This window comes from Kitasatospora sp. NPDC002522 (assembly GCF_053595195.1).
In genome coordinates this window covers 114,805-171,686 of record NZ_JBSFXE010000014.1, presented here as the reverse complement: position 1 = coordinate 171,686, position 56,882 = coordinate 114,805, and the positions used below count along the sequence as shown (strand labels likewise).

The following is a 56,882-nucleotide window of genomic DNA, read 5'->3' as shown; positions in this document are numbered from 1 at the left end:
CCCGCCGCCCGAGACTCGCTCCACACCCCCGTCGCCGTCGTCGAACTGGACCTGGACGAGCCGGGCGAGGTGCGCTCGCCCGGCGGCCGAGGACCCGCCGACCCCGACGGACGCGTGTTGGCGTTGGTGCGGCTGCACGGACACCCGCTCGGCCTGGTGAAAGCCACCGGAACGGCCGGCCACCGCGCCGCGCTGAGCCGGGCGCTGGTCGCTGCCGCCCATCGGGAACTGCACGTTCCCGCCAGGTCCACCGCGGCGCCCGCCGCCCGGCACACCCGGGCCGGCCGCGCCCGGGTGCCCGCGGACCTCCCGACGGTCTCGGTGATCGTCCCCACCCACAACCGGCCCGCCGTCCTGCGGCGCTGCCTGGAGTCGCTGCTGCGCTCCGACTACCCGTACTACGAGGTGCTGGTGGTCGACAACGCGCCCGCCGACGACGGCGCCCGCCGGCTCGTCCAGGAGCACTACCCGGACCGGGTGCGCTACCTGCGCGAACCGATCACCGGCTCGGCCCGGGCCCGCAACCGGGGCCTGGCCGCCGCCCGCGGCGAGATCTGCGCCTTCGCCGACGACGACGTCCTGGTCGACGCCGCGTGGGTAGGCGCCGTCGCCGACGCCTTCGCCGCCGACCGCGAGGTCGGCTGCGTCACCGGACTCGTCCTGCCCGCCGAACTCGACACCCCCGCCCAGCGGGTGCTGGAGGAGTACGGCGGCTACGCGCGCGGCTTCGACGCCCGCACCTGGTCGCTCGCCGACGCCGCCGCCGACCCGCTGCTGCGGTTCTCCGTCGGCCGGTTCGGCTCCGGCGCCAACATGGCCTTCAAGACCTCGGTGCTGCGCGCCGTCGGCGGCTTCGACCCCGCCACCGGCGCCGGCACCCCCGCCCGCGGCGGCGAGGAACTGCTGGCGTTCTTCCGGGTGTTGAACGCCGGCCACAGCGTCGCCTACCAGCCCGACGCGATCGTCTGGCACCGGCACCCGCGCACCGCCGAGGAGCTGACCAAGCAGGTCTTCAACTTCGGCGTCGGCTTCGGCGCCTACCTCACCGCCGCCGTCTCCCACCAGCCCGGCGTGCTCGCCCCGCTGGTGCGCCGGCTGCCCCGCGGCGTGTGGCAGTGGCAGACCGTGCGGCGGCGCCGCGCCAAGGCCGCACCCGTCGCCGTCCCCGCACCGATGCTCCGGCTCGGCCGCCGCGAGATGGGCGGGCTGCTCTACGGGCCGCTCGGCTACCTGATCAGCCTGCACCGCCAGCACACCGCCGTGCGCTGCGCCGGGGCCGGCTCCGGAGGCGAACGGTGATGACCACGCCCGCCACGCCGATCCCGCCGGCCCCCGCCGCGCTGGTCGACTACGACCTCGACCGGCCCGGCGACCTGCTCGGCCCGGGCGGCGGGCCCAGCCGGCCCGGGCCCGGCCCGGTACTCGCGCTGATCCGCCGTCAGGGCCGCCCGCTCGGCCTGGTCGCCGCCACCTCCGGCGGCGAGGAGGCCGCACTGATCCGGGAGTTGACGCAGGCAGGGGCCGACCTGCCGGAGCGCCCCGCGGCCGCCCCGGCCCGCCGCGCCCCGGCGGTCAGCGTCATCGTCTGCACCCGCGACCGGGAAGGGATGCTGCGACAGTGCCTCGACGCCCTGCTGCGGAACGGCTATCCGCAGGCCGAGTACCTCGTCGTGGACAACGCGCCCACGGACCGCGCCGTCGAGGAACTGGTCCGCGGGCGCTACCCCGGCCGGGTCCGCTACCTCCGCGAGCCGGTCCCGGGCCTGGCCCGGGCCCGCAACCGCGGCCTCGCCGCCGCCCGCGGCGAACTGTGCGCCTTCACCGACGACGACGCCCTCGCCGACCCCGGCTGGGTCGCCGCGCTCGCCGCCCGGTTCGCCGACGACCCGCGCACCGGCTGCGTCACCGGCCTGGTGCTGCCCGCCGAACTCGACACCGCCGCCCAGACCGCCTTCGAACGCTACTGCGGCTACACCCGCGGCTTCACCCCCGCCGCCTGGTCGCTCGACGACCCCGCCGACGACCCGCTCTTCCCCCTCACCGTCAGCCGCTTCGGCACCGGTGCCAACATGGCCTTCAACACCGAACTGCTGCGCTCCATCGGCGGGTTCGACACCGCGATCGGCGCCGGCACCCCCGGGCGCGGCGGCGAGGACCTGCTCGCCTTCCTCCAGGTGCTCTACTCCGGTGCCGTCGTCGCCTACCAGCCCGACGCGCTGGTCTGGCACCGCCACCGGCGCACCCTCGACGGCCTCGACGCCCAGGTCTACGGCTTCGGCGTCGGCTTCGGCGCCTACCTGACCGCCGCCGTCGTCCACCGGCCCGCCCTGCTCGGCACCCTCGCCGCCCGGCTGCCCCGCGGCGCCCGGCAGGCGCTGCGCCGCGGCGGACGGCAGGCCGCAGCCCACCGCGACCCCGCGCTCAGCGCGCTCGGCCGCCGCGAACTGCGCGGCCTGCTGCACGGCCCGGCCGGCTACCTGCGCGGCGCCGCCGAGCGCCGCCGCACCCGTGAAGGAGCCGGGCGATGACCGCCGCACCGCTCACCCGTGGCGCCGCCGCCGGCCGGACCTGCTCCTGCCCGCTGCCACTGCCCTGCGAGTGCGGCTTCACCGCGCTGCTGCGCGCCCGGCTGCGCGCGGTGCGCTCCCGCACCGGAGCCGCCGAACCCCTGCTGCGCAACGGCCACATGCTGGCGGGCAGCGCACTGCTCTCCGCCGCGCTCGGCTCCGCGTTCTGGATCCTCGGCACCCGTTGGTACAGCCCCGAGACCGTCGGCCGCTGCTCCGCCGCGCTCGCCCTCGCCGGACTGCTCTCCGGCCTCGGCCGGTTCAACCTCGGCGACGTGCTCACCCGCTTCGTACCCGCCGCCGGCCGGCACACCCGCTGGCTGGTGCTGCGCTGCTACGCCGTCAGCATCGGCGCCAGCGGCCTCGCCGCCGTCGGCTTCCTGCTCCTGGTCCCCTGGATCTCCCCCGAACTCACCTTCCTGCGCAGCCCCTTGCCCGCACTCGCGTTCCTGGTCGCGACGGCCGGCTACTCGGTCTTCGTGCTCCAGGACGGCGCCCTGACCGGACTGCGCCGCACCGGCTGGGTGCTCGGCGAGAACGCCCTGTTCAACGTGGTCAAGGCAGTGGTGCTGGCGGTCTGCGCCGCGCTGGCGCTCTCCGTCGGACTCCTGTACTCCTGGGCGCTGGCGCTGATCGTCGCCATCACCGTCACCAGCGTGGTGCTGTTCCGGCACGCCATCCCCGCCCACCAGCGTGCCGACACCGAAGGCGCGCCCAGGCCCCGGCGGGTCCTCAGCTACGCCACCGCCGACTACTTCGGCAAGACCGCCGGCGTGGCCTGCGCCAGCGTCGTCCCGCTGCTGGTGCTCAACCGGCTGGGCGCCGAACAGGCCGCCTACTTCGCGCTGGCCTACATCATCTCCGACACCTTCTACGTCGCGGTCGCCTCGATGGGCGGCTCGCTGGTCGTCGAGGGCGTCCGCGAACCCGCCCGGATCGCCGAACACGGCCGCCGGATGCTGCGGCACGCCGCCCTGCTGGTGCTCGCCGCGAGCGCCGTGGTGGTGGCCGCCGCACCCCTGCTGCTGCTCCCGTTCGGGGCCGGGTACTCCGCACACGGCACCACGCTGCTGCGGCTGCTGGCGCTGTCCGCCGTGCCCAACGTGGTGATCAGCGTCGCCATCGAGGTCGCCCGGGTCCGCCGCGCGCTGCGCACCCTGCTGCTGCTGGAGTTCACCTTCGCCGGGCTGGTGACGCTGCTCGTGATCCTCCTGCTGCCCGCCCTCGGCCTGCCCGGCGTCGGCCTCGCCTGGCTGATCGCGGCCTGCACCGTCGCCGTCCCACTGCTGGCCACCCTGCCGAGGTGGCTGCCCGCACCACAGAGGAGCCCGGCATGAACACCCGAGAAACCCTCACCGTGGTGATCTGCGCGTACACCCTGGACCGCTGGGACGACCTGACGGCCGCCGTGGCCTCCGTCCACGCCCAGCACCGCCCGGCCGAGGAAGTCCTGCTCGTCATCGACCACAACCCCGAACTCGCCGTCCGCGCCCGCGAACTGACGGGTACCCGGATCGTCGCCAACGCCGGTCCGCGCGGCCTGTCCGGCGCCCGCAACACCGGCGTCGCCGCCGCCCGCGGCGAAGTCGTCGGCTTCCTCGACGACGACGCCGCCGCCGAACCCGACTGGACCACCCGGCTGCTGGCCGGCTACCGCGAGGACGCCGTGCTCGGCGTCGGCGGACTCGTCACCGCCCGCTGGGACGGCGGCCGGCCCGACTGGTTCCCGCCCGAGTTCGACTGGGTGGTCGGCTGCACCTACCGCGGCTCGCCGCGCCGGGAGGCCGCCGTCCGCAACCTCACCGGCGCCAACATGTCCTTCCGCCGCACCGCGCTCGACGACGCCGGCGGCTTCCGCAGCGACCTCGGCCGGGTCGGCACCCGCCCGCTCGGCTGCGAGGAGACCGAGATCTGCCTGCGCCTGACCCGCCGTCACCCCGGCGGCCGGCTGCACTACGACCCCGCCGCCGTGGTCCGCCACCACGTCCCGCCCACCCGCGCCACCTGGGCCTACTTCCGGGCCCGCTGCTACGCCGAAGGCCGCTCGAAGGCCCAGGTCGCCCGGTACGCCGGAGCCGGCCCCGCGCTCGCCGACGAACGCGGCTACCTGCGCCGCACCCTCCCCGCCGCGTTCTGGCACGACCTGCGCCACGCCCGGCTGCGCCGCGCCGCCGCGCTCTGCGCCGGCACCGCGCTCACCGTCCTCGGCTACGCCGCCGGCACCCTGCGCGGCCTGCCCGCCCGCACCGCCACCGACCAGGGGAGGCAGCCGTGACCGCCATCCCGGTCTTCCTGTACCACTCCGTCTCCGACCACCCGCCCGAGTGGCTCGCCCCCTACACCGTCACCCCGCGGGCGTTCCGCAACCAGCTCGACCGGATCCAGGACGCCGGCCGCTCCATCGTCCCGCTGCGCCGCCTGGTCGCCGCCCTGCACGGCGGACCCGCGATGCCCCCCGACGCCGCCGTGCTCACCTTCGACGACGGCTACGCCGACTTCTACTGGACCGTCGCCCCCGAGCTGTCCGACCGCGGCCTGTCCGCCACCCTCTACCTCACCGTCGGCGCCATCCACCCGCCCGGCGCGGTCGGCTCCGGCAGCCTGCTGCCCGACACGCCCATGCTGAACTGGCGCCAGGTCGCCACCCTCGACGCCCTCGGCGTCGAGATCGGCGGCCACTCGATGACCCACGTGCCGCTGGACACCGTCTACGGCAGCCGCCTCGACGACGAGATCACCGGCTGCAAGCGCCGCCTCGAGGAGGCCCTCGGCCACGGCGTCAGCGCCTACGCCTACCCGCACGGCTACTCCAGCCGCACCGTGCGCACCCTGGTCCGCCGGGCCGGCTGGAGCTCCGCCACCGCCGTCGAGAACAAGTTCTCCTCCGACACCGACGACCCGCTGCGGATCTGCCGGCTGCTCGTCTACCACGACACCCCGGGCGAAGTCTTCGACAATTGGACCCACGGCCGTGGTGCCCGGGTCGGACCCGTCCCGGAAAGCCTCTACACCCGCGCCTGGCGCACCTACCGGCGGGTGCGGACCGCCCTCGGCAGCCCCGTCGGAGGACCGCCCCGTGAATGACCCGGGAGCAGCGATGGCGGACCCGCAGATCGCCCGACCGGCGGAGGCGCCCGCACGCACCCGCCGGAGCGGGCACCGGCGCGCCGCCGATCCGCGACTGTGGGTGGTGCGCGGCGCGCTGCCGCTCGCGCTGCTGCTGTGGCTGCTGTCGCTGCGGGGCGTCCCGCTCGCCCGCATGCAGGACCTCGGGCTGCTGCAGGTCCTGCCGCCGACGTACTGGGCCGCGCTCGCCGTCCTCACCGTCGGCTTCACCGCCGCCCTGCGGCTGCCCCGGCCACCCGTGCACTGGGCCGCGGGCTACGTGATCGGCCTGATCGCGATCGTCCACGCCACCCCCAGCCTGCTGTACCCGAACCTGCGCTACGCGTGGTCGTGGAAGCACGTGGCCGTGGTCGACGCGATGCTCCGGAACAACGGCACGGTGCCGCACGCCGGCAGCCTGGACATCTACAACCAGTGGCCCGGCTTCTTCCAGCTCAACGTGCTCTTCCTGCGCGCCACCGGCCAGCACTCCGCGCTCGGCTACGCCTCCTGGTACGAGCCGCTCGCCAACCTGCTGCTGCTCGGCCCGCTGCTGCTGCTGTTCGCCGCGCTCACCCGCGACACCCGGCTGATCTGGGGCGGCGCGTTCGTCTACTTCGCCACCTCCTGGGTCGGCCAGGACTACTTCTCCCCGCAGGCCTTCGCCTACCTGCTGTACCTGCTGGTGATCGCCCTGGTCATGCGGCGGCTGGGCGACCGCCGGGCGGGCGGCTGGCGGCTCGGGCCCTACCTGGTGCTGGTGGTGCTGATCGCCGCCGTCGTCACCTCCCACCAGCTCACCCCGTTCATGCTGGTCAGCGCGCTGCTGCTGCTCTCCCTGCCGCGCCGCAACCGGCGCACCGTGCTGCCCGTGCTGGCCGCCGCGGTCGGCCTGACCGCGCTGTGGGACGGCACCGTCGCCCGCCCCTACTTCGCCGCCAACCTGCACGACCTCGTCACCGCGCTCACCTCGCCCGACAGCAACGTGCTGGCCGGCGTCTCCGGCCTCGGCGCCACCGCCTCCGGCCAGGTCCTGGTCGCCTGGATCGACCGGGCCACCACCGCCGCCGTCCTGCTGCTCGCCGTCACCGTCCTGCTGCGCCACCGCAGGCTGCGCGCCACCGGCCTGCCGATGCTGCTGGCCGCGCCGCTGCCGCTGCTGCTCGGCAACCCCTACGGCGGCGAGATGATCTTCCGGGCGTACCTGTTCGCGCTGCCCGCGGCCGCGTTCCTGTGCGCCACCGCGATCTTCGGCCGCCGCCGCCCCGCCCCGCCGTGGCACGCCGCGGTGACCTGGGCGGCCCTGCTCGCCCTGCTCGCCGGGCTGCTGTTCGGCAACTACAGCAAGGAGGCGATGAACTACTTCAACGCCTCCGAGGCCGCCGCCGTCCGCTACGTCGCCGACAACGCCCCCACCGGTTCGCGGATCGTCTCGGTCACCTCCGACCTGCCCGGCGGCGAGCTCCGCTACGACCAGCACGAACGGCTGGTCCTCAGCCAGCTGTCCGTCGAGGACCAGCGCCGCCTGCTCACCGACCCGCTGCCGGTGGTCGAGAACCTGATGAGCGACGCCCGGGTCACCGGCCCGTCCTACCTGGTCCTCACCCGCGCCCAGGCCGCGGAATGCCTGCTCACCGGACGGTTCCCGGTCGGCACCGTCGAACGGGTCCAGCACGCGGTGGCGGCCTCGCCGGACTTCCAGCCGGTCTTCACCGGCGACGGCGCCGTGGTCTACCGCTACGTCCCGCCGGTCGCCGCGCCCACTCCCGCGGAAGGGAGTACGCCGTGAACGCCCACCAGCTGCCCTCGCCCGGGCACGCCGTCCTCGCCGCCTCCGGCTGGCTGGCCCTGCTCGCCACCGGCCTCGAGCCGGGGAACCCGCTGCGCACCGCCGTCGCCGCCGCCTTCGTGCTGTTCGGCCCCGGCATCGCCGTGCTGCGGCTCACCCGCACCGCCACCGCACTCCCCGCCGCCCTGCACGAGCGCATCGGCCTGGCCTCGCTCACCGTCGGCACCAGCCTCGCCCTCGCCGCGCTCACCGCCGAAGCGCTGCTGCTCACCGACTCCTTCACCACCGTCCGCGCGCTCACGGTGCTGGCGCTGCTCACCACCCTCGGCGCCCTCACCCCCGGCCGCCCCTGGCGGCCCACCGCCCGCCACGTGCTGCCGCTCGCCGTCGTCCTCGCCCTGCTGCTGGTCACCGGCTGCTCCGGCCTCGGCAAGGGCGACCCCGAGCCCACCGGCGGGAACGCCGCCCAGGCCGCCGGCACCACGGGCGCGGCGGGCCAGCCCGCCGCGCCCGGCCCCTGGCACGGCGTCTTCCGGGACGACTTCACCGGTTCCTCGCTCGACCGCGGCGACTGGGCCACGTGCTACGACTGGAACGTCGACGGCTGCACCAACGCCGGCAACCACGAGCTGGAGTGGTACCGGCCCGGGCAGGTCGCCGTCCACGACGGCCGACTGCAACTCACCGCGGCGCGCCACCCGACCACGGGCAGCGACGGGAAGAGCTACCCGTGGACCTCCGGCATGGTCACCACCGGCCGCGACACCTGGACCGGCCAGCCGCGGCACACCTTCACCTACGGCTACTTCGCGGCCGCGGTCCGCTTCCCCGGCCCCGCCGAGGGCTTCTTCCCCGCGTTCTGGCTGATCCCCGCGGACACCCGCAGCACCCCGCCGGAACTCGACATCGCCGAGTTCCCCGGCAACAACCAGGCGGTCGACATGAACGTGCACTGGCAGACACCCGACGGCCGGGACACCCACACCGGTACCACCTGGGGCCCCGTCGACCTCGCCGACGGATACCACCTGGTCGCCGTGGACTGGGAGCCGGACTCCGTCACGTGGTACGTCGACGGCGTCCAGCGCTTCCAGGTCACCGACCCGGCGCGGGTGCCGCACGTGCCGATGGAGATCGTCCTCAACCTGGCCGCCGGATACCCCTCCGCCCCACCCCCCGCCGTGCAGAACGCCCGGTTCGACGTGGACTGGGTCGCGGTGTGGCAGCACTGAACGCCCCGCGCACGTCGCCGATCGGAGAAGGTGATCCACCGTGCCGCAGCTCAGGCCCGAACTGGACCGGGAGGTCCCCGTCCTGATGGTGCGGGTCGGCCACTACCCGCACTCGCACAGCCCCATCGGTGCGGTGCGCTCCTTCGGCCGGCTCGGCGTGCCCGTGCACGCCATGGTCGAGAGCCGCCTCACCGCGACCGCCGTCTCGCACTACCTCACCGGGGTGCACGTGCGGCCCACCACCGGCGGCGAGCCGTCCGACCAACTCGTCGACACCATCCGCTCGGTGGCCCGCTCGATCGGCCGGCCCGCGGTCGCCGTCGCCACCGACGACGAGTCCGCCTGCATCCTCGCCGAGCACGCCGCCGAGCTCGCCCCCTACCTGCTGCTGCCGCCCGTCCCCGCCACGCTGCCACGCCAACTCGCCGACAAGGGCGGCCTGTACCGGATCTGCCAGGCCCACGACGTCCCCGCGCCGCGCACCGCGACACCCGGAACCGGCGCGGAACTCCTCGACGCGGCAAGGCAGGTGGGCTATCCGCTGGTGCTGAAGAACCTCGCCCCGTTCAGCCGGCTCGCCCACCCCGTGGTCACGCACACCACCCTGGTCCGCGACGAGGCCGAACTGCGCGCCCTGGCCCGCGCCGACGGGCAACTCTCCGTCCTCGCCCAGGAGTACGTGCCGCGCGAGCACTCCGAGGACTGGTTCACCCACCTGACCTGCGGGCGCGACGGCGAACCGCTGGCGGTCTTCACCGGCCTCAAGCAGCGCGACTGGCCTCCCGGCGGCGGCTTCACCACCCTGGCCCGCTCGCTGCCCAACCCCGAACTCGCCGAACTCGCCGCCCGGTTGTGCCGCTCCATCGGCTACAGCGGGATCGCCGACCTGGACTGGCGCTACGACCGCCGCGACGGCCGCTACAAGCTGGTCGACTTCAACCCCCGCCAGGGCGCCCAGTTCCGGCTGTTCGAGACCACCGGCGGCGTCGACGTGGTCCGCGCCCTGCACCTGTGGCTCACCGGACGCGACGTCCCGCCCGGCGCGCAACTGGTGCGCAGCTTCAAGGTCGGCCGCCTCGACCTGCTCTCCGCCGCCGCCAACGCCTGGCAGGACCGCCGCCCGCCGCGCGACGTCCTCCCGCGCCGCGGCACCGTCCGCGCCTGGGCCTGCCGCGACGACCCCGTCCCGGTCGCCGTGGAGATCACCCGCAGCGCCGCCTCCTTGATCCACGGCGTGGCCCACCGGGTCCGGGCCGTCGCCGGCAGGTCGCACGGCTGAGCCGACGGAGCGAGCGCGTAGCCGGGGCGAGCGCGTCAGGCGGCGGGTCGGGACCGCCGTGCGGCAAGCGCGCGGGACAGGCGGCCGGCCGCGAAGCCGGTGCCGCAGACGAAGCGCATCACCGGGCCGAAGGCGTCCGCGGCGGCCAGGCCCGTGAAGTACAGCCCCGGCACCGAGGATTCGAAGCCGGCCGAGAGCCGCGGCGCGCCCGCGTGGGTGCGCACCGCCGCGCGCAGGGACGGGTCCAGGATCGCCAGCCGCGAGACGTCCACCCGGAAACCGGTCGCCACCAGGACGTGGTCGGCCTCGACCGGCCCGCCCGGCCCGGTCAGCGACAGCCGCACCGCGCCGTTCAGGTCGGCGCCCGCCAGTTCGCGGCCGGTCACCACCGGCAGCACCCCGTCGACCCGCTCGCGCAGCCACCAGGCGCCCGCCGGGCCGAGGACCGTCCGGACGTAGTGCTCCCGGGTCCCGTCGGGCAGGTGGCGGAAGGCGGCCGGTGCCCGGCTGAACGCCATCAGCGGCCAGCCAGGGCCCAGTGGCGAGACCGGGCTGCGCAGCCGCGTCGCCAGCGGACGGTCCGCGCCGCCGTCGACCGGCGGCGGCGCGCCGAACAGCAGCCGCTCCCGGCGCGCCACCACCACCGGGCTGGCCCCCGCCTCGCTCAGCAGCGCCGCCCCCTCCAGCGCGGACTGCCCCGCCCCCACCACCGCGACCCGCCGCCCGGCGAACGCCGCCGGGTCGGTCAGCGCGCTGGAGTGCGAGGCTGCGCCCGCCTCCAGCAGCGGGCGCAGCACCGGCGGGATCCAGGCGTACGGCGGGAACCCGGTGGCCAGCACCACCGCGCGGGACTCGAAGGACTCACCGTCCGCCAGCCGCACCAGGAACCGGCCGGCCTCCGGGGTGACCGAGACCACCTCGCTGTTCTGGGCGTCCGGCACGCACTGGCGCTGGAACCACTCGCCGTAGCGGATGAACTCCGCCACCGGAATGGGGTACCGGGCGCCGACCGGCCGCTCGCCGTGCGCCCGCCGGAAGTCGTTGAAGCCGAACCCGGGGCGCGGCGACGAGATGCTCGACGCCGCCGGGGTCGACTTCAGGAACATCCCGATCGGCATCCGCGCCCGCCAGCTGCCCATCGGCTCGCCGAACACCCGCGTCGGCACTCCCCGCCCCCGCAGATGCGCCGCCACCGCAAGCCCGTACGGTCCGGCGCCGACCACCGTCACCGCCACCGCGGCACTCACGGCCGCCGCCCTCTCCGCTGCCGCGCCGTCATCGGGCACCTCCTCCGTCGGGGTGCATCCAGGATGCGGTCCGGCCCCGCGTCGGGCACGTCGACCGGACCGGCAATTGTCTTGTACGCGTCCTGCGGCTAGCCTGCACGGGCGCCCGCCACCGAGCGGGCACCGCGGCCGGGACGCCGAATCCCGTCCACCCGGCTGCGGCACACCGAGCTACGGAACGGACGGGAGCGGGGGAACCAGGTCAGTACGCCCGGCCCCCGCATTCCCGCGGACGGTCGCGGCTCGGGGTGAAGCCGTTCCACAGACGGCCGGGCCACTCGTGCGGCCCGAACCCGACAGCTCACCTCGTAGGCGTCGCCGAGGATGACAACCATGCGCCTCTCCGCCACACCTGCCAGGGTCGCCGCCGCGACCGGCCTGGCCGTCGCCGCGCTCGCGCTGGCCAGCCCGGGCACGGCAGACGCCGCCGGCCACTACCGCGCCGGCAAGTACCGCACCTGGGCCCCCACCGCGGCGCCCACGACCACCCCGACCGCGACCACCCCGGCCGCCACGGCGTCCGCCACGACATCGGCTCCGGCTCAGACACCGACCCCGGCTCAGACACCGACGCCGACCCCGACGGCGGCCGCGACCAGTCCGCTGCCGGCCCAGTCGCCGTTCGCCAGCCCGACCGCCAGCGCCTCGGCGCCGGCGCCCGCGGCCACCACCCCGGCCGCGACCGCGACGCCGAGCCCGACCGCGACGACGCCTCCCGCGCCGACCGGCGGCGCCGGCGCGGGCACGCCGACCTGGGAGGACGACTTCAGCTCCGCATCGGTGCCGCTGGGCAGCTGGACCGGCTGCAGCGCCAACGGGCCGCTGCAGACCAGCCACTGCACCGGGCTGCCGTCCGCGGTGGACGCCAAGTGGTGGGCCTACCCGTCCGGCTGGCAGGACACCTCGAAGAACGGCACCTACAACCCGGCCAAGACGCTGTCCATCGCGAACGGGCAGATGAACATCCACCTGAACCGGGACAGCGGCGGCACCTGGGTCGCCGCGCCCACGCCGAAGCTGCCGCAGAACACCACCTACGGCACCTACGAGGTCACCTGGAAGGCCACCTGCGCGACCGGCTACAAGGTGGCGTGGCTGCTCTGGCCGGACTCCTACACCTGGCCGCGTGACGGGGAGGTCGACTTCCCCGAGGGCGACCTGTGCGGCAACGTCGGCGCGTTCATGCACCGCCAGGGCGCGACGGCCGGCAGCGACCAGGACGCCTTCAACGCCAACGTCCCGGTGGCGGGCGCCTGGCACACCAGCCGGATCGAGTGGCAGGCGAACGACCTGAAGTTCTACCTGGACGGCAAGCTGATCGGCCACTCCACCTCGCGGGTGCCGAACACCCCGATGCACTGGGTGCTGCAGTCCGAGACCTCGCTCGGCGGCACCACCGCGGCGGTCGGCTCCTCGGCCGACATCGCCATCGACTCGGTGCGCTTCTGGAAGGCGGGCTAGTCCCCGCGCCCCGTCTGGTCGGCGGCCTGTGTCAGCCGACCAGACGGGCGAGCGGGATCGAGTGGCCGGTGTGCTCGACCTTGGCGCGCAGGTAGCGCAGGTTGCTGGGGGAGGCGTGGACGCCGGTGGGGACGCGGTCGGCGACGGTGATGCCGAGGGCGGTGAGCTGGGCGGCCTTGTCGGGGTTGTTGCTGAGCAGGCGGACGGCGGGGACGCCGAGGGTGGTCAGCATCTGGGCGGCGGCGGTGTAGTCGCGGCCGTCCTCGGGCAGGCCGAGCGCGGCGTTGGCCTGGTAGGTGTCGAGACCGGTGTCCTGCAGGGCGTAGGCGTCGAGCTTGTTGTAGAGGCCGATGCCGCGGCCCTCCTGGCGCAGGTAGAGCAGGTACCCGCCGGCCTCGGCGATCTTCTCGACGGACTCGCGCAGCTGCGGGCCGCAGTCGCAGCGGGCCGAGCCGAAGACGTCGCCGGTGAGGCACTCGGAGTGCAGGCGCACCAGCGGGGCGGGGGCGCCGGGCTCGGTGGACGGCTCGCCCAGGGCCAGTGCGAGGTGCTCGGCGCCGTCGGCGAGGCCGCGGAAGGTGAACACCTCCGCCTCGACCTGGTAGCCGTCGCCGAAGCCGAGCGGGATGTGCACCCGGGAGCGCACGGTGGCGGCGGGCAGCGGCAGGCCGGCCGCGACCGGGGTGTCGAGCTGCGGGTCGGTCGGCGTCTGCGGCTGCGTCGCGGTGTCCGTCATGGCGGGGCCTCCGGTGGTCCGGGCGTGGTGGGCGCGCGCGGTCCGAAGCCGAGTAGTTCAAATTCGAACCGGATCGCGCCCGGCTGACGCTACACCGCGGTTCCAATTTGAACAACTGGGTTCCCGTCCGGCATTCCCGGCCCGGTGCGACCCATCGGTGGCGGGTTCGCACAGCCGTCCCGTTCGGCCCACCAGCCCCGGTCTACCCGCCGGTACCCCGGCAAGCTGGCGTGGAGAGCCATGCGCAGACGAAGGGGACGAGATGTCGAAGGCGTTCGGGTTCGTGGAGTACGGCGGGCCGGAGCAGCAGGAGTTCCTGGACCGGCCGACGCCCGTGCCCGGTCCCGGCACCCTGCTGGTGCGGGTCAGGGCGGCCGGGGTCAACCCGGCGGACTGGAAGACGCGGCGGGGCTGGTTCGGCACCGACGCCGCGCCGCCGCTGGTGATGGGCTCCGAGGCGGCGGGCGTGGTCACGGCGGTCGGCGAGGGCGTGCCGGGCTTCGCGGTCGGCGACGAGGTGTTCGGCATCGCCCCGGCCGGAGCGTTCGCCGAGGAGGCCCTGCTGGCCGCGCAGACCACCGCCCGCAAGCCCGCCGCCGTCAGTTTCGCCCAGGCCGCCGCGCTCCCGGTCGCCGCGGCCACCGCCTACGACGCGGTCCACCAGCTCGGCCTGCGCGCCGGGCAGACCCTGCTGGTGGTCGGCGTCGCGGGCGGGGTCGGCAGCGCCGCCGCGCAGATCGCCCGCGAGCAGGGCGTGCGGGTGCTCGGCACGGCCGGCGACGGAAGCGTCGGGTACGTGCAGTCGCTGGGCGCGCTGCCGGTGCGCTACGGCGACGGCGTGGAGCAACGGGTGCGGGCGCTCGCCCCGGAGGGGGTGGACGGGATCCTCGACCTGATCGGCGGGGACGCCGTCCGCGCGGTGGCCGGGACGCTGCGCGAGGGCGGGCGGCTGGTCTCCACCTCCGACCCGACCACCGCCGCCGAACTCGGCGGCGCCTACGTGCGGCGCGACGGCACCTCGGCGGTGCTGGTCGCCCTCGCCGAACTGGTCGCCGCCGGGAAGCTCGACCCGCACATCACCGCCGTCTTCCCGCTGGAGCGGGCCGCCGAGGCGATGGCCGAGGTGGAGTCCGGGCACGCCCGAGGAAAACTGATCCTGGAGATGAGCTGACCGTGAAGATCACCGAACCGCGCCCGGGCGCCCCCTGCTGGGTCGAACTGGCCACCAAGGACCCGGTCGCCGCCAAGGCCTTCTACCACGAACTCTTCGGCTGGCGCGCGGAAGTGGTGCCGGAGGAGAAGGCGATGGGCTACACCAAGCTGTACGCCGGCGAGCAGCTCGTCGCCGGGCTCAGCGCCCTGATGCAGCCCGACCAGCCGACCGCCTGGACGATCGGCTTCGACACCCCGGACGCCGACGCCGCCGCGGACGAGATCGCCGCGGCCGGCGGGCAGCTGATCGTCCCCGCGATGGAGGCGCTGGACTGGGGCCGGTTCGCGGTCGCCGCCGACCCCGGCGGCGCGGTGTTCTCCCTCTGGCAGCCCCGCGCGCTGCGCGGCATCGACCTGCTGAACGAGCCCGGCGCGCTCGGCTGGATCGAACTCGCCACCCGCGACACCAAGGCCGCCCTGGCCTTCTACACCCGGGTGTTCGGCTGGAGCGTCAGCCCCGGCGAGATGTACACCCAGTTCGGCCTGGACGGGCGGGACTTCGGCGGCGTGATGGACATGACCGACCAGTTCCCGGCGGACGTCCCGCCGTACTGGATGCCCTACTTCGCGGTCGCCGACGTCGACCTGAGCGCCGAGCGGGCCGCGCTGCTCGGCGCGACCGTCAACCTGCCGCCCACCGACGTGCCCGACGGGCCGCGGCTGGCCGTGCTGCGCGACCCGCAGGGCGCCGTGTTCGGCATCCACGTGGCCTACCGCGAGGGCTGAACCCGCCCGGGAGGAACGGCGGTTCAGACCCGGGTGGACTCGACGACGGCGGGCGCGGCGGCGGCGTCCGGCCGCCGTCGCCGGGCGCCGTGCTCGCGCGCCGCGAGCGCCCCGGCCGCCGCGGTGACCGCCAGCGCCGTCCACGGTACCCAGTCGCCGAGCCGCACGTACCAGGTGCGGAAGCCGGGGTCGCCCAGCGTGAGGTGGACGGTGAGCGCGCCGCTGCCGCCGGTGTCCATCCGGGCCAGCCGGCGGCCCTGCGCGTCGTAAGCCACCGACTCGCCGGTCAGCGCGGCCTGCACCACCGGGCGGCCGGTCTCCGCCGCGCGCAGCGCCCCCAGCGAGGCGTGCTGCGCGGGGGCCCAGGTGGACTGGAAGGTCGAGGTCGCGGACTGGTAGACGATCAGCTCGGCGCCCTGCCGGGCCAGGCTGCGGGACATGTCCGGGAACGCCGACTCGAAGCAGATCAGGGCGCCGACCGGCAGCGGCCGGCCCTGCCGGTCGACCACCGGCAGCAGGTGCACCGAGGTGCCCGGGGCGCGGTTCTCCCCGGCGGCGGCGCTGACCCCGGCGATCCAGCCGAGCAGCGGGCGCAGCGGGATGTACTCGCCGAACGGCACCAGCCGGATCTTGCGGTAGCGGGCCGCCACGCCCGACGGGTCGACCAGCACCGCGTCCTTGGAGATCCGGCCGTCCGCCTTACGGGCGTCCTCCCCGGCCAGCACCTGCGCGCCGACCGCCGCCGACAGGGCGCGCAGCCGGTCCACGGTGGCGCCGTCGCGGTCCAGGTCGGCGGTGGTCGAGCTCTCGCCCCACACCACCAGGTCCACCGGGCTGCCCGCCAGCGCGCGGGTGATCCGCACGTTCGCCTCCAGCCGGGCGTGCTCGTCGGCGGTCTGGCCGGCCTGCACCAGCGCCACCGTCGCGGGGCCGCCGGCCGGCGGGGCGGCCTGCACCGCGAACAGCAGCGGACCGGTCAGCACCGCGGCGGCCGCGGTCGCCGCCGCCAGCAGCCGCAGGTGCCAGTGGCGGGCGGCGACCAGCAGCACCACCGCCGTGTTCACCGCCACCACCGCGGCGCTCACCAGCCACACCCCGCCCACCGAGGCCAGCCCCAGCACCGCCGGATGCCGCCACTGGGTCGCCCCCAGCAGCGCCCACGGCCCGCCCAGCGCGTGCCAGGAGCGGGCGAACTCCGCGCTCACCCACACCGCCGGCACCACCAGCAGCGCGGCCGCGCCCCGACGGACCGTCAGCGGGTCGTGCAGCAGCCACTGCGCGGCCAGGCCCACCGGCGCCAGCAGCACCCCGAAGACCACCGCCAGCAGCGGCAGCGCCGGACCGATCGACGGCACCAGCCAGTACATGCCCGCCAGGATGAACCCCGCGCCGAACCACCAGCCGCGCACCGCGCCCTCGCGCGGCCCGCCCGCCGCCCGCATCACCAGCAGGCCCGGCACCAGCGCCACCCAGGCCAGGTCGGCCAGGCCCGCGCCGGGGAAGGTCAGGACGGGTAGCGCGCCGGCCACCAGCGCGCCGTAGCGGGCCGGGCGGGACAGGGCAGCCGAGAAGGTCATGCCGAGATTGTCCGCCCGGCCGGGCCGGAAGGCACCCCTCTGCGATCACCGGCATGTCCGGTGGGCGCAATGTTCGCCGGGCGGTCACTCGCCCTCCAGATCGCCCTCCGTCTCCAGGAACACCTGGCGCAGCTCGTCCAGCAGCGCCGCGTCCGGCTCCGCCCACATGCCGCGCTCGGCGGCCTCCAGCAGGCGCTCCGCGATGCCGTGCAGCGCCCACGGGTTGGCCTCGGCGAAGAACTCCCGGTTGACCGGGTCGAGGACGTACTCCTGGCTGAGCTTCTCGTACATCCAGTCGGCGACCACGCCGGTGGTGGCGTCGTAGCCGAACAGGTAGTCCACCGTCGCGGCCATCTCGAAGGCGCCCTTGTAGCCGTGCCGGCGCATCGCCTCCAGCCAGCGCGGGTTGACCACCCGGGCGCGGAACACCCGGGCGGCCTCCTCGGTGAGGGTGCGGGTGCGGACCGTCTCCGGGCGGGTGGAGTCGCCGATGTACGCGGCCGGGTTCCTGCCCGTCAGCGCGCGGACGGTGGCCACCATGCCGCCGTGGTACTGGAAGTAGTCGTCCGAGTCGGCGATGTCGTGCTCGCGGGTGTCGGTGTTCTTCGCCGCCACCGTGATCCGGCGGTAGGCGGTCTCCATCTCCTCCCGGGCCGGACGCCCGTTCAGGTCGCGGCCGTACGCGTAGCCGCCCCACACCGTGTACACCTCGGCGAGGTCGGCGTCGGTGCGCCAGTCCCGGCTGTCGATCAGCTGCAGCAGGCCCGCGCCGTAGGTGCCCGGGCGGGAGCCGAACACCCGGACGGTGGCGCGGCGTTCGTCGCCGTGCTCGGCGAGGTCGGCCTGCACGTGGGCGCGGACGAAGTTCCGCTCCGCGGGCTCCTCCTGACGGGCCGCCAGCCGCACCGCGTCGTCCAGCAGCGCCACCACGTGCGGGAAGGCGTCCCGGAAGAAGCCGGAGATGCGCAGCGTCACGTCGATCCGCGGGCGGCCCAACTCCTCCAGCGGGACGGCCTCCAGGCCGGTGACGCGGCGGGAGGCGTCGTCCCAGACCGGGCGCACGCCGAGCAGCGCGAACGCCTCCGCGATGTCGTCGCCCGCGGTGCGCATCGCCGAGGTGCCCCACAGCGACAGGCCCACCGACGGCGGGAACTGCCCGTCGTTGTCGGCCTGGTAGCGCTCGACCAGGGAGGCGGCCAGCGCCTGCCCGGTCTCCCAGGCGAGCCGGCTGGGCACCGCCTTCGGGTCCACCGAGTAGAAGTTGCGGCCGGTCGGCAGCACGTTCACCAGGCCGCGCAGCGGCGAGCCGGACGGGCCGGCCGGCACGAAGCCGCCCTGCAGGGCGTGCAGCACCGCGTCCAACTCGTCGGTGGTGGACGACAGTCGGGGCACCACCTGGGCGGCGGCGAAGGCCAGTACCTCGGCCACCGCGGGCGGCAGGCCCGCGGCGACCTTCTCCACCGCGGCCGGGTTCCAGTCCTCGGCCTCCATCGCCTCGACCAGGGCCCGGGCCTGCGCCTCCGCCGCGTCGGTCGCGCCCAGGGTCAGTGCCGCCTCGTCCAGGCCGAGCGCCTCGCGCAGGCCCGGCAGCGCGCTGACGCCGCCCCAGATCTGGCGGGCCCGCAGGATCGCCAGCACGATGTTGACCCGGTCGGTGCCCGCCGGGGCCTGGCCGAGCACGTGCAGGCCGTCGCGGATCTGCGCGTCCTTCACCTCGCACAGCCAACCGTCGACGTGCAGCAGGAAGTCGTCGAAGCCGTCGTCCTCCGGCCGCTCGTCCAGGCCCAGGTCGTGGTCGAGCCGGGCGGCCTGGATCAGCGTCCAGATCTGCGCGCGGACGGCCGGCAGCTTCGCCGGGTCCATCGCCGCGATGTTCGAGTGCTCGTCGAGGAGTTGCTCCAGGCGCGCGATGTCGCCGTAGGAGTCGGCGCGGGCCATCGGCGGCACCAGGTGGTCGACCAGCGTGGCGTGCGCGCGGCGCTTGGCCTGGGTGCCCTCGCCCGGGTCGTTCACCAGGAACGGGTAGACCAGCGGGAGGTCGCCGAGGACGGCGTCCGGGCCGCACTCCGCGGACAGCGCCGCGGTCTTGCCCGGCAGCCACTCGAGGTTGCCGTGCTTGCCCAGGTGCACCACCGCGTGCGCGCCGAACCCGCCGTCCTCCTGCGCCGCCGCGATCCAGCGGTACGCCGCCAGGTAGTGGTGGCTCGGCGGCAGGTCCGGGTCGTGGTAGATCGCCACCGGGTTCTCGCCGAAGCCGCGCGGCGGCTGGATCAGCACCAGCAGGTTGCCGGAGCGCAGCGCGGCCAGCACGATGTCGCCCTCGGGGTTGTGCGAGCGATCGACGTACAGGTCGCCCGGCGCCGGGCCCCAGTGCTCCTCGACCTGCTCGCGCAGCGCCGCAGGCAGCGTCGCGTACCAGCGGCGGTAGTCGGCGGCCGGGATGCGCACCGGGTTGCGGGACAGCTGATCCTCCGTCAGCCAGGCCTGGTCGTAGCCGCCCGCCTCGATCAGCGCGTGGATCAGCGCGTCGCCCTCGTGGCCGCCGTCGGTCTCGGTGTGCAGGCCCGGGAGGCTGTCGCCGAGGTCCATGCCCTCCGCCTGCAGCCGCTCCAGCAGCCGGATCGCGGAGGCCGGGGTGTCCAGGCCGACCGCGTTGCCGACCCGCGCGTGCTTGGTCGGGTAGGCCGACAGCACCAGCGCCAGGCGGCGCTCGGCCGCCGGGACGTGCCGCAGCCGGGCGTGGCGCACCGCGATGCCCGCGACCCGCGACGCCCGCTCGGCGTCCGCCGCGTAGACCGTCAGGCCGTCCTGGTCGACCTCCTTGAAGGAGAACGGGACGGTGATCAGCCGGCCGTCGAACTCCGGCACCGCGATCTGGGTCGCGGTGTCCAGCGGGGACAGGCCGTCGTCGCTGCCCTCCCACTGCGCCCGCGACCAGGTCAGGCACAGCGCCTGCAGGATCGGCCGGTCCAGCGCCGCGAGCGCGCCGGCGTCCCAGGCCTCCTCGTCGCCGCCGGCCTGCGCGTCGGCCGGCCGGGTGCCGCCCGCCGCGAGCACCGTGGTGACGATCGCGTCGGCCTCGCCGAGGGCGGCCAGCAGCTCCGGCTCCGCGCCGCGCAGCGAGGCGCAGAAGTAGGCGCGGGCCTGCGCGCCCTGCTCCTCGATCGCCTGGCAGAGCGTCTCCACGAACGCGGTGTTCCCGCTCATGTGGTGGGCGCGGTAGTACAGCACCGCGACGGTCGGGCCCGCGTCGGTGGCCGGGGTGCGCTCCAGCGGACCCCAGGCCGGGGCCGAGGCCGGCGGCGCGAAGCCGTGGCCGGTCAGCAGCACCGTGTCGGACAGGAACGCGCCGAGCTCCGCCAGGTTCGCCGGGCCGCCGTGCGCCAGGTAGGCGTGCGCCTCCGCGGCGATGCCCGCGGGCACCGTCGACAGCTCCATCAGCTGGGCGTCCGGGGCCTGTTCACCCGTCAGCACCACCACCGGGCGGGGCCCCGCGAGCAGCGCGTCCAGCCCCTCCTGCCAGGCGCGGCGGCCACCCAGCAGGCGCACCACCACCAGGTCGGCGCCCTCCAGCAGCTCCGGCAGCTCGGCGGGCGACAGGCGCGCCGGGTTGCCCAGGCGGAACGGCACCGGACCGCTCATCGCGTTCGCCGCACGGGCGCTCAGCAGGTCGGTGTCGGACGTGGACAGGAGCAGGATCATGCGGAAGCCCTCCCGGGCGTGTCGGGCAGGGACGGGTGGACGCACCCGGGCGCGGAGACGGTCCCGCCCCCGCGTGAACGGCGGGACGCCGACGAACTGGTGGGCGCGGGAACGGGCGCGTCCGGGCACCGGGGCACGGGTGCCGGAGGCGGCACGGGACCCGGCCCGGCTGCGGGCATGCGGCGGCGCATCGATCGGACCTTCCTCGGGGTCCTCGCCCCGGGCAGTGGAGGACGGCCGGAGTTCCTGGCTCCCGCGGCTCGGTGAGCCGCGGTCACAGTGGCGGGACCGCACCGGATTCGCACCGGACTTCCTCCGCTGTGCCGTCGCTGGCAGCGGACGGTCCGCGGACCGCCCGCCAGCATCGTACGGGGTGATCGCCCGCCGGGGGGAGTGTGACCTCGAACGCCCCGTGGATCTCCGCCCCACGCGTCCCGGGCGGCCCGTGGGCCCCTCGTGTCACGGCGCTGAGCTGCGCATTGTCGGACCGTCACCGCGGGGGAGTGTGACGTACGGGACGGTAGCGGGCCGCCCGCCGATGGGTATGCTCGCGGCCATGCCACCCACACCCGACGCCGTACCGGCACCCTCCGGCGGGAGCGGTGCCGCGCCCGTCGTCGGGACCGACCGGGACCGCGCCGACGCCTGCCCCGGCGCGCTGCGCCTGCACCGGGCCGAGGACGGCCACCTGGCCCGACTCCGGCTGCCCGGCGGGCTGTTGACGGCCCGTCAGGTCCACGCGATCGCCGACGCGGCGGACGCGCTCGGCGACGGCGAGGTCGAGGTCACCTCGCGCGGCAACGTCCAGCTGCGGGGGCTGCGCGACGACTGCGGGGCGGAACTGGCCGCCCGGCTGCGCACCGCCGGGCTGCTGCCGTCCGACACCCACGAGCGGGTGCGCAACGTCGTCGCCTCCCCGCTGGCCGGTCTCGACGGACTCGGACACGGCGACGAAGTCCACACCTGGGTAAGGGAGTTGGACGCCGCGCTGTGCGCCGCGCGATGGGCGGCGGGGCTGTCCGGCAAGTTCCTGTTCGCCGTCGACGACGGGCGCGGGGACGTCGCCGCCCTGAACGCCGATGTGACCTTGATCGCAACGGGCGGCGGCCGCGCCCTGCTGCGCCTCGGCCGGGCCCGCCGCGGCACCCCCGTCGACGCGCCGGTCGCCGCCGCGCTGGACGCCGCGCGGAAGTTCCTCGCGCTGGCCCGCGGCCGGGCCTGGCACGTCCGCGAGGTGCAGGACGAACTTCCCGACGGCGCGGTCGAACTGCCCGAGTTCGCCGGGCGGCCGCCCGCGCTGGGCGTCGTCGGTGACGCCGTGTCGGTCGGGCTGCGGTTCGGCCGGGCGGACAGCGCGCAGTGGCGCCTGTTGGCCGAGGCGCCGGCGTCCGGCGGCCCCGGCGGCGCAGCGGTGCGGGTGACCCCGTGGCGCGGCGTCGTGGTGCCCGGGGCGGGCGCCGGATGGCTGGAGCGCTTCGCCGCGGCCGGGTTCCGGACCGAGCCCGGCGGGCCCTGGGAAGGGCTGAGCGCCTGCACCGGGCTGCCCGGGTGCGGAAAGTCCCTGGCCGACGTCCGGGCGGACGCCGCCCGCACCGCGACGGCCGGCGGGCTGCCCGTGCACTGGTCCGGCTGCGAACGCCGCTGCGGACACCCCGCCGGGCGGTGGGTCGACGTCCTGGCGACCGGCGGCGGCGGATACCGGGTGACGGTGGACGGCACCGCACGGGACGTGCCGGGGCCGGGAGCCGACGACGCAGAAGACGACACAGAACTCGCCGCGGCGCTCGCCGAGGCGCGGAACGCCGAGGCGCGGAGGGCCAAGTGATCGAGTACGAGAAGGACGGCGCGTCCATCTACCGCCAGTCCTTTGCCACGATTCGGGCGGAGGCGGACCTGGCCGCGCTGCCCGCGGACGTGTCGCAGGTCGCGGTGCGGATGATCCACGCCTGCGGCATGGTCGACCTGGTCGAGGACCTGGTCTACTCGCCGAACGTGGTCGCCGACGCCCGCAAGGCCCTGCACGCCGGCGCACCGATCCTGTGCGACGTCAACATGGTCGCCAGCGGCGTGACCCGCAAGCGGCTGCCCGCCGACAACGAGGTGATCTGCACCCTCACCGACCCCGCCGTGCCCGAACTCGCCCGCGCCATGGGCAACACCCGCAGCGCCGCCGCGATGGAACTCTGGATCCCCCGCCTGGAGGGCGCCGTGGTCGCCGTCGGCAACGCGCCGACCTCGCTGTTCCGGCTGCTGGAAATGATCGAGGCCGGTGCGCCGCGACCCGCCGCGGTGATCGGCGTCCCGGTCGGCTTCATCGGCGCGGCCGAGTCGAAGCAGGCCCTGGCCGAACACCCGTCCGGACTGGAACACCTGGTGATCCGGGGCCGCCGGGGCGGCAGCGCGATGGCCGCTGCCGCGATCAACGCGATTGCGAGCGAAGTGGAATGACGGAGCACCAGGAACCGCTGAACGGCGCCGAGTCGGCGCAGGGCGGCCGGACCGGACGGCTGTACGGCGTCGGCGTCGGCCCGGGCGACCCGTCGCTGGTCACCGTGCGCGCCGCCGAACTCATCGGCAAGGCCGACGTGATCGCCTACCACTGCGCCCGGCACGGCCGTTCGCACGCCCGCGCCATCGCCGAGCGCTACCTGACGGGCGGTCAGCTGGAGGAGCGGCTGATGTACCCCGTCACCGTGGAGACCACCGACCACCCCGGCGGCTACCGCGGCGCGCTCGACGACTTCTACCGTGAGGCCTCCGAGCGGCTCGCCGCCCACCTCGACGCCGGACGCGACGTGGTCGTGCTCGCCGAGGGCGACCCGCTGTTCTACGGCTCCTACCAGCACATGCACAAGCGCCTCGCCCACCGGTACCCCACCGAGGTGGTGCCCGGCGTGACCTCGATCAGCGCCGCCGCCGCCCGCCTCGGCACCCCGCTGGTCGAGGCCGAGGAGGTGCTCACGGTCATCCCCGGCACCCTCCCCGAGGAGGAGCTGGCCGCCCGGCTCGCCTCCACCGACTCCGCGGTGATCATGAAGCTGGGCCGGACCTTCCCCGCCGTCCGCCGCGCCCTGGAGCGCACCGGCCGGCTGGCCGAGGCCCGGTACGTGGAACGCGCCACCATGGACGGCGAACGCACCGGCCCGCTCGCCGAGATCGACCCGGCGAGCGTCCCGTACTTCTCGGTCGCGGTGCTGCCCAGCAAGGTCGCCGCCCTCGACTCCTCCGGACGCCCGTTCGACGCCCTCGCGGGCGCGCAGGCACCGGAGCAGACCGCCGCTGACGAACCGTCGGACGGCGACGGCACCACGGAGGTCGGTGAGGTCGTGGTGGTCGGCACCGGCCCGGCCGGACCGCTCTGGCTGACCCCCGAGGCGCGCGGCGCCCTCGCCGCCGCCACCGACCTGGTCGGCTACACCACCTACCTGGACCGGGTGCCGATACGGGCCGGGCAGACCCGGCACGGCTCCGACAACAAGGTGGAGGGCGTGCGCGCCGAGTTCGCCCTGGAGCTGGCACGGCGCGGACGGCGGGTCGCGGTGGTCTCCTCCGGCGACCCCGGCGTCTTCGCGATGGCGACGGCCGTCCTGGAAGCCGCCTGCGAGGAGCCGTACCGCGAGGTCCCGGTGCGCGTCCTGCCCGGCATGACCGCCGCGCACGCCGCCGCCTCCCGCGCCGGTGCGCCGCTCGGCCACGACTACGCGGTGATCTCGCTCTCCGACCGGCTCAAGCCCTGGGAGGTGATCGCCCGCCGGCTGCGCGCCGCCGCCGAGGCCGACCTGGTGCTCGCGCTGTACAACCCCGGCTCCAGGAGCCGCACCACCCAGGTCGGCCTGGCCCGCGACCTGCTGCTCGAGTACCGGGACGCCGCCACCCCCGTGGTGATGGCCCGCGACGTCGGCGGCCCCACCGAGCGGGTGCGCACCGTCCGGCTCGGCGAACTCGACCCCGCCGAGGTCGACATGCGGACCCTGCTGCTGATCGGCTCGACCCAGACGCAGTGGGTGGAGCGCGGCGGCGGCGAGCACGTGGTCTGGACGCCGCGGCGCTACCCGGAGGCGTAGCCCGCCGGGGGCGGGGCAGGTCAGCCGAGCGCCCGCAGCCAGCTGACCGCCCCCGCCACGTCCGGTGCGGTGGGCACCCCCGCCGGGGGGTGCGGGCGCTGGACGATCACCACCGGGAGAGCGAGTTCGCGGGCGGCGGTCAGCTTGGGCGCGGTGGCGGCGCTGCCGCTGTCCTTGGTGACCAGCACGTCGATGCGGTGCGCGCGGAGCAGGGCGAGTTCCCCGTCCAGGGTGAACGGGCCGCGCTCCAGCAGCACTTCGGTGGCGGGCGGCATCGGCGCGGTCGGCGGCTCGACCGAACGGGCCAGGAACCAGTGGCCGGTGAGGTGGGCGAAGGCGGCGATGCCCTGCCGACCGGTGGTCAGGAACACCCGGCCGCCGAGGGCGGGCAGCGCGTCGGCGGCGGCCGCCAGGTCCGGCACGGGGTGCCAGCGGTCGCCGTCCCCGGGTGTCCAGCTGGGCCGGCGCAGGGCGAGCAGGGGAGTATGGGTGTCGGCGGCCGCGAGGGCCGCGTTGTGGCTGATGGTGTCCGCGAAGGGATGGGTGGCGTCGATGAGCGCGTCCACGCGCTGTGCGCGCAGCCAGGCGGCGAGCCCCGCCGGGCCGCCGAAGCCGCCGATCCTGACCTCCCCCGCGGGCAGCCGCGGTTGGGCGACCCGCCCGGCCAGCGAACTGGTGACCCGCAGCGCCGGGTCGGCGGCCAGCGCGTCGGCCAGGCGGCGCGCCTCGGTGGTGCCGCCGAGGATCAGGACGTGCATGCGGACTCCCGGAACCGGCGTGGAGATGGGTCGGACGCACCAGCCTAACCGGGGCGGTCGCCGTGGCTGAGTGGGCGGACGGTGCCGGTGCCGGGGTCGGGGTCGGGGCCGGCGGATCGGAACGCGAGGAGGGACCTGTGGTGAGCGGCGACGCGGAACGGGGCTCGGACGGCGGGACCGCGGACGGCTTCGCCGCGGGCGGCACCGCGAGCGGTCCTGAGGGCGGCGTTGCCGCGGCCGGCGGAGGTGCTGCGGGCGGGCGGAAGGGGCAGTTGCGCAGCAGCGGGCTGCGGCCGGGGTGGACGACGGGGGCGTGCGCGACGGCGGCGACCAAGGCGGCGTACACGGCGCTGCTCGGCGGCGGGTTCCCCGAGCCGGTGGTGATCACGCTGCCGAAGGGGGAGCGGCCCGGATTCGCGCTGGCGGTCGAGGAGTTGGGTGACGGCTACGCGACGGCGGGGGTGGTGAAGGACGCCGGGGACGATCCGGACGTCACGCACGGCGCGCTGATCCGCGCGACCGTCCGGCACGGCGAGCCGGGTGCGGGCGTGGTGTTCCGGGCCGGGCCGGGAGTGGGCACGGTGACCAAGCCGGGGCTGCCGCTGGCGGTGGGGGAGCCGGCCATCAACCCGGTGCCGCGGCAGCTGATGCGCGAGGTGATCGCCGAGGTGGCCCGGGAGGCGGGAGCCTCCGGCGACGTGCTGGTGGAGATCTCGGTGGACGGCGGCGAGGAGATCGCCCGCCGCACCTGGAACCCGCGGCTGGGCATCCTCGGCGGCCTGTCCATCCTCGGGACCACCGGGATCGTGGTGCCCTACTCCTGCTCGGCGTGGATCGACTCGATCCGCCGCGGCATCGACGTGGCCCGCGCGGCGGGCCGCACCCACGTGGCGGGGGCGACCGGTTCGACGTCCGAGAAGGTCGCGGTCGCCGAGTACGGCCTGCCGGAGGACGCGCTGCTGGACATGGGCGACTTCGCGGGCGCCGTCCTCAAGTACCTGCGCCGGCACCCGGTCGAGCGGCTGACCATCGCCGGCGGCTTCGCCAAGCTGTCCAAGCTGGCCGCCGGCCACCTGGACCTGCACTCCGGCCGCTCCCAGGTCGACAAGGCGCAGCTCGCCGCGCTGGCTCGCGAGGGCGGCGCCTCCGAGGAGCTGGCGCAGCGGGTCGCCGCTGCCAACACCGCCCTGGAAGCGGTGCAGTTGTGTGCGGCGGCGGGCGTCCCGCTCGGCGACCTGGTGGCCCGGCGGGCCCGCGAGGCCGCGCTCGGCGTGCTGCTCGGCGCGCCCGTGACGGTCGACGTGATCTGCATCGACCGGGCCGGCACGATCGTCGGCCGGGCCGAGCCGAAGGGCCCCTGACGGATCGTCAGGGGCCCCGGTGGGTGCGGTGGTCGAGGGTCAGTGCACGGTGCCGGCGTAGCGGCGGGTGAACCGGGTGCCGCTGGCGGCGGTCACCGTGACGTCGTAACGGCCGTTGTCGAGCGGCCAGTTGACGGTGGCCTGCTTGTCGGCGGCGACCCACACGGTCTGCGCCTGGCCGGCGAAGTCGTTCGGCGTCACGGTGAACGACACGTCCGTGCCGCCGTCGTTGTGCAGGTGCAGTGCGACCTTGTTGCGGCCCACGGCGGCCTCGACCGAGGGGACGGCGACGTCGTCCTGGCCGGCTCGGGTGACGGTGCCCGCGAAGCGGCGGACGAAGCCGTCGGGGCCGTGCACGGTGAAGTCGTAGCGGCCGTCGGTGGCGGAGGCGTCCCAGGTGTGGGTCCGGCTCGCGGCCGGGGCGACGGTGAACGGGGTGCCGGCGAACGGCAGGGCGATGTTCGGGTAGACGGTGTAGGGGAAGGCCGCCGTACCGGTGTTGGTCATGGTGCAGGTGACGTGGCCGGTGGCCCGGTCGACGCTGACCTCGGCGCCCGGCCCGTACGGCAGCCTGCGGTGGGGGCGCTCGCCCGGCTCCTGCGGCGGCAGCGACTGGCTGCCGGTGGCGGGCAGCTTGACCGGCGGCAGGCCGGAGTTGGCGTCGGCGGCGGCCATCAGCGCGTTGGTGTCGGGCAGTGCGGGGAGGGAGTAGTCCGGCTTGGCGAAGTCGAAGCAGCTGGTCAGGTCGCCGCAGACGGCGCGCCGCCAGTCGGAGATGTTCGGCTCGCGGACGCCGGTCACCACCTCCAGGAAGCGCAGCACCGAAGTGTGGTCGAAGACCTGCGAGTTGACCCAGCCGCCGCGCGACCAGGGGGAGACCACCCAGAGCGGGACGCGGTTGCCGAGGCCGATGGCGCGGTCCTGGGTGAACTCCTCGGGGGTGCCGGCCTCGGGGGTCGGCGGGACCATGTGGTCGAAATAGCCGTCGTTCTCGTCGTACATCACCAGGAAGACGGTGTGCTGCCAGACGTCCGGGTTGGACATCAGCGACTGCAACGCCTGGTTCACCCAGTGGGCGCCGTACGCCGGGCCCGCGTTGGGGTGCTCGGAGAACAGGTACGGGGCGACCAGCCAGGAGACGGTCGGCAGGGTGCCCGCCTTGCAGTCGGCGTCGAACGCGGCCGGGTCGAACTTGGTCATCGCGTTGACGTACCGCGGGTCGGTGGCCGGGAAGGCGTGGAACTGCTTGAAGTACGAGAGCGCGTTGTCGTCGTAGTCGCCGGTCCGGTCGTCCTTGCTGGGGTTGTGGTAGACCCGCCAGCTGACGCCCGCGGACTGCAGGCGCTCGGCGTAGGTGGTCCAGTCGGCGACCGGGTTGTCGGTGACCGGGGTGTTGTCGATCCACGGGCCGGTGGTGCCGTCGCGGCCGGGGCCGCTGGTGCCGGTCCACAGGTACAGGCGGTTGGGGTCGGTCGGGCCGGCCAGCGAGCAGAAGTAGGCGTCGCAGAGGGTGAACGCGTCGGCCAGCGCGAACTGGTACGGGATGTCCTCGCGGGTGAAGTAGCCCATGGTGCGCTCGCCCTTGGCGGCGACCCACTTGTTCATCGCGCCGTTGTTGATCGCCTGGTGGCCGGTGGCCCAGTCGTGGGCCAGGCCGCCGGCGTTCTGCGCGTTGTACTTGGTGGTGTCCATCCGGTACGGCAGCATCACGGCGCCGTCGCTGCGGCCCGCGTCGGGCTGGCGGAACACGTTGCCGCCGTCGGGGAACTGCAGCGCCTGCTTGTCGCCGAAGCCGCGGACGCCGTTCAGGGTGCCGAAGTAGTGGTCGAACGAGCGGTTCTCCTGCATCAGGATCACCACGTGCCGGACGTCGGCCACGGTCCCGGACTTCTTGTCCTCGGCCGCCGCCTCGGTGGCGCCGGACAGGCCGGTCACCGTGACGGCGCCCGCGGCGGCGGTGGCCGAGAGGAAGGTGCGGCGGTTGAGCTGCGGAGTCATCGGTCGGCCTCTCAGAGGGTGAAGGTGGCGACGGCGGCGGCGGTGTCGGAGGGCCAGCCGTTGGCGGCCGCGCCGGGCTCCGGCCGAGGCCAGCCGGTGACCAGGGTGTGGGCCTCGACGAGGGTGAGCTTCCCGGCGAAGTGCACCTGGTCGATGCGGTCCTGCGGCTCGGGCGCGGAGCCGCGCAGCGTGCGGGTGACGGACCAGGTGTTGCCGGGGGATGCGGCCGGGTCGGGGTGGGCCAGACGGTAGGCGTCGACCAGGCCGGCGTCCTGCAAGGCCACGGTGACCGGCCAGTCGAGGGCCGGGATGCCGCCGTGCGCGGCGGCGGTGGCCGGGACCCAGTCCAGGTGCGAGGGCGAGGCGAGGCCGGCGGCGACCACCACGGGCTTGCGGGCGGCGAGTTCGGCCTTCACCAGGGCGGCCAGCGCGAGCGCCTGCCGGCCGCGCGCCGAGGCGCGCTCGCTCGCCAGCACGGCGTCCGCGGCGCGCCCGTCCTGGACGGCGTACGGGCCGTAGTCCGACTCGTCCAGGTGCGCGGCCCAGAACCGGACGCCGTGCTCGCCGGGCAGCTGCACGGTGACCCCGGCGGCGGGCAACTCGGCGGTGGCGGCGGTCACTTCGGCCAGCGGGTAGCGGGAGAGGACGCCCACGCTGCCCGCGCTCTGGTAGGCGTACCAGCCGAGCGCGTCGGCCAGCGCCTGCGCGCCGGTGCCTGCGGTCTCCTGCAGCGCGACCACGTCCAGGCCCTGGGTCAGGACCACCCGCAGCTGCTTCTCCAGCGCGTCCTCGACGCCCGCGCCGGCCTTCCACAGGTTCAGCGTCGCGGTCTTCAGCTGCGGCTTGCGGGAGTTGACCGGCACCTGCACGGTCAGCGTGTCGGTGTTGCCCGCCGCGTCCTTCACGCCGACGGTCAGCACGGCCGGGCGGGGCAGCGGGGCGTTCGGGGCGGTGCCGGTCACGGTGCCGTCCGCGCCGACGGACAGCCAGGAGTCGCCGGCGAGCTTGCGGAAGACCGGCGCGTCCGTGCCGTGCATCCACAGGCCGCCGAGCCTGATCCGGAAGGCGGTCGCCGGGGCCACGACGGTCGCGGTGAGCGCGTCGACCGCGAGGTGCGGGCGCGGCGGGACCGGCCGCGGCTTGAAGCCGAACGGCGCGCTCTGCGCCAGGATTCCGTAGCCGTCCTTGGCCAGCAGGTAGGCGGTGTACGGCCCGCCGGTCAGCGCCGAGGTGTCGAGCTGGACGTCGCCCGAGGCGGCGGCGGTGTACTTCCACAGCAGCGACGCGCCGTTGCCGGGCTGCCGCGAACCGTCGTAGACGCCGACCCAGTTCTTGGCGTCCGGGGCGTCCGTGGCCCAGTGGAAGGTGAGCCGGTCGCCCTCGGTGGGGTCGGCGGGTGAGGAGAGGACGAGGGAGGATCCTGTCGCCACGGGTGGTCCTGTCCGCCGCGGCGCGGGCCCGCGGCTGAGTCGAGTTGGCTGTACAACCGGACTCATTCAGCCGGGGCGTGGCGGACCGCGGATGAACGCGACGTGACGATCCGTCGGGCGTCCCTCGAACTCACGGCCGCCCACCCCCCCACCGGGCGAGCGGGTCAGGCGGTGACCACCGCCTGGGCGTCGATCTCGACCAGCATGGGTTCCTGCGGGAGCTCGCAGAAGATCGTGGTGCGGCAGGGCTTCACGCCGCCGGGCTTGACGTTCTCCTCGATGAACGCGGCGTACACCTCGTTCATCAGCGGGAAGTCGGCCCGCTTGGTCAGGTAGACGCGGAACATCACCACGTCCTCGATCGTGGCGCCGCCGGCCTCCACGATGGCCTTGACGTTCTCCAGGGTCCGCCGGGTCTGCGCCTTGACGTCGCCGTGGTGGAGGTACTCGCCGGTGGCCGGGTCCTGCGGGCCTTGGCCGGAGACCTGGAGGATCGGGCCCTTGCGGACGCCCTGGGAGAACATCCAGGCCGGGGCGGGCGCGCCGTCGGTGCGGATCTCGGTCTTCTCGCTGCGGATCTCGGTGTTCTCGCTCATCTGCGGTGCTCCAAAAGGGAATCGATGGGTCGTCAGAGGTCTCGGATGGTGCGGACCGGCAGGCCCGCGTCGGCGGAGACCGCCCGGGCGCAGGCCAGCAGTGCGGGCAGCAGCTCCAGCACCTGCTCGTACGGCAGCACCACGTCCGGCACGGATATCGACACGGCGGCCACCACCCGGCCGGAGGCGTCCCGGACCGGCGCGGCGATGCAGTTGATGAACGACTCGTGCTCGGCGTGGTCCTGCGCCCAGCCCTGCGCGGCGACCTGCTCCAGCTCGGCGAGCAGCGCGTGCGGGCTGGTGATCGTGTTCGGGGTGTGCACGGTGAACTCGATGCCGTCCACCACCCGGCGCCGCTCGGTGAGCGGCAGGTCGGCCAGCAGCACCTTGGCGACCGCCGTGTTGTGCAGCGCCGCGCGCAGCCCGATCCGCGAGTACATCCGCACCGGGTGCCGGGAGTCGTACTTGTCGACGTAGACCACCTCGCCGCCCTCGTACGCGGCCAGGTGCACGGTCTGGCCGGTCGCCGCGTTCAGCTCGGCGAGGTGCGGGGCGGCGGTGCGGCGGATGCCGCGCTGCTCCAGGGCGAGGCTGGACAGGGCGAACAGGCCCGCGCCGAGGTGGTAGCGGTACTGGCCGTCGCGGTAGACGAAGCGCTGCTCCTCCAGGCTCTGCAGCAGCCGCAGCACGGTGGTCTTGTGCACGCCGATCAGGTCCGCGAGCTGGTCGAGGGAGCGTTCGCCCTCGCCGAGTTCGGCGAGCAGGCGCAGGGCGCGGGTGACGGTCTGGCTCATGGGGTTCCCTGGGCTCTGAGGGTGAGGAGCGGAGAGACGATGCCGGCGGCGGAGACGTGGGTGGCGGCCCAGTCGGCCTCGTCGGCGGCGAGCAGCGCGGCGACGGTCGCGGCGTCCGGCAGGATGCCCTGGTCGGTGGGCGAGGTCAGCGCGCAGGCCGCCGACAGGTGGCCCAGCCGCAGCCGGCGGCGCTGGTCCAGGCCGCGCAGGGTGCCCGCGAGGTAGCCGGCCGCGAAGGCGTCGCCCGCGCCGGTCGGCTCCACCACGTCGACCCGCAGGGCCGGCTCGGCGACCGAACCGCCGCTGCGGTCCAGCGCGGTGACGGCGTGTCCGGAGTCCTTGACCACCAGCACGGCGGGCGACGGGAAGCGCCGGCGCAGCTCCGCCGGGGAGCCGGTGCCGAACGCGTCGTGCGCCTCGTCCGCGCCGAGCAGCAGCACGTCCGCGGCGTCCAGCAGTTCCGGCAGGACCGCAGGGTCGCGCCGTCGCCACAGCGCGGGGCGCCAGTTCAGGTCGAAGGAGACCAGCCGGCCCGGTCGGCGGCGGGCCAGCAGCGCCCGCACCAGCGCCAGGCAGTCCTCCGACAGCGCGGGCGTGATGCCGGTCAGGTGCAGCAGCGGCGCCCGGTCCAGCAGCGCGGCCGCCGCCGGGTCGTCCAGCAGTGCGGGGGAGAGGGCGGAGGCCGCCGACCCGGCCCGGTAGTAGTGCATGCGGCTGCTGCCCGCGCCGAGGTCGTACGGCAGCGCCGACCCGCCGGTCTCCTTCAGGTACACCCCGGTCGGGCGGTGCGGGTCCACGGCGACCGCCGAGACGTCCACGCCCGCGGCGGCGAGCTCGGCGGTCAGCCGGCGGCCGAAGCCGTCCGCGCCGACCCGGCTGATCCACGCGGCGGGCACCCCGAGGGCGGCCAGGGCCGCCGCCACGTTGGACTCCGCGCCCCCCACCGACGGCCGGAACGCGTCGACCGCCTCGAACGGGCCCGGCCGGTCGGGCAGCAGCACCGCCATCGACTCACCCAGGCACACTGCCGGGGCGGTAGCCGCGCCACCGTCCTGATCAGCCATCACACCGCTCCTCGCGTCGGCCGCGGTCCGTTGACCGCCGTCCGGCGTGAATGCTAGAACCGTTCCACCACCATGCGCAATACACGTTGCGCATAGTGCAACCCCGCAGATCGGCAGGGAGTCGCGGGGACCAGATCGGAGGCACCACGGTGGACCAGCAGTACTTCGCGGACCGCGCCGAAGGACCCGGCATCGACCCGGCCGCCGTCGCCGCCCTCGCCGAGGAACGCCTCGACTGGCGCTTCAAGGCCCTCCCCGCCGACGCCTGGGGCCGCACCGTCCGCGAGTACCTCGCCACCGGCCCCACCCTGGACGCCTTCGGCACCCCGCTGCTCACCCTCGACGCCGCCGCCCTCGACCACAACCTGCGCACCATGGCCGCCTGGTGCGACCGGGCCGGCGTCCGGCTCGCCCCGCACGGCAAGACCACCATGGCCCCCGCCCTCTGGCAGGCCCAGCTCGCCGCCGGCGCCCACGCGATCACCCTCGCCAACCTGCCCCAGCTGCACGTCGCCCGCGCCTTCGGCGTCCAGCGGGTGCTGCTCGCCAACACCCTGCTCGACCCCGCCGGCCTCGGCTGGCTCGCCGCCGAGCTCGACCGCGACCCCGGCTTCGCCTTCACCTCCTGGGTCGACTCCGTCGACAGCGTCCGGCAGATGGACGCCGCGCTGCGCGCCACCGGCGCCACCCGCCCCGTCGAGGTGCTGGTCGAACTCGGCGGCCCCGGCGGCCGCACCGGCGCCCGCGGCGTGCCCGCCGCCCTCGAGGTGGCCGCCGCCGTCCTCGCCGCGCCCACGCTGCGGCTGGCCGGCGTCGGCGGCTACGAAGGCGCCCTCGCCCACGACGCCACCGACACCGCGCTCGCCACCGTCCGCGGCTACCTCGCCGACCTCGCCGAACTGCACCACCGCCTCGCCGCCGACTACCCCACCGCCACCCCCGTGGTCACCGCCGGCGGCAGCGCCTACTTCGACACCGTCGCCGAGGAACTCGTCCCGCTCGCCGCGCAGGTCCCCGGCACCCTCGTGGTGGTCCGGGCCGGCGCCTACCTCGCCCACGACGACGGCTTCTACCGCGGCATCTCCCCGCTCGCCCGCACCGCCGCCACCCCGCTGCGCTCCGCCCTGCACGGCTGGGCCCGCGTCGTCTCCCACCCCGAGCCCCAACTCGCCCTGCTGGACGCCGGCAAGCGCGACCTCCCGTTCGACGAGGGCCTGCCCGAGCCGCAACTCGTCCGCGGCGCCGGGGCGCTGACCGGCGCCGCCGTCACCGCCCTCAACGACCAGCACGCCTTCCTGCGCGACGCCGGCTCCCGGGCGCCCGTCGGCGCGGTGCTCCGCCTCGGCCTCTCGCACCCCTGCACCGCCTTCGACAAGTGGAGCCTGATCCCCGTCCTCGACCACGCCGACGCCGAACACCCGCGCGTCGTCGACCTGGTGAGGACCTACTTCTGATGCCCGACCTGCTGCTGCGCGGCGCCACCGTCGTCGACGGCACCGGCGCCGACCGCCACCGCGCCGACGTCACCGTCACCGACGGCCTGATCGAGGAGATCGGCACCGGCCTGACGGGCCGTCAGGTCATCGACGCCGACGGGCTGGTGCTCGCCCCCGGCTTCATCGACATGCACGCCCACTCCGACCTGCGGCTGCTCGTCGAACCCGCCCACCCCTCCCGGATCACCCAGGGCGTCACCTGCGAGGTCCTCGGCCAGGACGGACTTTCCTACGCGCCCGTCGACGACACCACCCTCCCGGCGCTGCGCCGCCAACTCGCCGGCTGGAACGGCGACCCCGACGGCTTCGACTGGAACTGGCGCGGCGTCGGGGAGTACCTGGACCGGCTCGACCGCGGAACCGGCGTGAACGCCTGCTACCTGGTCCCGCACGGCAGCGTCCGGATGCTCGCCATGGGCTGGGACAACCGCCCGCCGCGCGCCGACGAGCTGGCCCGGATGCGCGCACTGCTCGACCAGGCCCTGCGGGAGGGCGCCGTCGGCCTGTCCACCGGCCTGACCTACACCCCCGGCATGTACGCCGCCACCGCCGAACTGGTCGAGCTCTGCCGGGTGGTGGCGGCCCGCGGCGGTTTCCACGCCCCGCACCAACGCTCGTACGGCGCGGGCGCGTTGGAGGGATACGCGGAGATGGTCGAGATCTCCCGGCGGTCCGGCTGCCCGCTGCACCTCACCCACGCCACCATGAACTTCGGCGTCAACCAGGGGCGCGGCGCCGACCTGCTGGCGCTCGTCGACGCCGCGCTCGCCGAGGGCGTGGACGTGACACTCGACAGCTACCCGTACCTGCCCGGCTCCACCACCCTCGCGGCGCTGCTGCCCAGTTGGTCCACCGAGGGCGGCCCCGAGGCCACGCTGGCCCGGCTCGCCGACCCCGCCGCCCGCGAGCGCATCCGCGTCGACGTCGAGGAACGCGGCAGCGACGGCTGCCACGGCGTGGTCACCGACTGGGCCACCATCCAGATCTCCGGCGTGCGCACCACCGCCCTGGCCGCCCTGGTCGGGCGGAGGATCTCCGAACTCGCCGCCGAACAGGGCATCTCCGGCACCGAGGTGTTCTTCGGACTGCTGCGCGCCGACCAGTTGGGGACCACCATCCTCCAGCACGTCGGGCACGAGGAGAACGTCCGCGCCATCATGCGGCACCCCGCGCACACCGTCGGCAGCGACGGACTGCTGGTCGGCGCCCGCCCGCACCCCCGCGCCTGGGGCACCTTCCCCCGCTACCTCGCCCGCTACAGCCGCGAGTTGGGCGTCCTCACGCTGGAGCAGGCGATCGCCCGGATGACCGGCCGCCCCGCCCGCCGGCTCGGCCTCGACCGGCGCGGCCTGATCCGCCCCGGCCACCACGCCGACCTGGTGCTGTTCGACCCCGAGACGGTCCGCGACACCGCGACCTTCGACCAACCCCGGCTGCCCGCCGCCGGAATCACCCACGTCTTCGTCAACGGCGTCGCCGCCCTCGCCGACGGCCGGCCCACCGGCGCGCTCGCCGGACGGGCGCTGCGCCGCGACGCGGACCGGCTGGTGCGCAGCCGGTAGGCCGCCGGTAGATCGCCGGTAGGCCGCCGGTAGGTCGCCGCACCGCCGGGCGCAGTCGCCCGGACCACACAATCCCCAGTACGGACAGAGGAGTTGGCAGGAATGGACACGCAGCAGTTGCGCGCGGAGCTGACCGAGCAGCCGGTGATCGCGGTGGTGCGGGCACCGGTGATCCCCGACGCGGTGGCGCTGTGCGAGGCGCTCGCCGAAGGCGGCATCGGATGGACCGAACTCACCTTCACCACCCCCGAGGTGACCCGCCACCTGGCCCGCGCCGCGGCCGCCGGCTGCCGGGTCGGCGTCGGCACCGTGCTCACCGCCGCGCAGGCCCGCGAGGGCATCGAGGCGGGGGCGGCCTTCCTGGTCACCCCCGGCCTGCGCCCGGCCGTCGCCGAGGTCGCCCGGGAGGCCGGAGTCCCGGTGGTGATGGGCGCGTTGACGCCCAGCGAGGTCGCCGACGCGCTCGACCTCGGCGCCGCCGCGGTGAAGATCTTCCCCGCCAAGGCCTTCGGCCCCGGCTACTTCAAGGACCTGCGCGGCCCCTACCCGACCGTCCCGCTGGTCGCCTCCGGCGGCGTCAACGCGGGCAACGCCAAGGCCTTCATGGACCACGGCGCACTCGCCGTCTGCGCAGGCACCGACGTCGTCCCGCCGCAGGCCGTCGCGGACGGCGACCGGGCCGAGATCACGCGCCGCGCCAAGGAGTTCGTCGCCGCCCTCGGCTGAGCTCGCCCAGGGCTGAATCCGCCCCCGGCTGAGCTCGCCCAGAGCTGAATCCGCCCCCGGCCGGGCGGCGCGCCGTCAGGTCAGCGGGGTGCGGGTGCGGGTGGTGGAGTACAGGTGGCTGTCGCGGAACTCGGTGGCGGCCAGCGTGCGGCCGACGATGATCACCGCCGTGCGCAGCACGCCCGCCTCCTTCACCTGCCCGGCGATGTCCTCGAGGGTGCCGCGCAGGATCAGCTCGTCCGGGCGGCTGGCCATCGCCACCACCGCGACCGGGCAGTCCGCGCCGTAGTGCGGCAGCAACTCCTCGACCACGCTGTCGACGTAACGCGCCGCCAGGTGCAGCACCAGCAGCGCCCCGCTGCGCCCGAGCACCGCCAGCTCCTCGCCCGGCGGCATCGGCGTCGCCTGGCGGGCCACCCGGGTCAGGATCACCGTCTGGCCGACCGTCGGCACCGTCAACTCCCGCTTCAGCGCGGCCGCCGCCGCGGCGAACGCGGGCACGCCCGGCACCACCTCGTACGGGATGTCCAACGCGTCCAGGCGGCGCATCTGCTCGGCGACCGCGCTGAACACGGACGGGTCGCCGGAGTGCAGGCGGGCCACGTCCAGGCCCTCGGCGTGCGCCCGGGCGATCTCGGCGACGATCTGGTCCAGGTCCAGGTTGGCGGTGTCCACCAGCCGGGCCCCGGGCGGGCAGTCCGCCAGCAGCTCGGCCGGGACCAGGCTGCCCGCGTACAGGCAGACGCCGCAGGCGGCGAGGGTGCGCTGACCGCGCACCGTGATCAGGTCGGCGGCACCCGGTCCGGCGCCGATGAAGTAGACGGTCACTTCGCTCCTCCAACATCCTTGGTGACGCTCCACTGGGTCACCGGCATCGCCTGCCGCCAGCCCGTGAAGCCGCCCACCGGCACCGCCTGCGCGACGCTCAGCCTGTACAACTCGCCGCCGCGCTGCCGGTACCACTCGGCCAGCAGCGCCTCCGACTCCAGGGTCACCGTGTTGGCGACCAGCCGGCCGCCCGGCGGCAGCGCCGCCCAGCACGCCTCCAGCAGCCCCGGCGCGGTCAGCCCGCCGCCGACGAACACCGCGTCCGGACGCTCCAGCCCCGCCAGCGCCGCCGGGGCCGCGCCCCGCACCACCCGCAACCGCGGCACGCCCAGCGCCGCCGCGTTGCGGACGATCCGCTCGGCCCGCACGGCGTCGCGCTCCACGCTGACGGCCCGACAGGACCGGTGCGCCCGCAGCCACTCGATGCCGATCGACCCGGAGCCGCCGCCGATGTCCCACAGCAGCTCCCCCGGGGCCGGGGCGAGCGCCGCCAGCGTCGCCGCCCGGACATGACGCTTCGTCAACTGCCCGTCCGACTCGAAGAGTTCGTCGCGCAGGCCGGGTACCAGCTGGTTGTGCGGCGCGTCCGGTCCGGCCGCGCACTCCACCGCCAGCACGTTCAACGGATCGCCCGGCGTGAGCGACCACCGCTCGGCGACGCCCTCGCGCACCGCCTCGTCCGGCCCGCCCAGCTGCTCCAGCACCCGCACCCGGCTCGGCCCGAAGCCCCGCGCCGTCAGCAACTCGGCCACCCGGCCCGGGGTGGCGGCGTCCGCACTCAGCACCAGCAGCCGCCGGCCCGGGAACAGCGCCGCGTGCAGCGACTCGGCGGGGCGGCCCACCAGCGTCACCACCTCGGTCTCCTCCACCGGCCAGCCCAGCCGGGCACAGGCCAGCGACACCGAGGACGGATGCGGCAGCACCCGCAGCCGGTCCGGCTCCACACCGCACTCCAGCAACGTCCGCCCGATCCCGTAGAACATCGGGTCGCCACTGGCCAGCACCGCCAGCCGCTGCCCCGCGAACTCCGCCAGCAGACCCGGCACCGCAGGCCGCAGCGGCGACGGCCAGGCCACCCGCCGCGCCGTCACCTCGTCGGGCAGCAACGCCAACTGACGCGCACTCCCCAGCACCGCACCCGCCGCGAGCAGCGCCTCGCGCGCGCTCCCGGCCAGCCCCGGCCAGCCGTCCGCGCCCACCCCGACAACGGTGATCGGTGACACGGAACGCTCCTCACGGCTCGGCACTGGACTGCCGCAGCCTACCGGCAAGCCCCCGCCGCACCGCCCCCGAGCTGGGCAAACCCGAGGTGCGACATTGGCCACACGGGGGGCGGCGGCCGGTTCGTCAGGGCTGGTAGGGCAGATGCGGCATGCGGAGCCTCAGGGTCGGTACGGCAGCTGCGGAGCCTCAGGGCTGGTGGCATCTCAGGGCTGGTACGGCAGCTGTGGCACCTCGAAGCAGTTGTCGTCCATGTCCGGCACCTGGGTCACCCAGCCGCCCCGGCCGCCCGCCGCCGAGTCCTGCCAGCGGGCCGCGTTCAGGCACGCCCTGGTCGCCCCGGTCGGGCGCGGCGCGGGCGCGAACGAGGCCGGGATCAACAGGCCGTGCGCGTCGTACGGTTCGGCCCGGTCCATGAACCGCTCCACGCAGGCCCGGGTCAGGTCCGCGCCGCAGGAGTCCATCGCGTCCGCCAGCCACTGCGCGCCCGCCCAGCCCTCCAGCTCCCAGGCGGACACCAACGCCTCCCGCTCCGGGTAGTACCGGGCCATCGCCGCCCGGAACTCGCCCACCGCAGGCACCGCCGTGTCGGCGTAGTTGCGCGAGGACGAGGTCGCCCACAGCACGTCCCGGCAGCCCGGAGCGTCCGCGTACGCGGCGCGCGCCGTCTCCGACCAGTTCTGCACGTTGGTCACCTTCGCCACCGGGCGCACCCCCGCCGCGTCCAGCGCCTGGCACAGCGCCGCGTTGCCCCGGGTGTCCATCGCGTCGAACAGCAGCTCCGAGCCGTCGGCCCGCATCGCCGCCGCCACCGCCTGGAAGTTCGGCAGCGCCAGATCCACCCGCTGGCTCAGCACCCGGAACCCCTCCGCCCGCAGCCCCTGCTCCAACTGCGCCGCGTAGCGCGCCGAATCGGCCTGGCTGTAGGCCACCACCGCCGCACTGCGCACGTTCAGCCGCTGCTTGAAGAATCGGTAGACCTCGGTGCTCTGGTACAGCGTCCCGCCCCAGCCCACCGCGCGGCCGTCGCGCGGCGAACTGCTGCCGTAGATCGAGTACAGGTGCGGCCAGCGGTCGTACGCGGTGCCGATCGGCTGGCCGCCGACGTCCGGGACGCCGCGGCTGCTCACGTACCCGGCGCCCGCGTAGTCCAGCACGCTGCCCGAGACCAGCGCGAACACCCGCTCCCGGTCGATCAGGCGGTGCACGCAGTCCTGGTTGCCGACCCCGCTGCCGCCGTCGTCGCAGGTGACCACCCTGACCGTGCGGCCGTGGAGTCCGCCGTGCTCCGCCAGCGACTGGAAGAAGGCCAGTGCGCCGAACCGCGGACCGGCGAAGGTCTCGCTGCCGACCGGGCTGGTGAGCGAGGTGATCACACCGACCTTCACCTCGGCCGCCGTCACCCCGACGTCGGTGGCACCGCCGTTCGTCGCGCCGCCGTTCGAGGAGGCTCCGGCGTTTCCGGACGGTGCGGGGAAAGCGGTTGCAGGCAGCCGGGTGCCGCACCCGGCGGTGAGGGCCAGCAGCACGGCGGCCAGCGCTGTGGCCGACCGCCGTGCCGGGTGCCTTGCCGGCTGCCGTGCTGGCTCTCGTGTCGGGTGCCGTGGAACCCGGAAGCCGATCAACCGGGCCCGATCAACTGCAGCCGGGCACTGCGGTGGTGGCACCACCGCTGAGCTGGACCAGGCCGCAGAGCGTGCTGGTGGACACCTTCCAGGTGCCGTTCTCCAGCACCGCCTGGCCGGAGGCGTCGGGCTGCACCACGGCGCCCTGCAACGACAGCGAGTAGGTCACCGCCGCCGTGGTCGCCGAGGTGAACTGCACGTTGGTGACGGTCGCCTTCACCTGCCCGACCCGCGGGTCACTCGCGAAGCCCTGCAGCACCGGTGCCAGCTGCTCGCCGTTCTGCAGCAGCGCGGCCTTGTCCGGCAGCGAGGTCGCCGGGTCGAAGAACTTCTCCCAGTTGGCGGTGATCGAGGCCTTCGCCGCCGCCGGGTCCGCGGGCGCGGTGCCGGTGGCCGAGGCGTTCGGGGAGGCGCTCGGCGAAGCCGGAGCGGTGGTGGTCGCCGGTGGGGTGGCCGGTGAGCTGCTCTTGCTGCTGCTCCCGCTGCCGCTGCTGCACGCCGCGACCGCGAGGAGCAGCGCGAACAGCAGACCGGTCAGGCGGAGCAGTGCGCCGCGACGGCGCGGGACGGGGGTGTGGGGTGGGCGCGAGCCGGCGGGGGCCGCGTTGTGCTGGTGACGCATCCGCATCTCACCGCGTTCCTGCTGTGTGGGGGCTGGGGGCTGGGGCTTGGTCTCCTGGTCCGGGGTCTGGGGTCCGGGGGTGGTGACGCCGCGGGTGCGGACCGCCGCGGTGGCGGCGTTGCGGTCCGCGGCGCGGCGCGGCGCGGGTGAGACCATGAAGGACGATATGCGGAGGACTCGCAATATCTGGCGCTTTGTAGGACATCTTGGCCAAATTCGACCCCGGTGGGCGGGCTGGAGAGCAGGGATGGACACGGGCAGGAGCGGCGGGGACGAGCGACACGCGGGACGTCGGGCGCTGCGCGAGAGGTCCGGATGGTTGCTGTCGGCGGCCGGTGCGCTGCTGTGCGTACTCGGCTGGTACGCGGTCTCCGGCGAGAGCGTGACGGCCCGCCAGGTGCCCTACCTCGCGTCCGCGACCATCCCCGGCGCCGCCCTGATCGTGGCCGGCGCGGTGGTGGCCACGGCCCGCCGCCACGCGGCCGACGACCTCCGGTGGCGTCTCGACCGGCTGCTGACGCTGCTGGTCGAACCGGAGCCGAGCGGTGGCGGCCTGTCTCCCGCCCCCGCCGGTCCGGATGACGGGCCGTCAGTGGCGCTGCCGGACGGCACGCTCCACCACCGGCGCGCCTGCCCACTGGTCGCAGGCAAGGCCGGCGCCCGCACGGTGACCACCGCCGAGATCCGTGCCCGCGCACTGGCCCCGTGCCCGGTCTGCGAGCCGCCGGAGGCGGCGAGCGCTGACGCCGGGTCCGCCGAGGCCGCGCCGCGCCGGCCCTCGGCGGGCGAAGCCCCTTCCAGTGAGGGCCTCTCCGGGGAGCGGCCGCCGGGTGGGGGGTCGGGATGAGTGGCGGTCTGCCCGTCGATCTGGCGTTGGCCGGGGTTGCCGTCGGCAGTGCGGCTGCGCTGAGCGGTGTCGGGTTGGTGGTCACGTACCGGGCGACCGGCGTGTTCAACCTGGCGCAGGGGGCGCAGGCGATGGTCACCGCGTACCTGCTGCGCGAGCTCGTCGTGGTGTGGCACTGGCCGGTGGCGCCCGCCGCGCTGCTCTGCCTGCTGGTGGTGGCGCCCGCGACGGGGGTGCTGCTCGACCGGGCGGTGTTCCGGCCGTTGCAGCGGCGCGGGGCCGGAGCGGCCGAGACGCTGGTCGCGAGCCTCGGTGTCTTCGTCCTGCTGATCGGTGTCGCCGTGCTGCTGTGGGGGACCACCCCGTTCGGCGACGCGCCCGCCCTGCTCCCCGGTACCGCGCTCGCGCACCTGGCCGGACACACCCTGCGGTTGGACACGGTGCTGCAACTCGCCACCGTCCTCGCGCTGGCCGCCGCCGTCGGCTGGGTCAGCGCCCGTACCCGGTTCGGGATCCGGCTGCGGGCGGTCGTCGACGACCGCCGGCTCGCCGAACTGTCCGGCGTCGACGCCGACGCGGTCTCCGCCGCCGGATGGGCGTTCGGCTCGTTCACCGCGGGCCTGGTCGGCGTGCTGCTCGCGCCGCTGCTGCTCCTCGACCCGTACGGCCTGCCGCTGCTGGTGATGGAGACCATGGTGGTCGCCGTCGCCGCCCGGCTCCGCAGCCTGCCCGTCGCGGTCGCCACCGGACTGGCCCTCGGCATCGCCCAGGCCGAACTCACCCAGTACCGTCCGATCGGTCAACTCCTGCCGTTCGCCGAGGCGTTGCAGGCCAACCTGTTCGCCGTGGCACTCCTGGTCGCCGCGCTCCTGCCCTGGCGGACCCCCGCCGACCCGGGCGCCGCCGCCGTCCTGCCCGGCCCGCGCCCCACCGTCGCCGGTACCGTGCTGCTCCAACTCGGCTGTGCAGTACTGCTGTTGATTCCGCTGAAGTTCCGCGCCGAGGACCTTCGGCACGCCCTCGACGTCCCCGCCCTGGCCCTCGTCCTGCTCTCGGTGGTCGTCGTCACCGGGTACGGCGGCCAGATCTCGCTCGGCCAGGCCGGGTACGCGGGCCTCGGCGCCCTCGGTACCGCCCTGCTGACCTCGGGCCGGATCCCCGGCTTCGGCACTCTGCCCGCGCTCCCCGCCCTGCTGCTCGCCACCGTTGCCACCGCCCTGTTCGGACTGCTCACCGGCCTGCCCGCGATCCGCCGCCGCGGTCTCGCCCTGGCGTTCGCCACCTTCGCCATCGGCGCCGCGCTGAGCCGCCTGGTCTTCGACCAGCCGTACGCCACCACCGGTCTCTCGGTGAGCCGTTCGGGCCTCCCGTCGGAGGACCGGGCGTTCTACGCGGTCGAACTCGCTTTTCTCGTGGTTGGATTGACGGTCACTCAACTCCTCCGACGAGGGAGGCTCGGACGGGCGCTGACCGCGATGCGCGACCACCAGGCCGGTGCGGCGGCGGCCGGGGTGAACGTCCCGGGGCTGAAGCTGCTGGTCTTCATGGCCGGTGCCGGGATCGCCGCGCTGGGCGGAGCGCTGTTCACGATCGGCGGTCAGGGCTTCGAACCCGCCACCTTCGACCCCGTCCGGGGCCTGCTCTGGTTCACCGCCGTGGTGGTGGTCGGCGCCGACAGCGCCGCCGGCGCGATCCTCGCCGCCGCCCTCCTGATCGGACTGGACGCCGGCGCCGTCACGGGCGTCTCCGCCCTCGTCGTCGGCACCCTCGCCGCCGCCCTCGGCCACCTCCCCGGCGGAGTCACCGGCCTGCTCCACCGCCTCACCGGCGTCCCCGCCGGTCCCGCCTACCAACTCACGCCACTGGGACGGTCGTTGCGCGAGCGCGAGCGCGAGCGCATGCCGACAGCGGAGCGGAGGGACCGCGTTGGCTGACCTTGCGGACGCCGTCACCACGGAGACCTTCAGTGCGGACACCGTCGCGGCGTGGATGGAGGCGCATCACACGACCAGCGGGCCGTGGGGCGCGGTCGGTAGCGGGCGTCGCCGACCGTCCGGCCGTGGCAGGGAGCCGGGGCGCGACACCCGCCGGGCGGAGCCGTGACGGACGACCCGCTGAGCGCCCACGGCATCGTCCGCCGATTCGGCGGCCTCACCGCCGTCGACGGCGTCGATCTGACCGTGCCGGCCGGGCGGATCACTGCCCTGGTCGGGCCCAACGGGGCAGGGAAGAGCACTCTGTTCGACTGCCTGGCCGGCGCGGTGCGACCCGACGCGGGCCGGGTGGTGCTCGCCGGACGGGACGTCACCGGCCTGCCCGACCACGCCCGCGCCCGCCTCGGCCTCGCCCGCACCTTCCAACAGCTCGCCGTCTTCCCGGACCTGACCGTCGCCGACAACGTCCTGCTCGGCGCCGAACACGGCCGCACCGCCCACCCCGGCCTGCACGGCACCCGGCTGCGACTCGCCCGCCTCCGCGCGGCCGCCGCCTCCCGCGCCGTCGGCCACCGGCTCGGCGGCGGCCCACCGCACGCCGCCGCGCGGGACGCCACCCGGCGCGCCCTGGACCTGTTCGGCCTGGCGGAGCAGGCGAGTTGGCCCGCGGACCGGCTGCCGCCCGGTGCGCTGCGGCTGGTCGAACTCGCCCGGGCCGTGGCCGCCGCACCCACCGTCCTGCTGCTCGACGAACCCGCCGCCGGACTCGACACCGCCCAGACCGCCCGCCTCACCACCGCCCTGCGCGCCCTCGCCACCGACGGCCTGGCCCTGCTGGTGGTCGAACACGACCCCGACCTGATCGGCCGCCTCGCCGACACCGTCCACGTCCTGACCCGCGGCCGGGTGGTAGCCGCCGGTCCGGCGGCCGGGGTCCTCGCCGATCCTGCGGTGGCGCGGCTGTGGGGCAGGGAGTGACGATGCGTCGGAGCGCCCCCGCCGCCGGGCCGGAGGCCGACTGGGCCCCGGATCTGATCGGCCGGCTCGCTGACACCGTTCACGTGCTGGCCCGCGGCCGGGGTTCTCGCCGATGCGGCGCTGGCGCGGCTGTGGAGTGGGGAGTGACGATGCATCGCAGCGCCCTCGCCGCCGCCCGGCCGGAGGCCGACCGTGCCCCGGAGCCGGCCGGCCGACTCGCCACAGCCGTCCACGACCTGACTGTGTGCGTGGAGGTGCCAGGTGACGCTTGAGTGCGCAGGGTTGACGGTCCGGTACGGCCTGCTGGAGGCGTTGCACGGCATCGACCTGGTGTTCCCGCCTGGGCGGGTGACCGTCCTGCTGGGGCGCAACGGGTCCGGGCGCAGCAGTCTGCTCGGCGCCCTGTCCGGCGCGCTGCGCCCGGCGGTCGGGCAGGTGCGCTGGGACGGCCGGGAGGTGACCGCGTGGGGGGTGCCCCGTCGGGTGCGGGCGGGGATGCGGCTGGTCCCGCCCGAGCGGGGCGTCTTCGGTTCGCTGACGGTCGCGGAGAACCTCGGCCTCGGCGCGCCCACCGGTACCGAGGCCGGTGCGCTCTTCCCCGAGCTGCCGCCCCTGCTGACCCGCCCCGCCGGCACCCTCTCCGGCGGGCAGCAGCAACTGGTCGCCCTGGCCCGCGCGTTGCTCGCCCGCCCCCGGGTCCTGCTGCTCGACGAACCCGCCCGGGGCCTCGCCCCGCCCGCGGTCGCCCGCCTCCACACCGCCCTGCGTCAACTCGCCACCGACGGTGGCACGGTGGTGGTCGCCGAGCAGTCCCTGCCACCCGCGCTCACCGCCGATAGCCTGGCTTACGTCCTCACCCGCGGCCGCGTCACGTTCCAGGGCGAGGCGGCGGAACTGCGCCCACCGGACGGCTGGGCCCGCGCCGACCGCTGAACCGAATGCCGGGCGCGGGCGTCTGGTCCGGTGTATCCCGTGCATCCCGGGCGTACCGCGAGTCGCGTACGCTCTCGCACCAGCCTTCCGACTCCGGTGGAGCCATGGACCAGACCGCATCACTGTCAGCACCCGCCCGCCGCATCCGGCGGATCGTGCTGGCCGGCCCGGCGATCCTCGCCGTGCTGTTCGTCGCGTTCTACGTGCAGCGGCCGCTGCACCGTCGCGGCGGGTGGCAGCCCTGGGTCTTCACCTTCAACGGCGTGGTGTTCCTCGCCCTGGCCGGGCTTGTTCCGGCCGCGCTCGGCGTGTGGGCGCTGGCGCGTCGGCGGCGGGCCGCCGGTACGGCGCCTGGGTGGGCGTGGCGCCGGTCGCTGGCCGAGGTCGGCATGGTCTACGGGACGCTGCCGTGGGTCTGGATGATCCTGTTGCCGGGCGAGCGGGCCGGCGACGCCTCGCGCCAGCGGGTGAGCCTGGTCCCGCTGCGGGACCTGTTCGAGATCGTCGCCGCCGGGCCGCTGGGAGCGACGCTGCAGATCGGCGGAAACCTGCTGGTCTTCGCGGCGCTGGGGTTCTTCGGCCCGATGCGGTTCGCCCGGCTGGCATCGGCGTGGCGGGCGCTGGCGCTGGGGGCGGCCTGCTCGGTGCTGGTCGAGACCGCGCAGTACGTCTTCGAGCTGGACCGGGTGTCCTCGGTGGACGACGTCCTGGTCAACGCCGCGGGGGCCGGGCTGGCCGCGCTGGCGTCGCGCCGCTGGTGGCGCGACGCCGACGCGAAGTCGACCGGCGCCGACGCCGGGGAGCCGAGCCGCGTCCGGTCCGGGTCGGCCTGACGCCGTCTCCGCGTGCGGGCAGGCGCGTGCTGGTCGCCGAGGACGCCGCGCAGTGACCGACCCGGCGGTCGGGCGGCGTGGAGCGGTGGTGCGGCAGAATCGGCGGGATGGACGCGCAGCCGCTCATCTTCCTCGACGTAGACGGTCCGCTGATCCCGTTCGGCGGGCAAGCCGACGAGTACCCGGCCCGCCTGACCGAGCGTCAGATCATCGCGGCGGTCGGTGTGGCGAGCCCGCTACTGTCCCGGCTCGACCCGGCGAACGGGCCCCGGCTGGCCGCCCTGCCCGGCCGACTGGTGTGGGCCACCACGTGGATGGCGGACGCCAACGCCTGCGTCGCCCCGCTCCTCGGCCTGCCGCCGCTGCCGGTGATCGACTGGCCGGACCCGACCGAGGACGAAATCCGCGACGTCGAGGCCGGGTTGCACTGGAAGACCCGCCCACTGGTGACCTGGGCGGCCGGTCAGCCGTTCGCCTGGGTGGACGACGAGATCACCCCCGCCGACCGCTCGTGGGTCGCCGCCCACCACCCCGCGCCCGCACTCCTCCGCCGGGTCGATCCGCGGACCGGACTGACCGACGACGACTTCGCCGCGCTGGACTCCTGGCTACGCGCCCAGGTTTGACGGGGCGCCCGGTCGGCGGACAGCAGGGTCGACGGGGCGTCAGGCGTCCGGGGGGACGGTGCCGCCCAAGGCGCGGAGGAGGAAGGGGAGCAGGCGGTCGGCGGTGTGGCGGGCGGTGGCTGCGTCGACCTCGGCGGGGGACTGCGGGGTGAGGAAGAACCGGGTCATGATCGGTCCGAGGAGCACCTCGCCGAGCAGGTCGGCGTCCTCGACGGGCGGGATCTCGCCGCGCTCGACGGCGAGGTGGACGACGGCCGTGACCCGGCGGTAGACCGGGGCGAGGAAGGCGGTGGCCAGCGCCTCGGCCAGCGCGGTGTTGTGCGCGGCCTCGCCGATCAGCGCCCGCATCAGCCGGCCGCTCTCGCCCGTCACGGTGGTGGCCTTGTCGTGCAGGACGACCCGCAGGTCGCCCGCCAGGGTGCCGGTGCCTGGTGGGGTGTCGGTGTCGGTGGGGGTGTGCACGGCGGCGGCCGCGATCACCAGCTCCTCCTTCGAGGACCAACGGCGGTACAGCGTCGCGGTGGAGACCCCCGCGCGCGCCGCCACCGCGGCGGTGGTCAGCCCGCCGTAACCGCTCTCCGCCAGCACCGCCAGGGTGGCCTCCAGCAGCGCCCGGTCGCGCCCCGCGTCCCGGGGCCGGCCCCGACGCGGCGCGGCGACGGGAGCGGACGGAGGGGAGCCGGGGGTGGACGGCAGGGAGCCGGGGGTGGTCTGCGGGGCGGTCGGGGGCGTGGAGCGGGCCATGTCGCCAGTCTAGATGCCCAAAGTAGAAACGAAATCGTTTCGTTTCGTTTATGCTCGCCGCATGAGCGCCCTCACCGAAGACCGCCGGTCGTTCGACCCCGCGGCCACCGTCGCCCGTCTGCACACCGCCTTCGCCTCCGGCCGGACCCGGCCGCTCGCCTGGCGCAAGGCCCAACTCCGAGCGCTGCGCACCCTGTTGGTCGAGCAGGAGGCCGCCTTCGCGCAGGCTCTGCACGCCGACCTCGGCAAGAGCGCCACCGAGGCGTACACCACCGAGATCGGGTTCACGATCAACGAGATCGACCACACCCTGCGCCACCTCGACCGCTGGCTGCGGCCCCGCCGGGTCCCCGTGCCGCTGTCGCTGCGCCCGGCCCGGGCCCGCACGGTGCGCGAACCGCTCGGCACCGTGCTGGTGATCAGCCCGTGGAACTACCCGCTGCAGCTCGCGCTCGCGCCACTGATCGGCGCGCTCGCCGCGGGCAACTGCGCGGTGGTCAAGCCCAGCGAACTCGCCCCCGCCACCTCGGCGGCGCTCGCCCACTGGCTGCCCCGCGCCCTCGACCCGCAGGCCGTCGCCGTGGTCGAAGGCGGCGTGCCGGAGACCACCGCCCTGCTGGAACAGCGCTTCGACCACGTCTTCTACACCGGCAACGGCGCCGTCGGACGCATCGTGATGACCGCCGCCGCCCGCCACCTCACCCCCGTCACCCTGGAACTCGGCGGCAAGAGCCCCGCCGTCGTGGAACCCGGCGCCGACCTGGCCACCGCCGCCCGCCGGATCGCCTGGGGCAAGTTCATGAACGCCGGCCAGACCTGCGTCGCCCCCGACTACGTCCTCGCCGTCGGCGAGGCCGGCGCGGCGATCGAGCCGCACCTGACCGCCGCGATACGCCAGATGTACGGTGCCGACCCGGCCCGCAGCGCCGACTACGGCCGGATCGTCAACGAGCGCCACTTCGACCGGCTCACCCCGCTGCTCGCCGACGGACGGATCGTCACCGGCGGCGACCAGGACCGCGCCACCCGCTACCTCGCCCCCACCGTGCTCGCCGACGTCGACCCGGACGCCCCCGTGATGCGCGAGGAGATCTTCGGCCCGATCCTGCCGATCGTCCGCGTCCCGGACCTGGACGCCGCCATCGCCTTCATCACCGCCCGCGACAAGCCGCTCGCGCTGTACGCCTTCACCGCCTCCGCGCACACCAAGCGCCGGCTCGCCGCCGAGACCTCCTCCGGCGCCCTCGCCTTCGGCGTGCCCAACGCCCACCTCACCGTCCCCGGACTGCCGTTCGGCGGCGTCGGCGAGAGCGGCCAGGGCGCCTACCACGGCATCCGCTCCATCGACACCTTCAGCCACACCAAGGCCGTCCTCGACAAGCCCCTGCTCGCCGACCCCCTCCGCCTCGCCTACCCGCCCTTCACCCCCCGCAAGTCCGGCCTGCTGCGCCGCCTGCTCTGACGGTCGGACGACTCCTGAACCCGGCGGCTCGGTGTGTCGAGGGGCCGCGCGGGTCCGGCCGTCACGTGAGGGGGCGGCCCCAGACCTGCTCCGTGCGGGCGGGGTCGGCGAATCGGCCCAACTGGCCCACGTCGACCCAGGAGCGGCCGGCTCCGTAGTTGTAGGGGAGCAGGGAGTCCGTCACCTCGCGCGGCGCGAGGCTCTTGTCGTACATCGCGACCAGCCCCTCCCCGGTGTCGGCGAACACGTACCGCTCGGCGTAGACCTGGCCGTCGTGTTCCCACTCGTGTCGCACGACGGGCGTCTGCAGGACGGTCTCGAACCACGCGGCTGCGGCTTCGGCGAGCACCCGGGAGGTGCCGGTCGCCTCCATGGCCAGGTCCGTCGGCTCCTCGGGGAGGTAGTACATCTCATGGTGACCATGGATCAGGTCGCCGCGGACCGTGGGGCCGGCCATGTGCACCCCGAAGGTGGCCAGGTGGGTCCTGCGCTCCGGGTCGCTGACGTGGGCGACGGCCAGCAGGGCGGCTTCGTCCTCGTTGCGCATCACCTCGCTGTGGGTCACCGGGAGGGTCCAGTCGGCGGTGCGCTTCCGGAGCGCGGACAGGAAGGCGAGTTCGCCGGGGCCGAACCTGTACCAGTGGTAGTAGCGGGGAGGGCGGAACCACGGATTCTCGGACACGGCGGCCACTGTAGAACCTGACCCCACTCGCACTACCGGACAATCGGAGCCTGGTGCCCGGGCCGTGGTGACGGGAGGCTCAGCTCGGGCCGCCGAGGTGGCGGTTGCGGGTGGTGCGGGCGGACCGGAGTTCGGCGGCGGGGAGCCGGGTGAGGTCGGCGAGGGCGGCGGTGACGGCGGCGGCGAGCGCGTCGCGCAGGGTGGCGGGGTCGTCGGTCTCCGGGACGACCTGGTCGACCAGGCCGGTGGCGGTGAGGGCGGTGGCGGTGATGCCCTGGGAGCGCGCGAGTTGGGGCGCGTGCTCACCGTCGCGGTGGACGATCGCCGAGGCGCCCTCCGGCGGGAGCGGTGCCAGCCAGGCGTGTTGGGCGGCGATCACCCGGTCGGCCGGGAGCAGGGCGAGCGCGCCGCCGCCGGTGCCCTGGCCGAGCAGGACGGCGAGGACGGGGGAGCGCAGCCCCACCAGGGTGGTCAGGCAGTGCGCGATCTCCAGGGCGATGCCGTCGAGTTCGGCTTGTACGGAGAGTTCGGCGCCGGTGGTGTCGATGACCGTGAGAAGCGGGAGGCCGAGCTCCTCGGCGATCTGGGCCTGCTGCCGGACGGCCCGCAAGTCGGCCGCCGTGAAGGGGAGTTCCGGCGCGCCGGGGGCGGGCCGCTGCTGGGCCACGACCATCACCGGGTGGCCGCCGATCAGCGCCAGGGCCCGGACCAGGGCGCTGTCGCCGTCCAGCGGGAGGAACAACTCGGCGGTGTGGTGCAGCAGTTCGAGTGCCGTGAGGCGGTCGGGGCGGCGGGTGCGCAGCACCGACTCCCAGGCGTCGGACGGCGGCGACGGGAGGATCGGGATCGCTGCGGCCGACACTTCGGGAATCGCCGCGACCGGGGCCTCGGTGTTCGCCGCGTCCGGGACCTCCGGGATCGCCGCGTCCGAGGCCTCCGGGGCGGCGGCCGGTGAACCCGGCTGCGCGGTCAGGACGGTGAGGGCGCGGGTGAGGAAGTCGCGCAGCCGCTCGGGCGGGACGACGGCGTCCACCCGGCCGTTGGCGGCCAGCGTCTCGGTGCGCTGGACGCTCGGCGGGAGCGGTTCGCCGCGCAGTTCCTCGTAGACGCGCGGACCGAGGAAGCCCAGGCGGGCCTCGGGTTCGGCGAGTACCAGGTGGCCGAGGGTGCCCCAGGAGGCGAAGACACCGCCCATGGTGGGGTTGCGCAGGTAGGTCAGGTACGGGAGGCCGGCGGCGCGGTGGGCGTGGACCGCGGCGGTGACCCGGACCATGCACAGGAACGCGGCGGAGCCCTCCTGCATCCGGGTGCCGCCGGAGACCGGCAGGGCGAGCAGCGGGAGTCGTTCGGCGGTGGCGCGCAGGACGGCGCGGGTGATCCGCTCCGCGGTGGCGACGCCGATCGAGCCGCCGAGGAACCCGAACTCGCAGGCGATCAGGGCGACCGGCCGCCCGTCGACCAGGGCCCGGCCGGTGAGCACCGCCTCGTCCAGCCCGGTGCGCGCCCGGGCGCGGGCGAGCGCGGCCCGGTACTCCGGGTCCGGATGGTCGGTGGTGATCGGCTCGTCCCAGCTGTGCAGACTGCCGGGGTCGACCAGCAGATCGAGGAGCTGGCGTGCCGTCACCTGGGCCTCCGTCATGGTTCAGGGCTGCTGCGGTCCAGCCGAGCCTATGGGTGTGCGGGCCGCTCCCGGCGGGACGGCGCACGGTGGTGAGCAGGATCACGGGCAGCAGGAGCGACCGCGCCGCCCCGAGTAACCGGTAGCCGCCCGACTAATTGGTATCTGAGATACGGATTAGCTAGAGTCGTCGACGTGAGGCTGACCAAGCACACCGACATCGCCCTGCGCATCGCCATGCGCCTGGCGGTCCTCGGTGCGGACGAGACCCCGACCACCCGCGAGGTGGCCGAGGCGGTGGACGTCCCCTACCACCACGCGGCCAAGGTGGTCAGCCGGCTCCAGCACCTCGGCGTGGTCGAGGCCCGGCGCGGACGCGGGGGCGGGCTCGCGCTCACCTCGTACGGCCGGACCGGGTCGCTCGGCCGACTGGTCCGGGAGCTGGAGGGCGAGGGCGACGTGGTCGGCTGCGAGGACGAGCCGCCCTGCCCGCTGCGGCACGCGTGCCGCCTGCGCGGCGCGCTGCGCCGGGCGCAGGAGGCCTTCTACCAGACCCTCGACCCGCTCACGGTGGACGACCTGGTCGGCCCGCCGACCGGGCCGGTGCTGCTCGGCCTGCCGCGTCACGCCCCGCCCGGGTAGTCGGGTAGGCGTTTCCGGGCCCGGGTTGGAAAAGGCTTTCCCATTCCCTTTAATCCGCATCTCAGATGCGAGTTTGGAGTCAGGATGCTGTCCGAGAAGTCCGCGCAGACGGTTCGCGCCACACTGCCCGTGGTGGGCGGGGCGATCGGGGAGATCACCGGCCGGTTCTACGCGCGGCTGTTCGAGGCCCACCCGGAGCTGCTGCGGGACCTGTTCAACCGCGGGAACCAGGCGGCCGGTACCCAGCGGCAGGCGCTCGCCGGGTCGATAGCGGCGTTCGCCACCGCGCTGGTCGAGCACTCGGACCAGCGGCCGGACGCGATGCTGGCGCGGATCGCGCACAAGCACGCGTCGCTGGGCGTGACGGCCGAGCAGTACCCGGTCGTGCACACGCACCTGTTCGCGGCGATCGTCGAGGTGCTCGGCGACGCGGTCACCCCCGAGGTCGCGACCGCGTGGGACGAGGTGTACTGGCTGATGGCCAACGCGCTGATCGCCATCGAGCGGCGGCTGTACGAGGAGAGCGGCACCAGGGGCGAGCGCCGCCCCTACCGGGTGGCGGCGCGGACCGCCGAGACCGCGGACGTGGCGACCTTCCTGCTGCACCCGGCGGACGGCGGGCCGGTGCCGCCGCACCGGCCCGGGCAGTACGTGTCGGTGCAGGTCGAACTCCCGGACGGCGCACGGCAGATCCGCCAGTACAGCCTCTCAGGGCGGCCGGACGGCGGGCTGCAGATCACGGTCAAGCGGGTCGCCGGCGCGCCGGACGGGGAGGTCTCCACCCACCTGCACCGGCACCTGGACGTGGGCGACACGCTGGACGTCAGCGCACCGTTCGGCGACGTGTCGCTTGAGGACGCCGAGCGGCCGGTGCTGCTGGCCTCGGCCGGGATCGGCTGCACCCCGATCATCGGCATGCTCGGCCATCTCGCCGAGACCGGCGCCACCCGCCGGGTGATCGCCGTGCACGGCGACCGCGACCAGTCCTCGCACGCCTTCCGCGCCGAACTCGACCAGCTGGTGGCCAAGCTGCCGGACGCTCAGGCGCACGTCTGGTACGAGCACCCGGAGGGCGAGTGGCCCGCCGAGCGCACCGGCCTGGTCGACCTGGGCGGCGTGAGCGTCCCGGCCGGCACCGTCGCCTACCTGTGCGGGCCGCTGCCGTTCATGCGAGCCGTCCGGGCCCGGCTGCTGGCCGCCGGGGTGCCCGCCGCCGACATCCACTACGAGGTGTTCGGGCCGGACCTGTGGCTGGGCCAGGACGCCTGACGCCCCATCAGGCCGGGCGGCGGGTGCACCGACCGCCCGGCGGATGGGAGCGGGGTCAGAGCGCGGCGGTGATGGCGTCCCACAGCGCGACCCGGGCGCGCAGCGCGGCGCGGACCGTCTCGCCGCACTCGTCCCAGCGGGCCTGGTCGTCGCCGCACAGGTCGATCAGCATCTGCATGGCCATCGGGGTGTGCTGCTCGCCGTCGACCTCGATGTGCCGGGCCAGGTAGTCCTTGAAGACGGTCAGCCGGCCCTCGGCGTCGTCGATGCTGATCACCTGCTCGAACATCTCGGGGATCAGGTCCTCGCGGCCGAAGGCGAAGGCGGCGGCCTGGCAGTGCACCGGGGCGTCCTCGATGATGCCGAAGGTGACGCCGGTGAACTCGGCGGCGGCCTGCGGGATCCCGGCGTCCTTCGCCGCCTGGTCGACCGGGCGGCCGGCCCGGAGCGCGGTGAGGAAGGCCGTCACGGCGGTGGTGTCCGCGCCGGCGGTGGCCATGCCGTCCAGGTAGAGCTCGAAGTGGCTGATGTACCCGTCGCCGAGCTCGTCGCTCTCCTCGACCAGGACGATCTCGTTGATCAGTCTCCGGCTCGCGGTCGGGCCCTCCGGCAGCCACGGCAGCGAGACGCAGGTGAGCTGCCGCTGCAGGGCCTTGAGCAGCGACATGAAGTCCCACACGGCGAAGACGTGGGTCTCCTGGAAGGTCCGCACCTTCTCCAGGGTGTTCAGGGAGAGGTACATCGGGTGGGTGACGACCTCGCGGCGGACCTCCTCGATCGACTCGCGCAGCGAGGTGAGGCCGGGGTGGGTCTTGTCCCAGTGGTAGCGGTCGGTGCTCATGGCGAAGCTCTCCCATGTGGTGTGGAGGGTCGGGAAACGGGGGGCTGCCGGTGGTGGCGGCAGCTGCGGCTCACTTCACGACGGCGCGGATCGCGTCGCGAAGCTGCTCGCGGCTCGGCTGGAGGGCTTGGTCCAGGCCGAGGGCGAAGGGGAGGACCGCGCCGTCGGGGCGGGTCACTCGGCGGGGCGGGGACAGCAGGCGGAAGTCCTCGGCGGCGACGGCGAGCACCTCGGCGGCGAAGCCGGCGAACCGGTTGGAGTCGTCGGCGACCACCAGGCGGCCGGTGCGGGCCAGCGAGTCGGCGAGCGCGGCGCGGTCCAGCGGGTACAGGGTGCGCGGGTCGAGCACCTCCACCGAGATCTCGTCCGCCAACTCCTCGGCCACCGCGAGGGCGTGGTGGACCAGTTGCCCGACGGCGAGCACCGTCACGTCGGTGCCGGCCCGGTGCACGCGGGCCGCGCCGAGCGGGACCGGGGCGAGCGGCGCGGTGACGTCCTCGCGGACGCCGAGCGCGCCGGCCGGGGCGAACAGCACCACCGGGTCGTCGTCCTCGATCGCCGAACTCAGCAGCCCGTAGGCGTCGGTGGGCGTGGCCGGCACCAGGGTCTTGATGCCCACGTGCGCGAACAGGCCGTACGGCTGGTCGGAGTGCTGGCCGGCCCAGCCGGTGCGGGAGCCGGAGCCGGGGACCACCACGGTCAGCGGGACCTTGGCCTGGCCGCCGGTCATCAGGGAGAACTTGTGGGCCTGGTTGGCGAGTTGCTCGAAGACCAGGAAGAGCAGCGAGGGGATCTGCAGTTCGATCACCGGCCGCATCCCGGCCAGCGCGGCCCCGATCCCGGCGGAGGTGAAGGCCTGCTCGGACAGCGGGGTGTCCACCACCCGGTCGGCGCCGAAACGTTGCTGCAACCCGAGGGTCAGACCGGCCAGGCCCGCGCCGACGTCCTCGCCGAGCACGCACACCGCCGGGTCGCGCTCCAACGCGTCCGACAGCGCCCGGTTCATCGCCTTGGCGTACGACAGCAGGCTCATGCCGGTGCCCCCGCCCTGGGCCGCAGCCCGCTCGCGTACAGGAAGTCGTCCGCTGACGCGATGTCAGGAACGGCCGATTCTTGCGCGAAAGTGGAGGCGGACGCCAGTAGTTGTGTGATTTCGGTGTCGATCGCGTCGATTTTCTCGGCGGCCACCGCCCGGCGGGCGAGGGCCAACGGGTCGCGCTCGCGCCAGGCGGCGACCTCCTCGGCGGTGCGGTAGGCCAGCCGGAAGCGGCGCTCCATGGTGTGGTGCGCCTCGAAGCGGTAGGTCAGGCACTCCAGGAAGCTCGGGCCGCCGCCCGCGCGCGCCCGCCGCACCGCGCGTTCGGCGGCGGCGCGGACGGCCTCCACGTCCATGCCGTCCACCGTCTCGGCGGGGATGCCGAACGCCTCGGCGCGGCCGCGCGCCGACCCGCCGACCGCCGCGGCGGCCGGCAGGGTGGTGGCGTAGCCGTTGTTCTCGCAGACGAACAGCACGGGCGCGCGCCAGATCGAGGCCAGGTTCAGCGACTCCAGCAGCACACCCTGGTTCAGCGCGCCGTCGCCGAAGAACGAGGCCACCACCCGGGGCCGGCCGAGCCGTTGGGACGCCCAGGCCGCGCCGACCGCGATCGGCGCGCCCGCGCCGACGATGCCGTTGGCGCCGAGGATGCCCAGCGAGAAGTCCGCGGCGTGCATCGAGCCGCCCCGGCCGAGGTTCAACCCGCCGACCCGGCCCGCCAGTTCGGCGAGCAGTCGGGCCGGGTCGGCGCCCTTGGCGAGCACGTGGCCGTGCCCGCGGTGGGTGGAGGTCAGCTGGTCGTCGGGGTCGAGCGCCGCGCACACGCCGACGGCGACCGCCTCCTGCCCGATGTACGGGTGGGTGCCGCCGACGATCAGTCCGGACTTCACCCAGTCCAGGGCGAGTTCCTCGAACGAGCGGATCAGCCGGATCATCCGGTACCGGCCGGCCGGATCCGCGAGGTGCGGCAGGCTCACCGGCCGGACCGCCACAACACCGGGCAGAACTCCGGGTCCGCGTAGTCCGGTCGGCCGTCCGCGTCGCGGCGCACCACCGCGTCGTGGTTGTACACCACCGGGCTGCCGTCCGGCTTCAGGAACGAGCGGTAGCGGTTGCCGCCGTCCTGCAGGTGCAGCGAGACCGCCCGGCGGGGCTGGGCGGAGCGGTTGGGGCCGCTGCCGTGGTAGGTGCGGCAGTGGTGGAAGGAGACGTGCCCGCGGGGGATCTCGACCGGGATGCGGTTGACCGCGGCGCCGTTGAACTCGGCGTTCTCCGCGAGGAGTTGGTCGAGCTCCGAGCGGTCGCGTTCGGCGAAGTGGCGGGTCGAGTCGTCGCCGCCGGGCCGCTCCTCCCAGCGGTGGCTGCCGTCCACCATGGTGATGGTGCCCATCTCGGTGGTGCAGTCGTGGAACGGCAGGAACGCGGTCAGCATCCGCTGCGAGGTGGAGGTCTGCCAGTAGTGCTTGTCGAAGTGCCAGGGCACCACGTTGCTCGGCTCGTCGGCGACCGGCGGCTTGAAGATCAGCGTCGCCTGGAAGACCCGGATCTCCTCGGCCTGCGCCAGCCGGGCGGCGACCGCGCCGAGCAGCGGCTTGCGCAGGATCCGGCCGATCTCCTCGT

Annotated in this window: 48 protein-coding genes and 2 riboswitches (2 of these 50 only partly in view); of the genes, 27 read left to right on the top strand and 21 right to left on the bottom strand. The window is 75.0% G+C overall.

Annotation, left to right across the window (positions count from 1 at the left end; genetic code table 11):
• The 8 genes in view from ACWD4U_RS15070 to ACWD4U_RS15035 are tightly spaced (at most 40 nt apart) and all read left to right on the top strand, a layout consistent with a single transcriptional unit that may run on beyond the window.
• On the top strand, positions 1-1,299 hold the 3' portion of the coding sequence (locus ACWD4U_RS15070) for a glycosyltransferase (protein WP_363448845.1). The gene continues 42 nt to the left of window position 1, outside the view; only the last 1,299 of its 1,341 coding nucleotides appear in the window; the start codon falls outside the window, past its left edge; it ends in the stop codon at positions 1,297-1,299.
• Positions 1,299-2,528 carry a glycosyltransferase gene (locus tag ACWD4U_RS15065; protein ID WP_363448847.1) on the top strand — a complete coding sequence of 410 codons (1,230 nt, stop codon included), beginning with the start codon at positions 1,299-1,301 and terminating at the stop codon, positions 2,526-2,528. The genes ACWD4U_RS15070 and ACWD4U_RS15065 overlap by 1 nt, the downstream gene beginning before the upstream one ends.
• Positions 2,525-3,904, top strand: coding sequence for a polysaccharide biosynthesis protein (locus ACWD4U_RS15060; RefSeq protein ID WP_363448849.1), 1,380 nt, complete (start codon positions 2,525-2,527; stop codon positions 3,902-3,904). Before ACWD4U_RS15065 ends, ACWD4U_RS15060 begins: the two co-directional genes overlap by 4 nt.
• Complete coding sequence (locus ACWD4U_RS15055) at positions 3,901-4,842, top strand: glycosyltransferase family 2 protein (protein ID WP_363448851.1); 942 nt, start codon at positions 3,901-3,903, stop codon at positions 4,840-4,842. The genes ACWD4U_RS15060 and ACWD4U_RS15055 overlap by 4 nt, the downstream gene beginning before the upstream one ends.
• Positions 4,839-5,651, top strand: coding sequence for a polysaccharide deacetylase family protein (locus ACWD4U_RS15050; RefSeq protein WP_363448853.1), 813 nt, complete (start codon positions 4,839-4,841; stop codon positions 5,649-5,651). Before ACWD4U_RS15055 ends, ACWD4U_RS15050 begins: the two co-directional genes overlap by 4 nt.
• Positions 5,652-5,664: 13 nt before the next feature.
• Complete coding sequence (locus tag ACWD4U_RS15045; RefSeq protein WP_363448855.1) at positions 5,665-7,461, top strand: glycosyltransferase; 1,797 nt, start codon at positions 5,665-5,667, stop codon at positions 7,459-7,461.
• Positions 7,458-8,693: a family 16 glycosylhydrolase gene (locus tag ACWD4U_RS15040; protein ID WP_363448857.1), complete on the top strand. Its 1,236-nt coding sequence runs from the start codon at positions 7,458-7,460 to the stop codon at positions 8,691-8,693. The genes ACWD4U_RS15045 and ACWD4U_RS15040 overlap by 4 nt, the downstream gene beginning before the upstream one ends.
• Positions 8,694-8,733: 40 nt before the next feature.
• Complete coding sequence (locus ACWD4U_RS15035) at positions 8,734-9,972, top strand: carboxylate--amine ligase (RefSeq protein WP_363448859.1); 1,239 nt, start codon at positions 8,734-8,736, stop codon at positions 9,970-9,972.
• Positions 9,973-10,007: 35 nt separating this feature from the next.
• On the opposite strand, the gene ACWD4U_RS15030 is transcribed toward ACWD4U_RS15035, so the two are convergent.
• Positions 10,008-11,219 (bottom strand): FAD-dependent oxidoreductase, encoded by a 1,212-nt coding sequence (locus tag ACWD4U_RS15030; protein WP_363448861.1) that lies wholly within the window; start codon positions 11,217-11,219, stop codon positions 10,008-10,010.
• Between the two features lie 193 nt (positions 11,220-11,412).
• Positions 11,413-11,588, top strand: a riboswitch (cyclic di-AMP (ydaO/yuaA leader).
• A 3-nt stretch (positions 11,589-11,591) separates the two neighbouring features.
• Here ACWD4U_RS15030 and ACWD4U_RS15025 point away from each other — a divergent pair.
• The gene (locus tag ACWD4U_RS15025; RefSeq protein WP_363448863.1) at positions 11,592-12,719 is read left to right on the top strand and encodes a glycoside hydrolase family 16 protein; all 1,128 of its coding nucleotides are present in this window, start codon (positions 11,592-11,594) and stop codon (positions 12,717-12,719) included.
• 31 nt (positions 12,720-12,750) lie between these two features.
• Here ACWD4U_RS15025 and ACWD4U_RS15020 read toward each other — a convergent pair whose 3' ends face one another.
• The gene (locus ACWD4U_RS15020) at positions 12,751-13,455 is read right to left on the bottom strand and encodes a GTP cyclohydrolase II (RefSeq protein ID WP_449787198.1); all 705 of its coding nucleotides are present in this window, start codon (positions 13,453-13,455) and stop codon (positions 12,751-12,753) included.
• Between the two features lie 262 nt (positions 13,456-13,717).
• Here ACWD4U_RS15020 and ACWD4U_RS15015 point away from each other — a divergent pair, with 262 nt between their 5' ends.
• Together ACWD4U_RS15015 and ACWD4U_RS15010 are read left to right on the top strand one after the other, a co-directional pair.
• On the top strand, positions 13,718-14,626 hold the full coding sequence (locus ACWD4U_RS15015; RefSeq protein WP_363448865.1) for an NADP-dependent oxidoreductase: 909 nt from the start codon (positions 13,718-13,720) through the stop codon (positions 14,624-14,626).
• A 2-nt stretch (positions 14,627-14,628) separates the two neighbouring features.
• Entirely contained in the window at positions 14,629-15,393 is a 765-nt protein-coding gene (locus ACWD4U_RS15010; protein ID WP_363448867.1) for a VOC family protein, read from the top strand.
• A gap of 23 nt (positions 15,394-15,416) precedes the next feature.
• On the opposite strand, the gene lnt is transcribed toward ACWD4U_RS15010, so the two are convergent.
• Positions 15,417-16,970 carry an apolipoprotein N-acyltransferase gene (gene lnt / locus ACWD4U_RS15005; protein ID WP_363448869.1) on the bottom strand — a complete coding sequence of 518 codons (1,554 nt, stop codon included), beginning with the start codon at positions 16,968-16,970 and terminating at the stop codon, positions 15,417-15,419.
• Positions 16,971-17,054: 84 nt separating this feature from the next.
• Positions 17,055-20,672 carry a cobaltochelatase subunit CobN gene (cobN, locus tag ACWD4U_RS15000; RefSeq protein ID WP_363448872.1) on the bottom strand — a complete coding sequence of 1,206 codons (3,618 nt, stop codon included), beginning with the start codon at positions 20,670-20,672 and terminating at the stop codon, positions 17,055-17,057.
• A gap of 218 nt (positions 20,673-20,890) precedes the next feature.
• Positions 20,891-21,043, bottom strand: a riboswitch (cobalamin riboswitch).
• Positions 21,044-21,228: 185 nt separating this feature from the next.
• On the opposite strand from cobN, the gene ACWD4U_RS14995 reads away from it, so the two are divergent.
• From ACWD4U_RS14995 to ACWD4U_RS14985, 3 genes are read left to right on the top strand one after another with little or no spacing between them, the layout of a single operon-like run.
• A complete protein-coding gene (locus tag ACWD4U_RS14995) occupies positions 21,229-22,497 on the top strand; it encodes a cobalamin biosynthesis protein CobG (protein WP_363448874.1) in 1,269 nt (422 codons plus the stop codon).
• Complete coding sequence (locus tag ACWD4U_RS14990) at positions 22,494-23,120, top strand: precorrin-8X methylmutase (RefSeq protein ID WP_363448876.1); 627 nt, start codon at positions 22,494-22,496, stop codon at positions 23,118-23,120. Before ACWD4U_RS14995 ends, ACWD4U_RS14990 begins: the two co-directional genes overlap by 4 nt.
• On the top strand, positions 23,117-24,736 hold the full coding sequence (locus tag ACWD4U_RS14985; RefSeq protein WP_363448878.1) for a precorrin-2 C(20)-methyltransferase: 1,620 nt from the start codon (positions 23,117-23,119) through the stop codon (positions 24,734-24,736). The genes ACWD4U_RS14990 and ACWD4U_RS14985 overlap by 4 nt, the downstream gene beginning before the upstream one ends.
• Positions 24,737-24,756: 20 nt before the next feature.
• Here ACWD4U_RS14985 and ACWD4U_RS14980 read toward each other — a convergent pair whose 3' ends face one another.
• Positions 24,757-25,494 carry a cobalt-precorrin-6A reductase gene (locus ACWD4U_RS14980; protein ID WP_363448880.1) on the bottom strand — a complete coding sequence of 246 codons (738 nt, stop codon included), beginning with the start codon at positions 25,492-25,494 and terminating at the stop codon, positions 24,757-24,759.
• Between the two features lie 272 nt (positions 25,495-25,766).
• Between ACWD4U_RS14980 and ACWD4U_RS14975 the strand changes: the two genes are divergently transcribed.
• Positions 25,767-26,855: a cobalt-precorrin-5B (C(1))-methyltransferase gene (locus ACWD4U_RS14975; protein WP_363449330.1), complete on the top strand. Its 1,089-nt coding sequence runs from the start codon at positions 25,767-25,769 to the stop codon at positions 26,853-26,855.
• Positions 26,856-26,894: 39 nt separating this feature from the next.
• Here the strand turns inward: ACWD4U_RS14975 and ACWD4U_RS14970 are convergent, their stop codons facing one another.
• The 5 genes from ACWD4U_RS14970 to ACWD4U_RS14950 form a co-directional block, all read right to left on the bottom strand.
• Entirely contained in the window at positions 26,895-28,853 is a 1,959-nt protein-coding gene (locus ACWD4U_RS14970; RefSeq protein ID WP_363448882.1) for a phosphocholine-specific phospholipase C, read from the bottom strand.
• 11 nt (positions 28,854-28,864) lie between these two features.
• Positions 28,865-30,283, bottom strand: a complete 1,419-nt coding sequence (locus ACWD4U_RS14965) for an endonuclease/exonuclease/phosphatase family protein (protein ID WP_363448884.1) — start codon at positions 30,281-30,283, stop codon at positions 28,865-28,867.
• 164 nt (positions 30,284-30,447) lie between these two features.
• On the bottom strand, positions 30,448-30,879 hold the full coding sequence (locus ACWD4U_RS14960) for a RidA family protein (RefSeq protein ID WP_363448886.1): 432 nt from the start codon (positions 30,877-30,879) through the stop codon (positions 30,448-30,450).
• 32 nt (positions 30,880-30,911) lie between these two features.
• A complete protein-coding gene (locus ACWD4U_RS14955; protein WP_363448888.1) occupies positions 30,912-31,673 on the bottom strand; it encodes an IclR family transcriptional regulator in 762 nt (253 codons plus the stop codon).
• Positions 31,670-32,737, bottom strand: coding sequence for a sugar kinase (locus ACWD4U_RS14950; protein WP_363448890.1), 1,068 nt, complete (start codon positions 32,735-32,737; stop codon positions 31,670-31,672). The genes ACWD4U_RS14955 and ACWD4U_RS14950 overlap by 4 nt, the downstream gene beginning before the upstream one ends.
• Positions 32,738-32,886: 149 nt before the next feature.
• Between ACWD4U_RS14950 and ACWD4U_RS14945 the strand changes: the two genes are divergently transcribed.
• From ACWD4U_RS14945 to ACWD4U_RS14935, 3 genes are all read left to right on the top strand, one after another.
• Positions 32,887-34,191 (top strand): type III PLP-dependent enzyme domain-containing protein, encoded by a 1,305-nt coding sequence (locus tag ACWD4U_RS14945; protein ID WP_363448892.1) that lies wholly within the window; start codon positions 32,887-32,889, stop codon positions 34,189-34,191.
• A complete protein-coding gene (locus ACWD4U_RS14940) occupies positions 34,191-35,795 on the top strand; it encodes an N-acyl-D-amino-acid deacylase family protein (RefSeq protein WP_363448894.1) in 1,605 nt (534 codons plus the stop codon). Before ACWD4U_RS14945 ends, ACWD4U_RS14940 begins: the two co-directional genes overlap by 1 nt.
• Before the next feature lie 102 nt (positions 35,796-35,897).
• On the top strand, positions 35,898-36,521 hold the full coding sequence (locus tag ACWD4U_RS14935) for a bifunctional 4-hydroxy-2-oxoglutarate aldolase/2-dehydro-3-deoxy-phosphogluconate aldolase (protein ID WP_363448896.1): 624 nt from the start codon (positions 35,898-35,900) through the stop codon (positions 36,519-36,521).
• A gap of 75 nt (positions 36,522-36,596) precedes the next feature.
• Here ACWD4U_RS14935 and cobM read toward each other — a convergent pair whose 3' ends face one another.
• The 4 genes from cobM to ACWD4U_RS14915 form a co-directional block, all read right to left on the bottom strand.
• Positions 36,597-37,349, bottom strand: coding sequence for a precorrin-4 C(11)-methyltransferase (cobM, locus tag ACWD4U_RS14930; protein WP_363448898.1), 753 nt, complete (start codon positions 37,347-37,349; stop codon positions 36,597-36,599).
• Positions 37,346-38,572 (bottom strand): precorrin-6y C5,15-methyltransferase (decarboxylating) subunit CbiE, encoded by a 1,227-nt coding sequence (cbiE, locus tag ACWD4U_RS14925; protein ID WP_363448900.1) that lies wholly within the window; start codon positions 38,570-38,572, stop codon positions 37,346-37,348. The genes cobM and cbiE overlap by 4 nt, the downstream gene beginning before the upstream one ends.
• A 204-nt stretch (positions 38,573-38,776) precedes the next feature.
• A complete protein-coding gene (locus ACWD4U_RS14920; protein ID WP_363448902.1) occupies positions 38,777-40,099 on the bottom strand; it encodes an ABC transporter substrate-binding protein in 1,323 nt (440 codons plus the stop codon).
• 106 nt (positions 40,100-40,205) lie between these two features.
• Complete coding sequence (locus ACWD4U_RS14915) at positions 40,206-40,973, bottom strand: hypothetical protein (protein ID WP_363448904.1); 768 nt, start codon at positions 40,971-40,973, stop codon at positions 40,206-40,208.
• A gap of 91 nt (positions 40,974-41,064) precedes the next feature.
• Here ACWD4U_RS14915 and ACWD4U_RS14910 point away from each other — a divergent pair, with 91 nt between their 5' ends.
• The 6 genes from ACWD4U_RS14910 to ACWD4U_RS14885 all read left to right on the top strand — a co-directional run bounded on the left by ACWD4U_RS14910 (position 41,065) and on the right by ACWD4U_RS14885 (position 46,968).
• Positions 41,065-41,664 (top strand): hypothetical protein, encoded by a 600-nt coding sequence (locus ACWD4U_RS14910; RefSeq protein WP_363448906.1) that lies wholly within the window; start codon positions 41,065-41,067, stop codon positions 41,662-41,664.
• Positions 41,661-43,598: a branched-chain amino acid ABC transporter permease gene (locus ACWD4U_RS14905; RefSeq protein WP_363448908.1), complete on the top strand. Its 1,938-nt coding sequence runs from the start codon at positions 41,661-41,663 to the stop codon at positions 43,596-43,598. Before ACWD4U_RS14910 ends, ACWD4U_RS14905 begins: the two co-directional genes overlap by 4 nt.
• A gap of 165 nt (positions 43,599-43,763) precedes the next feature.
• Complete coding sequence (locus ACWD4U_RS14900) at positions 43,764-44,576, top strand: ABC transporter ATP-binding protein (protein ID WP_363448910.1); 813 nt, start codon at positions 43,764-43,766, stop codon at positions 44,574-44,576.
• A 261-nt stretch (positions 44,577-44,837) separates the two neighbouring features.
• Positions 44,838-45,509 (top strand): ATP-binding cassette domain-containing protein, encoded by a 672-nt coding sequence (locus ACWD4U_RS14895; RefSeq protein WP_363448912.1) that lies wholly within the window; start codon positions 44,838-44,840, stop codon positions 45,507-45,509.
• Positions 45,510-45,613: 104 nt separating this feature from the next.
• A complete protein-coding gene (locus ACWD4U_RS14890; protein WP_363448914.1) occupies positions 45,614-46,342 on the top strand; it encodes a VanZ family protein in 729 nt (242 codons plus the stop codon).
• A gap of 107 nt (positions 46,343-46,449) precedes the next feature.
• Positions 46,450-46,968: an HAD domain-containing protein gene (locus tag ACWD4U_RS14885; protein WP_363448916.1), complete on the top strand. Its 519-nt coding sequence runs from the start codon at positions 46,450-46,452 to the stop codon at positions 46,966-46,968.
• Positions 46,969-47,007: 39 nt separating this feature from the next.
• On the opposite strand, the gene ACWD4U_RS14880 is transcribed toward ACWD4U_RS14885, so the two are convergent.
• A complete protein-coding gene (locus ACWD4U_RS14880) occupies positions 47,008-47,712 on the bottom strand; it encodes a TetR/AcrR family transcriptional regulator (RefSeq protein WP_363448918.1) in 705 nt (234 codons plus the stop codon).
• A 61-nt stretch (positions 47,713-47,773) separates the two neighbouring features.
• Between ACWD4U_RS14880 and ACWD4U_RS14875 the strand changes: the two genes are divergently transcribed.
• Positions 47,774-49,174, top strand: a complete 1,401-nt coding sequence (locus ACWD4U_RS14875) for an aldehyde dehydrogenase family protein (RefSeq protein WP_363448920.1) — start codon at positions 47,774-47,776, stop codon at positions 49,172-49,174.
• Positions 49,175-49,235: 61 nt separating this feature from the next.
• Here the strand turns inward: ACWD4U_RS14875 and ACWD4U_RS14870 are convergent, their stop codons facing one another.
• Entirely contained in the window at positions 49,236-49,856 is a 621-nt protein-coding gene (locus ACWD4U_RS14870) for a hypothetical protein (protein ID WP_363448922.1), read from the bottom strand.
• A 79-nt stretch (positions 49,857-49,935) separates the two neighbouring features.
• Complete coding sequence (locus ACWD4U_RS14865) at positions 49,936-51,480, bottom strand: carboxyl transferase domain-containing protein (RefSeq protein ID WP_363448924.1); 1,545 nt, start codon at positions 51,478-51,480, stop codon at positions 49,936-49,938.
• 189 nt (positions 51,481-51,669) lie between these two features.
• On the opposite strand from ACWD4U_RS14865, the gene ACWD4U_RS14860 reads away from it, so the two are divergent.
• Positions 51,670-52,116 (top strand): RrF2 family transcriptional regulator, encoded by a 447-nt coding sequence (locus ACWD4U_RS14860; RefSeq protein ID WP_363448926.1) that lies wholly within the window; start codon positions 51,670-51,672, stop codon positions 52,114-52,116.
• 84 nt (positions 52,117-52,200) lie between these two features.
• Entirely contained in the window at positions 52,201-53,385 is a 1,185-nt protein-coding gene (locus tag ACWD4U_RS14855) for a globin domain-containing protein (protein ID WP_363448928.1), read from the top strand.
• Positions 53,386-53,440: 55 nt separating this feature from the next.
• Here ACWD4U_RS14855 and ACWD4U_RS14850 read toward each other — a convergent pair whose 3' ends face one another.
• The 4 genes from ACWD4U_RS14850 to ACWD4U_RS14835 form a co-directional block, all read right to left on the bottom strand.
• Entirely contained in the window at positions 53,441-54,226 is a 786-nt protein-coding gene (locus ACWD4U_RS14850; RefSeq protein WP_363448930.1) for a DUF3050 domain-containing protein, read from the bottom strand.
• A gap of 70 nt (positions 54,227-54,296) precedes the next feature.
• The gene (locus ACWD4U_RS14845; RefSeq protein WP_363448932.1) at positions 54,297-55,259 is read right to left on the bottom strand and encodes an alpha-ketoacid dehydrogenase subunit beta; all 963 of its coding nucleotides are present in this window, start codon (positions 55,257-55,259) and stop codon (positions 54,297-54,299) included.
• Positions 55,256-56,239 carry a thiamine pyrophosphate-dependent dehydrogenase E1 component subunit alpha gene (locus ACWD4U_RS14840; RefSeq protein ID WP_363448934.1) on the bottom strand — a complete coding sequence of 328 codons (984 nt, stop codon included), beginning with the start codon at positions 56,237-56,239 and terminating at the stop codon, positions 55,256-55,258. Before ACWD4U_RS14840 ends, ACWD4U_RS14845 begins: the two co-directional genes overlap by 4 nt.
• Positions 56,236-56,882, bottom strand: partial view of a phytanoyl-CoA dioxygenase family protein gene (locus ACWD4U_RS14835; RefSeq protein WP_363448936.1) — the 3' portion only. 271 nt of this gene lie beyond the right edge of the window; the window shows 647 of its 918 coding nt (coding positions 272-918); its start codon lies off the right edge, out of view — the gene reads right to left on this strand; its stop codon occupies positions 56,236-56,238. The genes ACWD4U_RS14840 and ACWD4U_RS14835 overlap by 4 nt, the downstream gene beginning before the upstream one ends.

Excerpts from the sequence above, each read along its gene's own strand:
- ACWD4U_RS15065 (WP_363448847.1), top strand. The coding sequence starts at position 1,299 with ATGACCACGCCCGCCACGCCGATCCCGCCGGCCCCCGCCGCGCTGGTC.
- ACWD4U_RS15060 (WP_363448849.1), top strand. The coding sequence starts at position 2,525 with ATGACCGCCGCACCGCTCACCCGTGGCGCCGCCGCCGGCCGGACCTGC.
- ACWD4U_RS15055 (WP_363448851.1), top strand. The coding sequence starts at position 3,901 with ATGAACACCCGAGAAACCCTCACCGTGGTGATCTGCGCGTACACCCTG.
- ACWD4U_RS15045 (WP_363448855.1), top strand. The coding sequence starts at position 5,665 with ATGGCGGACCCGCAGATCGCCCGACCGGCGGAGGCGCCCGCACGCACC.
- ACWD4U_RS15025 (WP_363448863.1), top strand. The coding sequence starts at position 11,592 with ATGCGCCTCTCCGCCACACCTGCCAGGGTCGCCGCCGCGACCGGCCTG.
- ACWD4U_RS15020 (WP_449787198.1), bottom strand. The coding sequence starts at position 13,455 with ATGACGGACACCGCGACGCAGCCGCAGACGCCGACCGACCCGCAGCTC.
- ACWD4U_RS15015 (WP_363448865.1), top strand. The coding sequence starts at position 13,718 with ATGTCGAAGGCGTTCGGGTTCGTGGAGTACGGCGGGCCGGAGCAGCAG.
- lnt (WP_363448869.1), bottom strand. The coding sequence starts at position 16,970 with ATGACCTTCTCGGCTGCCCTGTCCCGCCCGGCCCGCTACGGCGCGCTG.
- cobN (WP_363448872.1), bottom strand. The coding sequence starts at position 20,672 with ATGATCCTGCTCCTGTCCACGTCCGACACCGACCTGCTGAGCGCCCGT.
- ACWD4U_RS14995 (WP_363448874.1), top strand. The coding sequence starts at position 21,229 with ATGCCACCCACACCCGACGCCGTACCGGCACCCTCCGGCGGGAGCGGT.
- ACWD4U_RS14985 (WP_363448878.1), top strand. The coding sequence starts at position 23,117 with ATGACGGAGCACCAGGAACCGCTGAACGGCGCCGAGTCGGCGCAGGGC.
- ACWD4U_RS14980 (WP_363448880.1), bottom strand. The coding sequence starts at position 25,494 with ATGCACGTCCTGATCCTCGGCGGCACCACCGAGGCGCGCCGCCTGGCC.
- ACWD4U_RS14970 (WP_363448882.1), bottom strand. The coding sequence starts at position 28,853 with ATGACTCCGCAGCTCAACCGCCGCACCTTCCTCTCGGCCACCGCCGCC.
- ACWD4U_RS14960 (WP_363448886.1), bottom strand. The coding sequence starts at position 30,879 with ATGAGCGAGAACACCGAGATCCGCAGCGAGAAGACCGAGATCCGCACC.
- ACWD4U_RS14955 (WP_363448888.1), bottom strand. The coding sequence starts at position 31,673 with ATGAGCCAGACCGTCACCCGCGCCCTGCGCCTGCTCGCCGAACTCGGC.
- ACWD4U_RS14950 (WP_363448890.1), bottom strand. The coding sequence starts at position 32,737 with ATGGCTGATCAGGACGGTGGCGCGGCTACCGCCCCGGCAGTGTGCCTG.
- ACWD4U_RS14940 (WP_363448894.1), top strand. The coding sequence starts at position 34,191 with ATGCCCGACCTGCTGCTGCGCGGCGCCACCGTCGTCGACGGCACCGGC.
- ACWD4U_RS14935 (WP_363448896.1), top strand. The coding sequence starts at position 35,898 with ATGGACACGCAGCAGTTGCGCGCGGAGCTGACCGAGCAGCCGGTGATC.
- ACWD4U_RS14915 (WP_363448904.1), bottom strand. The coding sequence starts at position 40,973 with ATGGTCTCACCCGCGCCGCGCCGCGCCGCGGACCGCAACGCCGCCACC.
- ACWD4U_RS14910 (WP_363448906.1), top strand. The coding sequence starts at position 41,065 with ATGGACACGGGCAGGAGCGGCGGGGACGAGCGACACGCGGGACGTCGG.
- ACWD4U_RS14905 (WP_363448908.1), top strand. The coding sequence starts at position 41,661 with ATGAGTGGCGGTCTGCCCGTCGATCTGGCGTTGGCCGGGGTTGCCGTC.
- ACWD4U_RS14890 (WP_363448914.1), top strand. The coding sequence starts at position 45,614 with ATGGACCAGACCGCATCACTGTCAGCACCCGCCCGCCGCATCCGGCGG.
- ACWD4U_RS14885 (WP_363448916.1), top strand. The coding sequence starts at position 46,450 with ATGGACGCGCAGCCGCTCATCTTCCTCGACGTAGACGGTCCGCTGATC.
- ACWD4U_RS14880 (WP_363448918.1), bottom strand. The coding sequence starts at position 47,712 with ATGGCCCGCTCCACGCCCCCGACCGCCCCGCAGACCACCCCCGGCTCC.
- ACWD4U_RS14875 (WP_363448920.1), top strand. The coding sequence starts at position 47,774 with ATGAGCGCCCTCACCGAAGACCGCCGGTCGTTCGACCCCGCGGCCACC.
- ACWD4U_RS14855 (WP_363448928.1), top strand. The coding sequence starts at position 52,201 with ATGCTGTCCGAGAAGTCCGCGCAGACGGTTCGCGCCACACTGCCCGTG.
- ACWD4U_RS14850 (WP_363448930.1), bottom strand. The coding sequence starts at position 54,226 with ATGAGCACCGACCGCTACCACTGGGACAAGACCCACCCCGGCCTCACC.
- ACWD4U_RS14845 (WP_363448932.1), bottom strand. The coding sequence starts at position 55,259 with ATGAGCCTGCTGTCGTACGCCAAGGCGATGAACCGGGCGCTGTCGGAC.